The sequence below is a fragment of the Rhodomicrobium lacus genome (assembly GCF_003992725.1).
Lineage (GTDB): Bacteria > Pseudomonadota > Alphaproteobacteria > Rhizobiales > Rhodomicrobiaceae > Rhodomicrobium > Rhodomicrobium lacus.
Map to the genome: position 1 here is coordinate 1 of NZ_RZNF01000004.1, position 56331 is coordinate 56331.

Genomic DNA, 56331 nt, shown 5'->3' on the forward strand with positions numbered 1-56331 from the left:
AGCCATCGTCACCGGCGGAAAGTTCGCCAACGGCGCCGTAAGCGCAGCCTTCGCTCACCTCTGGAATGCGGAAAGTCACAGAGAGCCAGGGATCGGTCATAATGGCGGTCCGAACCTCGACGAGGTCGAGAAACTCAATGTTGGGCGAATAAATATCCTTCGGGTTCTGTTGAGCCGGTTTCCGCTTGCCAGCATATTCATACCGACAGACCAGTTGGGTAATGGTAGCATGTTCGAGGACATCACCGCACCAGGGTCGACAACACAAAATTACAAAGTCAATATGTCGATGGACCAGTTTGAACAAAATCTCGTCAGAGATGGGTTTACAGGGACACAAAAAGGAATTGGTACAGAATATATCAATGCGACTGAAGAACGCTTTTATATTAGGGATTATTCAAAAAGCGGCCCTCCGACGGCAGACTATTATCCTAGTGGTTCACGAGACCCTGCCATCAAATACAGGTTTGCGAAGTGAAGCACGATTTCTATCTGAGCGAGCCATCGGAACTGCTGATGGCTCGCAAAAGAGCCAAGAGGTTGGTGTATCTTGACCGCCACGCACCAGACCTTGTGTTCAAGCGCGAATTGGGGAATTTTGCTTATTTGGATTTCAATAGCTTTCAAAGATTGACCTTTGGAGAGGTTCTCATTGCGCTGAAAGAACATTTTGGGGATCATGATATAATTGGCATCTTCGATTACCCTTTGGTTTTTGATAGATCTGGATATAACAAAGCTTTTCGATTAAAAGGAGAATGGACATCTGGATCGTGGAAGCAAAAAAGAGAAATTCCTATCGAAGCTTGGAAGGAAAATAAACATCATACTTCGGCGACAATTTTGGATTACATTGTTGATGGTTTTATTTTTGGAGGAAGTGAGAAATGGGCCTGTTACACGGATAGAGATTTCATGCTCACAATTTTCGCGATGAGAAACGATCCAGCGCTCATTGAGGGCGGCTGGCCTACGGTCCCGGGTATCCCTTGGATGACGCCGGAGATCGCTCGTGCAAATGTACCGGCTGCGTTAACGCCGGAAGAAAAGAAAATTCGAGATACCTTTTTGAAAAACTACGGCTTGCTAGAATAACGCAGGGCAAGCGTCGCGACGTGAGTTGGGCGGCGTTCATCAACGTGCCGGTCGCGCTCTGGCAGTCGGGCAAGATCGCGCGCGGCTATACCGGCTCCGCTCAAGCAGCGCGAAGCGCGGTAGCGGCGCGAAACCCGCAGCTTGACGAGGTCGGCCTCGTGCACATGAACGGGCGGGTCTACGACCCCGAACTCGGCCGCTTCCTCTCCGCCGATCCGTTCATCCAGGACGCCACCAACCTGCAGGCGTTGAACCCCTACACCTACGTCCAGAACAACCCGCTCTCCTTCACGGACCCAAGCGGATACTTCCTCTCCGGCCTGTTCAAGGCCATCGGCAAGGTCTTCAGCCGCGTCTTCAAGGCCATCGCCCACGCCATAAAAACCGTCCTCAACTCCTCAATCATACGGTCGCTCATACAGGTCGCCGTGTGCGCCGCCACGATGGCGACGGGGCCGGGTATATGCGCGGCGACCGCGGGGATGATGACCATGGCGTCGGGAGGCAGTATCGTCGATGCCGTCAAAGCCTTCGCCTTTACGCTGGTATCGGCAGGCGTGTGGGGCGGCTCCGACGCCCTGGGCCTCGGAGGCGGGACCTTCGGCAGTTTCAGTGGCGGCGTGGGGGGCATGCTCAGCGGCGTCGATCCCATCGCACAACTCCTCGTGCACGGCACGGTGAACGGCGCGCTGACGGTCGCCCAGGGCGGCGACTTCCTGCAGGGCTTCGCCACAGGCGCCATCGGCAAGGCGGGCGGGTTGCTCGCGCTCGAAAGCCCGCTGGGGTCCGTTTCCGGTGAGCAGGGCGTATTCATGCGAACCGTCGTCGCCGCGACAGCCGGCGGCACAGCAGCCATCGTCACCGGCGGAAAGTTCGCCAACGGCGCCGTAAGCGCAGCCTTCGCTCACCTCTCTGGAATGCGGAAAGTCACAGAGAGCCAGGGACCGGTCATAATGGCGGTCCGAACCTCGACGAGGTCGAGAAACTTAATGTGGGGAATACTACTTCAAATAATAAGGGTGTAGGACAATGTTTTTCAGAATGCGTGGGGGAGCATTATGGTGAGACTACGCTTTCTATTTGGGCAGAGATCGGCGGCCTATCTCTGCCAATCACAAAAGCCTGGTTGGGTGCACCAACAGCATTTGGTTCCAGTACCTATACGAATCCATTGAGCGCGCTGGGATTTGAACTTCGAAACATAGATCCGTCACTTAGTCCTAAAATCGGCACACAAGTATTTGGAACAACGCGTTTATTTGGGATAGCTGGTCGCTCAATTCCATATGTCGCCGCTGCGATGGCAACCTATGATGCTGCAAGCATTAGCTACTGTACATACAATTACTACAATGGAAGATGATGTGACAAGACGAAATGAAATAAAAACGGCAGCAATCGCTGAGATTCGATCTTTTACCCCAAAAAAGTATGAGATAAGGGAGGATTCGCATGTAATTAATGATCTAAAATTGGCGTCAGATGATTTTACCGACATGGCAATCGGTTTGGAAAAAAAATATAACGTGTGGATTCCGCGAGAAGAGTGGAGCCACGCCCTTACCGTTAAGGCGATCATGGACTTATTAGAGAAGCATTTGGAAGGCAATACAACTAATATTTAGAGAACTTCTATGTCGCGGGCGGTGCCCACGAGGTGATGAAGCGGGGCTCGACGGTTACTATATCGCAGGCGTCGCGGTCGAGATCGAAGGGACCGGCGCGACCGAGACGCTTTATCTCCTGAAGGATCATCTCGGCTCGACGGACGTGATCACCGACGCCATGGGCGCCGTCCAGAGCCGCCTGTCGTTCGACGCCTCCCAATCCGCTTGCGGATTGGGTCTGAGTGATGCACGCTCGATCTGGATCGAGCGTGCGGGCAAGCGGCGCGACGTGAGCTGGGCGCCGTTCATCAACGTGCCGGTCGCGCTCTGGCAGTCGGGCAAGATCACGCGCGGCTTCACCGGCCCTCGCTCAAGCAGCGCAAAGCGCGGTAGCGGCGTAAAACCCGCAGCTTGACGAGGTGGCCTCGTGCACATGAACGGGCGGGTCTACGACCCCGAACTCGGCCGCTTCCTCTCCGCCGATCCGTTCATCCAGGACGCCACCAACCTGCAGGCGTTGAACCCCTACACCTACGTCCAGAACAACCCGCTCTCCTTCACGGACCCAAGCGGATACTTCCTCTCGGGCCTGTTCAAGGTTTTAAATCATATTTGTCAACAGAACCTAATCTAATCTAATCTAATCTAATCTAAGTGTTCAGTCCCAATGTGTGATGGTCTGGTTTTCGGATGAAGAGGTGTGGCTTTTCCTCGCTGAGCTTTCGGATAGCCTCGAAGGGTGTTCGGAAGTGAGTTGCTTGGCAAAGTTATAGGCCGACAGCCAGTCCCGGACGTGACGGCGGAGATCGTCGATCGAGCCGTAATGGAAGGTGTGAGTTGTCGCGTCCTTGATTGTTCGCACCATGCGTTCGGCCTGACCGTTCGTCCAGGGATGGTAGGGTTTGGTGAGCCGGTGCTCGATGCCGTGCTGGTCGCAGACCCTGCCGAAGAGGTGAGCGACGAAGTCGCCGGACCTGTCGCGCTGGACGAACTGAACGCCGTTGTCGGTCAAGACGGTGTGCACCTTGTAGGGAACGGCGGCAACGAGCACTTTGAGGAAGGCTGCGGCCGCGAGCTTCGTCGCCTTGCGATAGATGCGGGCGAACACGAGCTTCGAGGTGCGGTCGACGGCGACGAACAGGAAGCCCTTGCCGCCTTCATAGCGGAGTTCCGCGATGTCGATATGGAAGTAACCGATATCGTAGGCCTTGAACTGCTTCGGCTTTTCACGATCGGCCTTCGGCAACCGCGAGATGCCGTGGCGCTGGAGACAGCGGTGCAGCGAGGAGCGCGTCAGATGCGGGATGACGTCTTTCAGGGCCACGAAGACATCGTCGAGCGGCAGCCTTGCCTGCACACGCAGGGCGACGATGGCAGCCTCTTCCATCGGCGACAACACCGTGTTGCGGCGTTCCTTCGGCCCCATTGGCCGGTCCTCGACGGAACTCCGTGCGCGCCACTTTCTCACGGTCTTCTCGTTGATGTTGTAGCGCCTCGCGAGCTCCGCGATCGGAGCATACGACACGCTGTAGTTCCGTTCGAACGGCGTGCGTTGTCGTGGCGCACCCGTGTAGAACCTGGACCATAGTCCCTCCCGCCGTGACGGTGTTAACGATACACCATCACAAGGCGGGACTGAACACCTAGACCCCAATCATGATCGTTCCCTTCCTCGCTCCCTGTCGGCCACGTGTTCGAGCCGTTGCAAGGTCGCCCGGCGCGCAATGTGCGCGAACGCCTCTGCTTCCTGCAGGGTGACAGGCTTGACGATATAGCTGTCGCCTTGCTGGAGCACGATTGCCGGGCGACCGTCCTTCAGCGTCCTACGTCCGCGATAGACGAACGGCCCGCGATCTGCCGGAGAAAACAGCCGATGCGGCGGAAAACCGGGGTCGCGGGCGGCCCGCTCGTTCCGCCGCGCGATATAGCTGTCGATTGCATCCTGCCGCTCGGCAAGTGCCGCTTGCCTCTGCACCTCAAGGTTTCGATCCTCGAACGCGATCTGAAGGCCCGAAACCGCTGCCGCCTTGACGACCGCCGACTTGAATTCCGCCGTTCCCTCGATCCTGAGCGGTTGTCCGCCGAACCGCGTCGCTCCGAGATCGATGGCGAGATAGGCCGCCTGAAGCGAAACCTCGGGCACATAGATCCTGTCGGCACTGTCGATCGCCTTGCCGCCGTCGCGCAGGTAGTAGATCGATGACCCGTTCTTCAGCACATAGGGCTTCAGGTGGCTGTAGACGATCCGCCGCGCATCCGCGCCGCTCGGCGCCGAGATGAAGGCGGTATTGAGCGCCTCCCGCTCCCTGCTGCGGCGCTGGAGAAGCGCGAGCGCCTGTCCATCGCCCTGCTGCGCAACGTGCGCCAGATAGTCGTCGAAGCTCCATCGCGGCCAGGCGCGGCTGACGGCATCCTGCCTGTCGGACATCTCCTGCGCGATCTCTCTTGCCCGTCGCGTCATCTCCTCGCGAAGTCTTTTTTGATGGTCGAGCCGGCCCTTGTTGGCGCTCCTCGACCTCAAACGCTTGTAGGTGTCGATCACCGGCTGAAAGGCGCCGTTGGCTTCCTTTCGGATGCGCTGGAGTTCCTTCTCGCGCGCCCTTCGCTTTCTGATGCGGTCGAGGTGGTATTGCGTCCAGAGGCGGTCGTAGACCGGATCGCGCCTGGAGGCTGAACGCGCGAAGGTCTGAGCCACGGTCTGCCCGTCCCCCTGGAACGGCCCGAAGCGTCTCACGAACTGGCCGATGCCGAAGGCGCGATCGACGGTGCTGGCGCGGACGCGGCGACCGGTCTCGTCTTCGATGCATAGACCCGCGCCGCGCTGCCTGAGGGCGAGCTTTCTCGCCTCGAAGCGACGATGCACCTCTTGCCAATCCGCCGCGCCGTCGAGCATCGCGACCCCGACTCCCGATTTCTGGAGTGCCGCACGGAAGGCGCGCGTGACCTCGATCGGCTGCGGATCGGTGGAGCGGCCATGGTTCGTGCGAATGAGGCCGAATTCCTTCTCCAGCCGTTCGCACTCGGCCATCAGCTTGCGCTGGTCGAAATACGGCTCGTGCATCCGAAACGTAGTCGGGTGGATCTTGTTGATGGCGATATGCATGTGAAGGTGCTCGGTGTCGATGTGGACCGCCGACATGCGTTGATGCGCTTCGAGCCCGATGGCGGCAACGAGCCGCTCTTCGATCTTTTCCAGCACCTCGTCGCTGGGCCGCTCATTGTCTGCGAAGCTGACGACGAGGTGGTAGGTCTTGTCGGCACTGGCGCGCGTGTTGCGCTTCTGCGTCGCGATGATGTCGGAGAGCGCCCAGTCCGGCTCGTCGGTGCCGCAATTGGTGATGCGGATGCCGCCGACGCGGCCGCCGGCGCCCGCCTTGTCGAGGATGTAATCGGACAATCGCTCGATCACCTCTTTCCGGCGCGCGCCTTTCGGGCCGAGGATATAGGTCGCAAGTCCCGTATAGCTCGACGCGACGCCCCGCTTCACGCGCTTGGCGATCATCCCTCGCGCTCCGACAGGATCCTCGCGTTCACCGCGGCTTCGTGTTCGAGCGCCGCGCGCAGTTCGGCCTCGGACATCATCTCCAGCTTTGCTGCCTCGAGGATGATCGCGCACCGAACCGTCCCGATGATCTGGGCCGCTTCATCCGGCACGCTCAGAAGCCGCGCTCTTCCCCAGGCGGAGAGGCTCAACCCCTCGGCATCGGCCCTCTCCTTCAGGGCGTTCATTTCAACTTTCGTCAGCCTAATCTTGAGCATAGACGCTCGGTTCTCATTACCCATCGCTTGCCTCGCGTTTTGTTTTCGAGCGTCCTATTCAGCTCTTTTCCCGACTTTCGCAGCGAAATATGTTAGCCAGAATTCGAAATATGCTATGGGACTGCATGGACCCAAATCTCTGCGTTAGCCAGGATAATTGATTGATATTACTTGCCTGAATTATTCCCACCCCCTCCGCCAGACACCGCCGATTTCCCTCTATGGTGCGATATTGCCGCCGATCACCGCCACCATCATGCGGTATACGGAACCGCCGTTTCCACGCATTGCCCGATACTTGCGTGTCCGGGCCAGCGGTGCCGGCAGCTTTCGACCCTCACTAAGCGGCGGCGAATGCGCGGGCGAATGCCGATCTGCAAATCAGTGCGGCGGCAGGCTAAAAACAGGAATCCAAAACCATTGTGACAGAGGCAAAAAAATTGGCGTCGAAAAGCGCTAATTAAGCCATTGATTTATAACAACCCACGACGCGTCTTAAAAACCGACGGGCATTTAAGGTAGTTAAATTAATAAATTAAGCAGTGTGACATACCCTATGACCAGCGTTGCGCAGTACCTTTCCGAGCATGGTCCCTCACGTTCCTCACGGATCGTTGAGGCGCTTGTCGCATCTGGTTTATCCGCAGAGGCAGCGCGTCAGCGTGTATCGCGAGCAAAGCCGCCGGTCCGCAGCTTTCCTGTTCCGCTCCTGCCTAAGCGCGAGGCGTTCCTCTATCTGGAGAAGGACCGTAACGGCGAACGGTTCTGGCAAAATTTCCTGCGCGATCTCCGCGAAACCAATTCGGTTACGGCAGCGGCTATCGACGGGGTAATCGCTCGGGGTGGCATAATTCCTGCCGAGCAATTCGCGATTGTAAGCGGTGCAACGGTCAGGCCTAAGACTGGGCAAGTCCCGGCTGATACGGTCGCCAACCGTCTCATAAAGTCCGACTTCCTCAAGGAATTCCACGACCCGGAATATGGCCGCTGTTTCCACACGGCTCCGAGCTTAGCCATGGGCACGCCCGCTGCCATGCGGGCGCGGGACATTACGGAACGTGTCTTGCTGGATGGCCTGCGCGAATGGTGCCGAAAAATTGGCCTCGCGAGCTACAACGCTATCCGCATCCGAGGCGACGAAGATTTGAAGCCGATCGGGCCTTTCGCATTCGATCTTGCCGGGCCGAGCTATCTCCTACCGTTGCAGGGATCGGCAAGCAAACCGGGCTTCGTTGTGGCGGATGTTTTCGCCGAAGGCGTTTTGACCGTCGATGAGATTCAGTTTTTCATCCGCAAAGCTCGCGTTCTCAAAGCCAGCTTCAAGGATATCGGCATTCTGTCTATCATCGTTGCGGAAGGCTTCACGGGCGAAGCAATGACCGCAGGACATGCGGCGGGTGTTATGCTGGCAACCCCCAAAGACCTGTTCGGGAAGCATGTCGGGGAGGCAATCGCCTCGCTCTGCGAAGTGCTCAAGAATGCCGCGAAATATGCATCATCGAGCCCCAAACGCCTCACCAAGCTGTTGAACAACCTGTTCGATATCGAAGGGCGCAACAAGAACCTTCGGGGTATCCTGTTCGAGATGGTAGTGGGCTATCTTGCAAGGCGCACAGCCATGACGATGGATATGGGGGTCACCGCCAAAGACCCGAGCACTGGGAAGACAGCGGATATCGACGTTCAGACGATCACTAACCAGAACGCAGTCGTCACGGCCATTGAATGCAAAGGCAAAGAGCCCGGCGGTGTGTTGAGTCTGGCGGAGGTGGAGGAATGGCTCGCGAAGATTCCCACATTCCGCGCTCATTACGCTCAGCACGGGTATTTACGCGAGGCAGAGCAGCGCTTCGAAATCTGGACGAGTGGCACCATCGCGCCTGATGCCCTGGCGAAGCTGAAAGAGGAACAGGTCCGCCGCGTGAAGGCGAAGATCGACTGGAAGGACGGCTATGCCGTTCTGGCACTGGCGAGGGCGGGCAAAGAGAGGGCCCTTGCCGACGCTCTCAAACAGCATTTCTTTCGTCATCCGCTTGCCGAAGTCGCCGGGCAATTCCAAGCCGACGAGGCCGCAGAAAAATCGCCGTCAAGGATGGCTCCTACGAAATCTAACCTGCCCGAATTGCGAGGTCGGGCGGTTGAAGTCGTCTCATTGGATGGCGAGTTGGACGCCGCCGAGTGACCTAGCGCCCCCAATTCAGGATCGCGGGTCTGCCCTTGGCGTGCCTGCTCAGGCGTTGCGGTATCGGGAGGTCGCTTCAGGAACGCCGCGAGCAGAAGCGCCGGGCGCACCGCACATGGTCCCGACGTGTATGAGGTCCCACTCCGCGCATGACCGAGCGAGCAGAGCCAAGGAGCGATGGACGCTACGGCAAAAAGTAAATTGGAATAAGAGTGTACGGGAAATTTTGCGCGAGAAATCTGGCGGGCCGCGCCCGACGCATTGGTCTTGAACGCGCCCTTATCGCCGCCTGGCAGTCGAAACGCGTTCGACCATTTGGCGCGGCGCACCTCTTTTTGCTCGCGACCGAGTGTAAGCACCTAATTTTTGCTGGTCGACAGTCGACCGTCAGCCAAAAAAGAAAACCGTTCTCATCCCGTCAGTATGGCGAGAGAGCGACAACGCGCCTCGTTTCCCTCAGAAAACAGAGCCTCGCGATGTGTCGTTGCGAAGCAAGATCCTTCCAGCCGGCACGCGAATTTACTGAGTTCTTCCATAAAATACATCGACTTTATTTTTGACAGCGCTCCCCGTTTTTCCTCATTGTGGTCCCGCTACGTCACCTTTGGTCAATTTTGGGGATCTTCATGCGCTTATCGCTCCGCAAGGCGTTTCTCGCTTCTGCCTTCGCGCTGACATCCGTTTTCGCAGCCGGCAGCGCCGACGCGCAGGACAAGACCGTTCGCGTCGGTTTTCAGAAATACGGCAAGCTCATCCTTCTGAAGAGCAAGGGCACGCTCGAAAAGAAGCTCGGCGATCTCGGATACAAGGTCACGTGGACCGAATTTCCCGCAGGGCCGCAGCTTCTCGAAGCGCTGAACGTGGGCGCGATCGATATCACCAACACGGGCGAAGCCCCGCCGATCTTCGCCCAGGCAGCCGGTGCGCCGCTTCTCTATATCGCCCATGAGCCTCCGGCGGAACGCGGCGAAGCCATCCTCGTTCCGAAGGACAGCCCGCTCAAATCGGTCGCCGAGTTGAAGGGCAAGAAGGTCGCGCTGAACAAGGGCTCGAACGTGCATTACCTGCTCGTGAAAGCGCTGGAAAAGGCCGGGGTGGCGTATTCCGACATCACGCCGGTGTTTCTCACGCCCGCCGACGCACGCGCGGCCTTTGAAAAGGGTGCGGTCGACGCGTGGGTGATCTGGGATCCGTTCCAGGCAGCTGCAGAAGTCACGCTTGGAGCGCGGCAACTGGCGGACGGCAAGGGGCTCGTCGACAACTATCAGTTCTACTTCGCGACGAAGAAGCTCGCAGAAGAGCATCCGGATGCGGTCAAGGCCGTGATCGAAGAACTGCGCAGCGTCGACGCCTGGGTCAAAACCGACCCGAAGGCGGCAGCAGCGCAACTGAGCGCATCCACGAGCGTTCCCGCGCCGATCCTTGAGGTCGCGCTCGAACGGCAGGGCTACGGCATCGTGCCGATCAGCGACGACGTGGTGAAGGCCCAGCAGAATATCGCCGACACCTTCCTTGCGCTCGGCCTTCTTCCGAAGCCGATCACCGTGTCCGAGGCTGTCTGGAAGGCAGGCTCGTGACCGAAGCCTTAAACGTCCTCTGGTTCCTGCCGACGCATGGCGATGGCCGATATCTCGGCTCTGCCATCGGCGGCAGGGATACCCATTTTTCCTATCTGCGCCAGGTCGCGCAGGCCGCCGACGATCTCGGCTTTCACGGCGTGCTCATCCCGACGGGACACACGTGCGAGGATAGCTGGATCGTGGCGTCTGCTCTCGCTCCGCTGACCACGCGGCTCCGCTTCCTCGTGGCGGTGCGACCGGGGCTCCAGTCGCCCACTGTTGCCGCGCGCATGACCGCTACCCTCGACCGCGTATCGAACGGGCGGCTTCTCGTCAACGTCGTGACGGGTGGCGATCCCGTGGAGAGCAAGGGAGAGGGCATCTTCCTGTCTCACGACGAGCGCTACGACGTGACCCGCGAGTTCCTTCACGTCTACCGCGCGTTGCTCGCAGGCGAAGCCGTCACCTATCAAGGGCGCCACATCCGCGTCGAAAACGCGAGGCTGCTATTCCCGCCGGTGCAGGAAAAGGGACCGCCGCTCTATTTCGGCGGCTCGTCCGAGGCCGGGATTTCCGTCGCAGCCGAAGCAGTCGACAAATACCTGACATGGGGCGAACCGCCCGCGCAGGTCGCCGAAAAACTCGCGAAGGTCCGCGCGGCGGCAAGCGATCGGGGCCGGACACTGTCTTTCGGCATACGGCTGCATGTCATCGTGCGCGAGACCGAAGCCGAGGCATGGGCCGAAGCGGAAAAGCTGATCTCGCATCTCGACGACGCGACAATCGCAGCCGCGCAGAAGATCTTCTCTCGCATGGATTCAGTCGGACAAAGCCGCATGGCGGCGCTGCATGGCGGGCGGCGCGACAAGCTCGAAGTCAGTCCCAACTTGTGGGCCGGCGTCGGTCTGGCACGTGGCGGCGCAGGAACTGCGCTTGTGGGCGATCCTGAAACCGTTGCCGCCCGCATCCTCGAATATAGCGCGCTCGGCATCGATACCTTCATTCTGTCCGGCTACCCGCATCTCGAAGAAGCCTATCGCGTATCGGAGCTGCTTTTGCCGCTGCTCCCGATAGCCGGGGGCGAGCAGCGCGCCAAGGTCGCAATCAACACCGGGCCGTTCGGCGAAATCGTTGCCGATGGTCAGAGGCGCGAACCGGGGAGGACGCAGTGAACATCCACGCGAACCAGACCGACATCCGAGGCGCCGCGGTCGCGACCGGGGAGGATTTTTCCAGCGGAACTGATATCGGCGCGGCGCCGAAAGAAAGCTTTCGCTCGGCGAGGCGCACCGCGCGGTATGTCGGCCGGACGCTGGCTCCCTGGGCGCTGCCCATTTTCCTGCTTGCGATCTGGGAGGCTGGATGCCGCACAGGGCTCATCCCCGCGCGCGTTCTTCCCGCACCCAGCGATGTTGCTGTTGCCTTCTGGGCGACGGCCAAGACCGGCGCCCTGTTCCATCATGCCGCAATCAGCACCGAGCGCGCGCTCACCGGACTCCTTATCGGCGGCTCCATCGGCTTCTTTCTTGGCGTGCTGAACGGCCTTTCCAAAACCGCCGAGACGCTGCTCGATTCGCTCCTTCAGATGATCCGCAACGTGCCCCACCTCGCCATCATTCCGCTCGTCATTCTCTGGTTCGGGATCGACGAAGCGGCAAAGCTCTTCCTCGTGGCGATTGGCGTGTTCTTCCCGATCTACCTCAACACGTTCCATGGCATCCGCACCGTCGACAAGGGCCTGATCGAGATGGCGCGTGTCTATGGCCTGTCGCAGTTCGCATTGTTCCGACGCGTGATCTTGCCGGGCGCGCTGCCATCTGTGCTGGTCGGACTTCGCTATGCGCTCGGCATCATGTGGCTGACGCTCATCGTGGCCGAGACCATCGCTTCGTCGGAGGGCATCGGCTACATGACCATGAACGCCCGCGAATTTCTCCAGACCGATGTCGTGCTCCTTGGCATCATCATTTACGCCGTACTCGGCAAAGTCGCCGACGCGCTTACGCGCGCGCTCGAACAGCGGGCTCTCGCCTGGCATCCATCCTATCAAAAGGTGATCGCATGACCCTTGCCGAAGGCTCATTCGGCCGTCTCGCAACCCACAGGTCTGTCTCCGAAAAGGCTTGCGCCGCTTCCGAAGAGGAAAGTGGCGCATCCGCTTCGTCGAAGTCGCGGGCGGCGCCGGGGGTCGAGGGGCTTTCGCTCGCCGTCCGCGCTGTCGGCAAGTCGTTCGGCGATCGGCAGGTGCTACAGAATATCGACATCGAGATACCTGCCGGGCAGTTTGTCGCCATCGTCGGACGTTCGGGCGGCGGCAAGACCACGCTCATGCGCCTCATCACCGGTCTCGACGCGCCGACATCGGGCGAAGTCGTCATCGACGGCAAGCCGACGAGCGGGCTCCAGAAAAGCGTGCGCCTCCTGTTTCAGGATGCGAGGCTTCTGCCTTGGGAAACCGTGATCGGAAATGTCGGCATAAGCCGCGAACCGAACTGGCGCGAAGACGCTGCCGCCGCGCTCGCCGATGTTGGCCTTTCGGGCCGCGAGAAAGACTGGCCCGCGGTGCTTTCAGGCGGGCAGCGTCAGCGCGTGTCGCTGGCTCGTGCCCTCGTGTCGAGACCCGGCATCCTGTTGCTGGACGAGCCGTTCGGCGCTCTCGACGCGCTCACGCGCGCGGAGATGCATCAACTGACCGAGCGCATCTGGCAGGAGCACCGCTTTACGACCGTGCTCATCACGCATGATGTCGCCGAGGCGGTCACACTCGCCGACCGAGTTCTTGTGCTGCGGGATGGCGATTTTGCGCTCGACATCGACATCGATCTCCCGCGACCGAGGCGCGGTTACGATCCCGCGGCAGCGGCTCTCGTAGCGGAAATCCTGAAGCAGGTTTAGATGGCATCCAGATAAAAGGGATTCGCCAAATCGGGCGCATTGCGATTCCGACTTCCAAACGAGGAGTATCTCAGGGCGCGCTTCGATCTGACGGCACTCCGGCGCGGCGGCCCTTTCTCGGCGCTGTGCGGGCCGTAACGGGCGGGAATATCGGCCCGGAGGCCGAACAAGCCCCGCGGCTTTTACGCGTGCGGACGGCCACCGCGTTCTGAACGGCATTTTCTGGCGGCTGCGCATCGGTGCGCATTTGACCGTTCCGGTCGGAACGGCCCGGTTTTATGGGATGGAGCCGGATTCACCGATCCCCTTCTCCATCAGTCACGCACCTCAAGTTCGATCGCGGATGGTCGCCATCACGGACGACTGCGTTGCCGTGTCGATGCCCCGCGCCTCCATGGCGTTCCTCAGAAGCGGCGCGTCGCAGCCATGATCGCGCATCCAGCGGGCGATGATCTCGGCCCGGTCCTTGCGGTCGCGGCAGAGCTCTGTTGCCAGCCGCAGTTCGAGCGCCACCACCGCGACGCGCTTGTCGCCGACGGCGATTTCGGAAAAATGCGTCCAGGGGCCGCTGCCGAAGGCCTCGATGAAGGTGGCCTGCGACGGAGACTCGACGGTGCTGGCATCGACCTGGACGCCGTCCACCTCGAACGCCGCGTAATATTGCAAGCAACAGGGCATCCACGTCGGCGGGGTCAGGCATCGATAAGCGGCGAGCGCCCGCGCGAAGGTGTCGACATCGGCACGCGCGCTAGCCAGAAAGTCGACGTCGCCGGGCTCTATCGGCACCCCGCGCAGCAGGTCGGCGGCCGTGCCGATCAGGCGGTAGCTGAAACCGCCCTCCCGCTTCGCCAAGCCAAGCACCGTTGTGAGCGTGTGGTGCAGCTGCCCCGTTGTCAGCGTCATGAGACCAGTCCCTTCGCACGGCAGCTTAGCAGGGTTGCGGCACGGAGCGCTTTTGATTTCGCGTGGGGCTTTCTCCCAATTCTCAATTCAAACGCAGCTGCCCGCCTTGAATTACGGCCCGAAGAATGTGAGCGCTGCCGCTGCTTCAAATGCTTGCGCTGTCCAGAAGTCTGACGACCTCTTGTTCAGTTTTCTGGTCATCGAAGCCCCTACGATTTTGCCGACCGCCATTCGCTCGCGGGCGATGATCAAAGATGCTGGAGGCGCCGCGTTGCGAAATGCTCGTTGATCTCGCCGTAAAGCTCCTTGAGGCGAGCGGAAGGGATCGAGCAGATGCCTTCATAGGCTTCCGTGAAGTGAACACGGGTGTGTTCGAGCGCGAACGGCTTGATCCGTCCCTCTGCGATGAGTTCGTCGTAAAGCGGCGAGCCCGGAAGGGGCGAATATATGCTCCAGCTCCAGCGGTCGAGTTCGAGCGACTTCGCGAGTTCGAAAGTCTGGCGGACATCGTCCTCGTCCTCTCCCGGAATGCCGATCATGAAGAAGCCGAACACCCGCAGATGCCTCTTCGCGAGCGCGACCTTCTCCTTGATCTGGTCGACCGTGATCTTCTTGTTGAGACGCACAAGGCTCTTCGGCGAGCCCGACTCGATGCCGAGGTCGATCTGTGTGAGGCCCGCCTCTTTCATCATGATGAGTTCGTCCTCGTCGAGCAGGTTGATGCGCGTCAGCGCCTGCCACTCGATGCCGACCTTCCGCTCGACCATCAGGCGGCAGAATTCCTTCGTCCATGCGGGCTTGAGATTGAAGATGCTGTCCTTGAACCACACGCCTTCGATGCCGTGGTCATCCCGGAGACGGATCACCTCGTCCACCACCTTCGCGGGCGACTTGAAACGCCATTTGCGGCCCATGGTCTGCTGCACGGCGCAGAAGCTGCAATTATACGGGCAGCCACGCGAGACGATCATCGAGATGCCGCGCACGGAGCGGAGCAGCGAATTGTGTTCGATATAGCGCTCGACGGGGAACGCGCCGTAATCCGCGCCGGGGATGCTGTCAAGGTTCTCGCCCAGCTGCGCCTTCTCGGAGATGTGCACACCGCTAGACGTGCGGAAGCATAGCCCCTGGATTTGCCCGAGCCCATCGCCGCCGTTTTGGAGCGCGCGCAGAAGCTGCGAGAAAGCCTCCTCGCCCTCGCCGCGAATGACGAAATCCACCGATGGATGGCCGATGACGGTTTCCGGATCGAGCGTCGGATGAACGCCGCCGAGCACAATTGTCGAGGCGGGCACCTGAGCGCGTGCGATGTCGGCCGCACGCAGCGCCGCCGGTAGCGTAGGCGTCATGGCGGTGATGCCCACGACATCGGGCTTTTCAGCCTTGATACGGCGCCCCAGTTCTTCCGAATCCATCAACAGCGCCTGCATGTCGAGCAGCGTTACGTCATGGCCGAGCCGCTTCACATAGGCCGTGAGATATGCGAGGCCGAGCGGCGGCTCGAACGGAGCGACGTAGAGATTGCCGCCCCGGATCCAGTTCACGTAGTCGGCGTAGCGGTTCTTGAAAGCGTCGCCGTCGAAGAAGGTGGGATTGATGAAGAGGATCTTCATGAATGGCTCCTGAGCCTCGAAATCGGATGCGGGAGGCGCACGCCGGGGTCGCTTCCGCCGGAGCGGAAACGGTCCCTTCGATTGCGCTAGGGGTAAGGGCGGCTAGTGGTCCGATTCCGACATTTGCATCCGTTTGCAGCGCTTGCGAGCAAAGGTCGGAATCGAGGGGACCACTAGCAACATTATGATTCTATTGGAGCTTTTGAATTTGACATTTGAGCGAGAGTCCGCAGCCACCGGGACTCAAATGTCAAATTCGCTCCACTAGACCGCAATGCGGTCGAGATGAATGAAATCGGGATGCGCCGCATCCTCGCGGGCGCGTACCTTCTCGAAGCGTTCGTCGATCACCTCGTCCGGCTCGATGACCCAGACGCCCGCGAGATCGACATCGCCGAGCGTTTCGCGGGCGCGCACATAGTGCTTCTGAAAAAGCGGGCCGGTGATGTGCAGCTTCACCGGGCGCCCCTTGATCTGCACGCGGTGGCCGTCCGCTCCGTGAAGCGCGATCGACACCGAGCCGCCGAACCAGATGGCGTGTGTCAGATTGCGGTTGGCCGCCGAGGTTTCGAGGAATTCGAGCACATGGATCGTGCCGTCGCCGCCGTGGTGCAGCGAAGGCTTCTCTACGGCATCGGGAGCGCCGTTCGCATCGACGGTGGCAAGAATCTTGATGGTTTCGGCGCTGTCGAGCAGCGCGATCACATCGGGAGTTAAAATCGCGGCCATTTTGGCGTTCCTACTGAAGGCGTGCAAGGTCTGAGTCGGGGTGGTTGCCGCAGCGGCGATAGTCGTCGAAATCGACCTTCAGGCCGTGGGAAGCGCGAATGTCCTGAAGCCCCTTCGCCAGCCGGATGAAGTAGTCGAGCGACGGCGCTTTCTGGTCGCGGAAGGCCGAGCCGGGGCGAGGCACCCAGACGATATAGACGGTGGTCACGCCGCGCGCCGCGAGCCAATCGGCTTCAGCCAGCGTCGATTGCAGCGCGTCGTGCTCGCTCTTGAAGCCCGAGGGCTGGGCGGTCTCGACGCCGCCGACGATGCCGGTGCCGACGTTGCCGCGTCCGAAGATGTCCACCGCGTTCACGAGACGCTGCTTCCAGCCCTGATAGCCGACCTGTCGCGCCTTGCCGGGGCAGATCCAGCCGAACAGTTCTTCGTTCAGGACTTCGAGGTCGGTGGTGTAGCTCGTCAGGCCCGTCTCATTATAGAGACGCGCAAGCTGCTTTTCGTTGAAGGCGGACGCGATCAGCTGGCTCGGAAATTTCTTTGTGCGGAAGTTCTCGCCGATGGCTTGAAGCAGTTCGATGTAGAACTCCACTTCCAGGTCGAAAATTTCCTTGCCCTTGGTCACAGAGCCGGCGGTGAGGCAGAGATTGGTGAAGCGGCCCGGTTCCTTGATCGCCTCGGCGACGGTTTCCTTGACGTCCTCCGGACGAAGCCTGTTCGGCACGCCTATTTCATCGCGCTGCTGCTTCGTGTGCGTGACGATATCGCAGAACTGGCAGCCTTCCTTGTCGGCCCAGAAGTAGCAAAAGCTCGACTGGAACACGTTCAGCCGCTGCGGCCGCGCGCTCACGATGTGACTCATCGGCAGGCCGGAGGTGGTGAGCTTGTCGTAATAGGAGGGCTTCGGCCACAGATCGACTTCCTCGACGCGTTGACCATCGTCCAGCAGCACGAAGCGACCGTCGCGGTAATCCACCACATAGGGGTTTTGATCGAGCGGGGTCGGGTCTACGAGAATCGTCGTTCCGTCGCGCAGAAGCAGCGATTCGGGCAGCGGTTTGATCTCGCCGTCGCGCGAGCCGAAGATATAGGGGCTGCGCAACTGGTGCACGGCCGGATCGACGGCCTTTTCGGCGGCTTCCGTGTAGTGCACGCCACGGCGTTGCACGTCGATCTTGCGCGCAATGAGGCGCGGGAAGCGGGGATGTTCGGCCAGCACTTCGTCGAAGGACGGCTCGGCGCGATAGATTTCCTTGAGCAGGGCGACCACGTCAATCTCCAATTTTTAGCGTCTACAAAATCGATGGAGATTGAGCTATAAGCCAGCAACTAATTGCCCATGATGAGCCGTGAATACAGGGTCAATGGAAGAATATTTTGAACAGGCCGGGAAGCCGAGCATAAAATCACTAGAAGGTGCGGAGTTCTCGCTACGTCTTTATGGCGATGAGGGGCATGGCAGAGCAAACCCGAATTTTTTCCATGGCCTCGACGAAAGCGACGTCGCGGAGCTTTTCGCCCTGTCGTCGGTGCAGGTGTTCGCGCCAGGCGCGATGGTGTTCCGCCAGGGCGAACCGAACGAGGGCATTTTCATCATCCTGTCCGGCAAGGTCCGCGTCTATTACGTCGGACCGTCCGGGCGCGAACTCACGCTTGCCTACTGGTCGGCGGGAAACTTCGTCGGCGGGCCTCACATCTTCGGTGGCTGCCTGCATATGTGGTCGGGAATTGCCGAGCAGCCCACGCGCGTCCTCCTCGTGCCTGGCGACGGAATGCGCGCGCTGATAGAGCGCCGTCCTCGGATCGCGGTTGCGCTCGTCGAGGCGCTGGAACAGAAGGGCAAGTGCTTCTCAAGCCTTATCCAGATGCTCGGCACGCGTTCCGCCGCCGCAAGGCTGGCTCAGCTTCTGCTGCTCATGGCCGAACTGGGCGGCCAGCGCATCGGCGACACCGTCATCATCGATCGCACGCTGACACAGGACGAACTCGCGCGCATGGTCGGCGCGACGCGGCAATGGATATCAGCCACGCTCGAACGGTTCCGCGAGAAGGGTTACATCGAGGTGGCGCCCGACCGCATCGTGATCCGCGAGGAAGAGAAATTGCGGGGGCTTCAGGCGTAGAGCCCAAGGAAAAGCGGCCCGTCGCGGCGCATGCTATCCGCAAACGCACGGCCCTGCTGCGAGGGCTCAAGCGGCGCGGCGAAGAACTCTTTGATGTCGCGGGTCGTTCAGGTTTCGCCCACAAGCGCAAAGGTGGAGGGCTTCTCGCCCGCGTCGATGACGGGCGCATGCAAGCCCGCGACAAGCACGTCCGGACGCGATTGGCCGGTCGGATTGCGAAGCGCAAAGGCGTTCGGAATGCTTGGCGTCTCCGCGCTCGTTCTTAGAATTATTATGAACGTTTGCGGTGGCTTCGCATGCGTGCTGACTGCTCATCACAAAGCCATCGATCTCCGCAACGAAGCCCCCCTTCTCATGGGCTTCACAGGGTTACAGCGATCTCGCAATGCGGGTGATTGTCGTTCTTGGGCCGCCGACCTCATGAAATCGTCGCAGATGCGCGCTTCGTTACCGGCATTTAAAAACCATGCTGGGGGTGCTATATAGGACGCAAGACAGGTAATGCCGAAGCGAGGCTTGGACGCGACAATGGATCAGACCACGAGTCAGAAGGAAAAGGCCCGTCTTCATGTCAGCCTCGCCCTGCCCAACGGAGGCAGTTTGGACGAGGAAGATATTGCGCTCATCGAAACCGTTCAGAAATGCCGCTCGATCCTCGGCGCGAGCAAGCTGATGGGCATCTCCTATCGCAAGACCTGGTTGATGACGGACGCGTTGAACCGGACTTTCGAGACGCGCGTCATCGACACCTTCCCCGGTCGGCGCGGCGGCGGGGCGGAAGTGACGCCATTCGGCGAGCGCATCGTCGCGGTCTTCCGCTCGGTCGAGCGGCGCTCGGCCCGCGCGGCAACCGCAACGCTGGAAGAACTCACTTCGTCTCTCGATTGGTCGTTCGAGACTGCAACGTCGGGCGGGGTTCAGGAAGAGACTCAGGATTTACGTTCATCTGCGTGATGGCAATGGTCTTGATCATCGCCCACGCCTTGAGACCGGGTTCGAGCGCCAGCCGCTCGACCGACTCCCATGTGACGAGCGAATGCAGATTGCAGACGCCGAGATCGAACGTCACCCGCGCATAGGGCGCGTCGAGATATTCCACTTCAACAATCGTCCCGGGAAGGCGGTTCGTGATCGACACATCCATCGGGCGAGACAGCGCGATGGAAACGTCGCTTGCGTCGATATCCACGGCAACACCCGTGCCCGGTTCGGCAGCGACGCGCGGCACGCGCAGTTCGAAGGCGCCGAGAAAGAGCGTCGTGATGCCGGTCTTGTCGTTGTGATGATGCACACGCGCTTCGAGCGTGGTGGAAAGCTTGAACCTGTTCTTCGGCGCGCTGTCGGTCGGCAAAGGGATGTTCCCTGATCTGGTCTCTGGTCGGGTTTCGCAACATGGATGCGATACAGCGCTTTGCAAAAAACATGCAAGCGCGACTTCCGCCACCAGTCCGGCGCGTAAAACCCTCGCGCACTGGCTCGGATCGCCCACGCCTCGACGGATGGCCGGTGTTACGCCGCCCCGAAAAAACCCTGAGAAAACAATGCGGAAACCATACTGGTGGGCACGACAGGGATCGAACCTGTGACCCTTCGCGTGTGAAGCGAATGCTCTACCGCTGAGCTACGTGCCCGCGTCGCCATAAGCGAGCGAGGAACCTTTATTACCAATGCGCGCAGCGCAATCAAGAGGCTTCCGCGCTGTTTTCCTATTTTTCCTGTCTGAAGGTTCTTTGACCAAGGATTTGCCTGAGGTGACAGAGGCTTTTTTGCGCTGCACGCGCCAAAAAGAGCATCACAATCTCTGAAGCTCGCACTTCGGCAATATTATTTTGCCATTACGGCAACATGCTGCCCATGTGCGCACTTATTTTCCCGGTAATGCGCATTTTTTCTTGAGAAGTTTTCAAAGATCGCCAAACTCTGGTCCAAGGCGGGCGGGTGCCGCATGCCTCTCGGCGGGCTGCGCCGAAGGAAAGGGTCGGGGAAGAGCATGGCACATCCTCATCAGCAGAAACTCAAGATCAGCGGGCCGGTTGTGATTACGGCGAACCGCCTTGCCGATGGCGTCGTGATCCACCGTACGAGCGCAGGGAGCTGGTCGGAAAGCCTCGCCGATGCCGAGGTCTTGAAAACCGCCGACGAAGCGCTTGCCGCGCTGAAAGCCGCGCAGAGCGACGGGCTCGTCGCGGTCGGCCCCTATGTCGCGCGCGTCGGGACCGCTCCCTTTCCAACGCCCGGCAATCTGCGCGAGAAAATTCGCAGCCAAGGCCCCACATTCCCGCTTCCTTCCGATGCACCGGTTGCCTACCTTCCCGAGGAAGCTGGCAAGGTGGCAGCCTGAAAACATCGGAGAAAAATTCCGCGATGTATGTTTACGACGAATTCGACCGCACGTTCATCGCGGAGCGTGCCGCCCAGTTCCGCGATCAGGTCGCGCGCCGCCTCTCAGGCGAAGTGACCGAAGACGAATTCAAGCCGCTTCGTCTCATGAACGGCGTCTATCTTCAGCTTCACGCCTACATGCTGCGCATCGCGATCCCTTACGGCACGCTTTCGTCGACCCAGCTCCGCAAGATCGCCGAAATCGGCCGCGTGTACGACAGGGGCTACGGCCATTTCACGACGCGCCAGAACATTCAGTTCAACTGGATCAAGCTTTCCGACATGCCGGACGTGCTCGTGAGCCTCGCCGAGGCCGGGCTGCACGCCATCCAGACGTCGGGCAATTGCATTCGCAACATCACGACCGACCAATGGGCGGGCGTCGCTCCCGGCGAGATAGAAGACCCGCGCTTCTGGGCCGAGGTTCTCCGGCAGTGGTCGTCCCTGCACCCGGAATTCACCTACCTGCCGCGCAAGTTCAAGATCGCGATCACGGCTTCGGCGCGCGACCGCGCGGCGATCAAGGTGCATGATGTGGGCCTGCGGTTGGTCCGCAACGATGCGGGCGAGGTGGGCTTCGAGGTGCTGGTCGGCGGCGGTCTCGGCCGCTCCCCCTTCCTCGGCAAGCTCCTGCGCGACTTCGTGCCGAAGGAGCACATCATCAGCTATCTCGAAGCGATCCTGCGCACGTACAACGCCCATGGCCGGCGCGACAACATCTACAAGGCGCGCATCAAGATCCTCGTTCACGAGATCGGCGTCGAGAAGCTGAAGGCCGATGTCGAAAAGGAATGGGAGCGCATTCGCGACGGCTATCTCAAGCTCGACGATGCGTTCCTCGCTGACATCCGCTCGCGCTTTGTGTACCCCGCCTATGAAACGCTCGAAGACGAGCCTGCGGAATTGCAAGAGGCGCTCGCCGCAGACGAGCGCTTCGCCACCTGGCGTGCGAACTCCGTCACGCCTCACAAGGCGCAAGGCTATGGCATCGTCACCGTCTCGCTGAAGCCCGTCGGCAAGCCGCCGGGGGACGCGACTTCCAGCCAGCTCGATGCGCTCGCGGACCTCGCCGACGCCTACAGCGCAGGCGAGATCCGCGTCGGCCACGAGCAGAACCTCGTGCTGCCGCATGTGCGCCAGAAGGACCTTTTCACCCTCTGGCGGAAGCTCGACGCGGCCGGCCTCGCGACGCCAAACGTAAACCTGATCTCGGACAGCATCACCTGCCCGGGGCTCGACTATTGCAGCCTTGCCAACGCGCGCTCGATCCCTATCGCCACGGCCATCGCGGAACGCTTTGCCGATCTCGACAGGGCGCGCTCGGTCGGACGTCTCCATCTGAACATCTCGGGCTGCATCAACGCATGCGGCCACCACCATGTCGGCCATATCGGCATTCTCGGCGTCGAGAAGAACGACCGTGAGTTCTACCAGATCACGCTCGGCGGCAAGGCGGACGAGGATGCGCGGTTCGGCGATCTGCTTGGCCCCGCAATTCCTTACGAGGAGGTGGTGGACACCATCGAGCGCATCGTGAACCGCTACCTCGACCTCCGGACGAGCGAAAACGAACTCTTCATCGATACAGTGAAACGCCTCGGCGTGGAGCCGTTCAAGGAGGCGCTTCATGCCGTACATTAAGAAGGGTGAGATCGCGGACGATCCCTATGTTCGTCTCGGTGGAGACGAACCGGTGCCGACCGACGTGCCCGTGATCGTCCCGCTTGCCTGGCTGCTCGCGCAGACTCCTCAATCGCTGGAAGGACGCAATGTACCGCTCGGCGTGGCGCTGCCGAACGACAAGCCGGAAAGCCTGCTCGAACCGTATCTTTCCCGCCTTTCCCTGATTGCGCTGGACTTTCCGATCTACCGCGACGGCCGCGCCTTCACTCAGGCAAGGCGGCTGCGCGAGGCATACGGTTTCACAGGCGAGATCCGCGCCACGGGCGACGTCCTGCGTGACCAGTTCCTTTTCATGGTGCGTTCCGGCTTCGACGCGTTTGAAGTCAGGAAGGAACACGACGCTAAGGCCTTCGCGAAGGCGGTGAACGAGTTTTCGGGCCTTTACCAGCCTTCTCAAGCAAGCGATGCCCATTTCAGGTTCCGCTTCGCTCCGCCTTTTTCTTCGTCAAGGAACCAGGATGGAAGCGATGGGTGAGCCGGTTCTCTCTTACGTCCGGTCAGGCGTCTGCATGCACCGCCGGGCGTTGTGTGGAAGCCCCAGCTGAGGCGCGGAAGCGAGCAGCCGGGGGAGAAGACCAGCGCGAGCTGGCGCAGTTCGAAGAAGCATCGCATTTGAAACTTAAAATTCGGAGATTTTCATGCTCAGACGGACCGTTCTGGCACTGGCAGCGGCTACGCTGATCGGCGCCCCCGCCTACGCCATCGATACCCTTCTCAACGTTTCCTACGATCCCACGCGCGAACTCTATGCAGAATTCAACAAGGCTTTCGTCGAAAAATGGAAGGCGGAAAAGGGCGAAACGCTTAACATCAAGGCGAGCCATGGCGGCTCGGGCAAGCAGGCGCGCGCCGTCATCGACGGCATCGAGGCAGACGTCGTGACGCTCGCCCTCGCCTACGACATCGACGAAATCGCCGAGAAGGGCATTCTCGACAAGGAATGGCAGAAGAAATACCCGGACAACTCTTCGCCCTACACGTCGACGATCGTCTTCCTCGTCCGCAAGGGCAACCCCAAGGGCATCAAGGACTGGGACGACCTCGTGAAGCCCGGCGTGTCGATCATCACCCCGAACCCCAAGACGTCCGGCGGCGCGCGCTGGAACTACCTCGCGGCCTGGGGATACGCGCTGAAGAAATACGGCTCGGAAGAGAAGGCCAAGGAATTCGTCACGCAGATCTTCAAGCAGGTGCCCGTGCTCGACACCGGCGCGCGCGGCTCGACCGTGACCTTCGTCCAGCGCAATCAGGGCGACGTGCTCCTTGCGTGGGAAAACGAGGCGTATCTTTCGGTTAAGGAGTTCGGCGACGACAAGTTCGAGATCGTGACGCCGTCCGTCTCGATCCTCGCCGAACCGCCTGTCGCCATCGTCGACTCGGTCGTCGACCGGCGCGGTTCGCGGGCAGTCGCCGATGCCTACCTGAAGGCGCTCTACGCTCCGGAAGGCCAGGAAATCGCAGCGAAAAACTTCTACCGTCCGCGTTCGAAGGAAGTGGCCGACAAATACGCTGACAAATTCTCGAAGGTCGCGCTCTTCACCATCGACGACGTGTTCGGCGGCTGGACGAAAGCCCAGAAGACCCACTTCGGCGATGGCGGCGTCTTCGATCAGATTTACGGCAAGTAATTACGAGGGAGGCAAGGACTTCACCTCACGTTTATAATCGGAAAATCGTAACGAAGAGAGTGACCCGCCTTGTCCTCCTTATCGACCAGATTGCGCTTTCGGGAACCGAGCGTCATCCCAGGCTTTGGGCTGACGTTCGGCCTCACCCTTACCTGGCTTTCGGTGATCGTTCTGATCCCGCTCGCGGCCATGATCCTTTACGCCACGCGTGTGGGCTTCGACCAGTTCATCGCCATCCTCACGGCCGCGCGCACGCTGAACGCGCTCAAGCTTTCGTTCGGCATCGCCTTCGCGGCGGCGATCTTCAACGTGATCTTCGGCCTGATCGTCGCCTGGGTGCTGACACGCTATGAATTCCCGGGCCGGCGTATCGCCGACGCCATCGTCGATATTCCCTTTGCGTTGCCCACCGCCGTTGCGGGTATCGCGCTCGCCACGCTGTATTCTCCCAATGGCTGGATCGGTCAGTTTCTCGCTCCGCTCGGCATTCAGGTGACATTCACGCCGCTTGGCATTCTGGTGGCGCTGATCTTCGTCGGCATCCCCTTCGTGGTGCGGACGGTGCAGCCGGTGCTGAAGGATCTCGACCCAGAGCTTGAATTCGCGGCGGCGACACTCGGGGCGACCCGCTGGCAGGTCATCCGGAAGGTGATCGCGCCGACGCTGCTGCCTTCGATCCTGACCGGTTTCGCTCTCGCCTTCGCCCGCGCGGTCGGCGAATACGGCTCGGTCATCTTCATCGCCGGCAATCTGCCCAATGTCTCGGAAATCGCGCCGCTCCTCATTGTCATACGTCTTGAGGAATTCCGCTATGCCGATGCAACAGCGATCGCGGTCATCATGCTCTTCGTCGCTTTCATCATGCTTCTCGTAATCAATCGGCTTCAGCGTTGGACAGAGACGAGGAGCTAGGGCCATGACACTCGTTGACGCAACCACCAACCGGGAGGCTGGCTTCGGCGGCGCGGAAGAAAGCTCCGGACGCGCGGAACGAAGCTTCCCGACCCAGGCGCCGAGAGGCGTCAGGGCGAACACGGAGTCGCTTCCGCTCCGCATCCTCCTGACACTCGTCGCGGTCGGATTTCTCACCCTGTTCATCGTGGTGCCCCTGACGGCCGTCTTCGTTCAGGCATTTTCCAAGGGATGGTTCGCCTACTTCTCGGCCCTCACCGACCCGGATGCCATCTCGGCCATCCGCCTTACCATCCTCGTCGCAGCCGCGTCGGTCGCGGTTAACCTCTTCTTCGGTGTCATCGCGGCATGGACGATCACGAAATACCGCTTCCCCGGCAAGACGCTGCTCGTAACACTGATCGACCTGCCCTTCTCGATTTCGCCGGTCGTGTCCGGTCTCGTGTTCGTGCTGCTGTTCGGCCTGCAGGGTTTCTTCGGGCATTGGCTGCAGGATAACGGCATCAAGATCCTGTTCGCGTTCCCCGCGATCCTGCTCGCAACGATCTTCGTGACATTCCCCTTCGTGGCGCGCGAACTGATCCCGCTCATGCAGGAACAGGGCACGAGCGAGGAGGAGGCCGCGCTCTCGCTCGGCGCGACGGGCTTTACAACCTTCCTCCGGGTGACGCTTCCGAATATCAAGTGGGGGCTGCTCTACGGCATTCTCCTTTGCAACGCGCGCGCGATGGGCGAATTCGGTGCGGTGTCGGTCGTCTCGGGCCATATCCGCGGCGAAACCAATACAATGCCGCTGCATATTGAAATCTTGTATAATGAATACCAGCTCACGGCGGCTTTCGCGGTGGCGTCCCTGCTCGCGCTTCTCGCGCTGGTGACGCTGGTGCTGAAAGGCGTGCTGGAAAGCAAACTGGAGCGCAAAAGATGAAGATCGATGTCCGTAACCTCTCGAAGCGCTTCGGAAACTTCGTCGTGCTCAGGAACGTGAATCTCGACATAGCCAGCGGAGAACTTCTCGCGCTTCTGGGCCCATCGGGTTCCGGCAAGACCACCCTCCTGCGCATCATCGCGGGGCTGGAGTGGGCGGATTCGGGAGACGTGCTGTTCGCGGGCGAAAGCGCGGCCAATCTCAACGTGAGAAAGCGTCATGTCGGCTTCGTCTTCCAGCACTACGCCCTGTTCCGCCACATGACCGTCTTCGAGAACGTGGCGTTCGGCCTTCGCGTGCGGCCACGACGCGAGCGGAAGCCTGAACACGAAATCGTGAAGCGTGTTAAAAAGCTGCTGGAATTCGTTCATATCGAGGGACTCGCGGAGCGCTACCCGGATCAGCTTTCCGGCGGCCAGCGTCAGCGCGTGGCGCTGGCCCGCGCGCTGGCGATCGAACCGAACGTGCTGCTGCTCGACGAGCCTTTCGGCGCGCTCGACGCGAAGGTCAGGAAGTCGCTGCGCCGCTGGCTGCGCGATCTGCATCACGAACTGAATGTCACCTCCGTGCTCGTCACGCACGATCAGGAGGAGGCGCTCGAAGTCGCCGACCGCGTTGTCGTGATGGGCAACGGCAAGATAGAGCAGGTCGGCACGCCCGAGGAAATCTACAACGAACCGGCAAATTCCTTCGTGTTCGACTTCATCGGCGAGTCCGTCAAGCTGCCGGTGCGCATCGAAGATGGCGGGGTGTGGATCGGCTCGCGGCGCCTCGCCACGAACGACGAACTTCCGGCCACCGGCCCCGCCCGTCTTTTTGTCCGCCCGCACGACCTCACCTTCGGAGAAGTCTCGGAAGCGCCGCTTCAGGGCGCGGTGCGCTCGGTTCGCCGGGTCGGCGCGCAGTCCTTCGCGGATGTGCGGCTCGATTACGGCGGCGACGATCTTCTGGTGGAGGCGAGCTTGCCGCCGGAAGCGGCTGTCCGCCCCGGCGACCTCGTGGGGCTGACGCCCCGCCGCTATCGCATTTACGAGGACGGAGCGGCAGAGTCGCTGACATCGGCTTCCTTGTAAGCCCGCACGAGCTGCCCGCCGCGCCCTTAACCGGCGCGGCGTCTGCGGCTACTCGGCGGCGTATCGACCCGGCTCTGCGATAGGCTCCGCGGACTCGCGCTCTTCCAGCAGGAAGCCGCCCGACTGCCGCGCCCACAGACCCGCATAAAGGCCTCCGTGCCGGAGCAATTCCTGATGCGTGCCGTCCTCGACGATGCGGCCCTTGTCCATGACGATAAGCCGGTCCATGGCCGAAATCGTCGACAGCCGGTGCGCGATGGCGATCACGGTCTTGCCCTCCATGAGGTTGTAGAGCTGATCCTGGATCGCGGCTTCCACCTCGGAATCGAGCGCCGCCGTCGCCTCGTCGAGGATCAGGATCGGCGCATCCTTCAGCAGCACGCGCGCAATCGCGATGCGCTGGCGCTGACCGCCCGACAGTTTGACGCCGCGCTCGCCCACCTCGGCCTCATAGCCTTTCCGGCCATTGGCGTCCTGAAGTTCGACGATGAAATCATGCGCATGCGCCTTCTTCGCCGCCGCCACGATTTCGTCCATCGTCGCCGATGGCTTTCCGTAGCGGATATTGTCGGCGACCGAGCGGTGCAGGAGCGACGTGTCCTGCGTGACGAGACCGATCTTCGCGCGAAGCGAATCCTGCGTGACCTTCGAGATATCCTGACCGTCGATCAGAATGCGCCCGGACTCAAGGTCGTGGAACCGAAGAAGGATATTGATGAGCGTGGACTTGCCCGCGCCCGAACGGCCGACAAGCCCGACCTTCTCGCCCGGTTTGATGCGGAGCGAGAGGTCTTCGATGAGGCCCTTGCCGCGTCCGTAATGGAACCGCACCTTTTCATAGGCAATCGTGCCCTTGTCGACCGCGAGCGGCTTCGCATCCGGCGCGTCGACGACATTCCACGGCTTGGACAGCGCGCGCATGCCCTCTTCGACCGTGCCGACATTCTCGAAGATCGTCGTGATGACCCACATGATCCACGACGACATGTTGTTGATGCGGATGGCGAGGCCCGTCGTCACCGCGATGGCGCCGAGCGTCACCGCTCCCTCGCTCCAGAGCCAGAGCGAAAGCCCCGTCGTGCCCGCGATCAGGAGCCCGGTCAGCACCCATTGGCACATCTCGAAGAGCGTGATGACACGAAGCTGGGCCTGCAACTTGTGCAGGTGATCCGAGATCGCGTCCTTCGCATAGGCTTCCTCGCTCGCCGTATGGGCGAAGAGCTTCACCGTGAGGATGTTGGCGTAGCTATCCGTGACGCGCCCCATGAGAGTGGAGCGCGCTTCCGACACCGTCACCGCCATGCGAATGAGGCGCGGCACGAAATACCAGACCATGACGCCGAAACCGACGAGCCAAAGCAGCAGCGGAATGACAAGCCGCGCGTCGAGATCGAAGAAGATGACCGCGGCCGATAGCCAGTAGATCGCGACATACCAGAGCGCATCCACCACATCGATGGCGGACTGGCGCAGCGATTGTCCCGTCTGCATGATGCGGTTGGCGATGCGGCCCGCGAAGTCGTTCTGGAAGAACGACAGGCTCTGACGGAGCGTATAGCGATGTTGCCGCCAGCGCACGAGCGCCTGCACGTTCGCGTTGATGCTCTGGTTGATGAGCAGCGAATGGATCGTGAACGCAATCGGACGGATGACGAGCGCCACGATCGCCATGAAGATCAGCGTCCGCCCGTGTTCCTGAAAGAATGCGGCAGGGTTTTCCGCCGCCTTGGCGAAATCGACGATCTGCCCGACGAATGTGAACAGCGCCACTTCGATCAGCGCCGCGACGACACCGGAGACGAGCACCAGGCCGAACACCCACCAGACGCCGCCGATATAGTGCCAATAGAAAGAAAGGAGCTTTTGCGGCGGCCGCGTCAGCGGAACCGTCTTGAATGGGTCAACAAGTTTTTCAAACCAGGAAAACATGGTTTTTGCTCGCGCCAAAAGGTTGAGTTTTGCGCGGCAAAAGCGAAACTTAAGTGTTCGCGGAGGCGCGCGCCCGATCAGAAAATTCTCTCTGTCGCATCGTTTGGAGGTTTTCTTTGTTCTCGCCGTGACAGTCGGGACGCAGCTTGTACCACAGAAAAATGCATTTGGGAAGCCGCGGGCAAGCGAGGGGCAACCTTTGCGGTTATTGACGTGTGCATTCAACTTATTTCGCCGTGCTACGAAATTCGGCACCCGACTTAATTTTTCCCCTGTCGCTACAATGCGTTAAGCTGTCGTCGAATTATCACATAAATATGATCGTATGCAATCGAAGCGTCGTCGAGTTCAAGGTGGGGCCGAACTCATGAATAGCCGCGCCTTCTGGTTTGCCGGCTCGTGTGCGGTCGTGTGCCTAGTCGCCGCGTCGCCGCCCGGCCATTGCGCTCCGGCATGCGAACCAAGTGTCAGCGTTGAGCCCGTCAGCGCGGGGTTGTCGCGGATTTCGATCTCCGCCCCCTGTTTTGCGGGCGGCCACATCTCGCTTCGCTACGATAGCCTTACGCTCGTCCGTGTCCTCGATGAAAACGGCGCGCTTACCGTGCTTTTCGACTGTTATCTCGGCGAAAAGCCTCCGCTCAAGCTGACCTTTCCCGACGGCATGGAAATTCAGGCCCAGCTCAGGACCATCGATCTCGAGCGCGTCACGAAGGTCGCGCTTTTCTGGCGGGGCCGGGTCAACCTCGATCTCCATGCCTTCGAATACGCTGCCGATTTCAACGATGTCGGCCATGTCTGGGCGGGCGCGCCGTCGAGCCGCTGGCAGGCGGAGGAGCGGCACAGACGCGACAAGCTTGGTCACGGCTTCATGACAACTGTTTCGGACGGCACGAGTGAAGGCGACCAGCTTGAGGTCTACACCTTCATTCATGAGCCGAGCCAGGCTTCCGGCGCGGTCACGCTCGCCCTCGATTATGAAAGCCGTGCGCGCATCCCGCAGGAGCCCGACAGTTGCGGCACCGGGCTTTACGCCGATCTCGAATACCGCGTCGCCGTCTGGAGGCCAAACGGAAGCGTGTCGCGCACGCGAGGCTCGTTCGCGCCGCTCCCGTGCGGGCATCCATCCGATCAAACAGCCCGCTACAATTCCAAGGCGCTGCCGCAACTCATTCTCACCCGCTGACACGATAGACCCCGTTCACCCCTTCCCCCGAGGTTTCCATGTTCGTTCGAAACGCTAGCCGCGCCAGCGCATCCCTTCTTGCCCTCGCGGCGTCCCTCGCACCCGTGAAGGCCGAGGATGTCACGCTTACGCTTCGCGGCGGAGGTCTGACCGTGATCGGCGAGCTTGTCGCCTCTGACTCGGCGTCCTTTGTGATCCGGTCCGAAAAATTCGGCATGATGGCGCTCGAAAGCGCGAAATTCGAATGCACCGGCTCGACCTGCCCGAAGCCCCTGATCGCGACGCTCGGCATACACGGTTCGAACACCATCGGCGCGCAGCTCATGCCCAACACCGTGGAACGCTTCGCCGAGGACGAAGGCTTCGTCGCAGAAAAGGTCGTCGGCGCGGACCCCGAGGAAATCGTCTTCAAGCTCTCCGACGCCAGCGGGAAGGATGTCGCCTCCATCGACATCAAGTCGCATGGATCGGGCACCGCGCCGAAAAGCCTGATCGAAGGCAAGGCCCAGATCGGCGCCATGTCGCGGCCGATCAAGGACGACGAGTTGAAGTCCGTCGCCGATGCGGGCATCGCACTCAAGACGCATGTCTTCGCGCTCGACGGCATCGTGGTGTTCGTCTCGCCAAAGAACCCGGTCAAGACCCTGAGCCTTGAACAGATTGCGAAGATCTTTTCCGGCGATATCAAGGACTGGAAGGACGTCGGAGGCAATCCCGGCCCGATCCACGTCTACGCGCGCGACGCGAAGTCCGGCACCTTCGACACCTTCAACAGCCTTGTGCTCTCGCCCCTCAAGCTCAAGCTTTCGGCGGGCGCCAGGCGCTTCGAATCCAGCCACGACCTTTCCGACGAAACGGCACGCGATCCGAACGGCATCGGCTTCTCAGGGTTCGCCTATATCCGTAACGCGAAGCCGCTGTCTGTCGCGTCGAACTGCGGGATCGTCTCCTCGCCGGATGTCTTTTCCGTGAAGACCGAGGAATATCCCCTTTCGCGCCGGCTCTATCTCTACAGCGGCAAGACCGGCCCGCTCGGCGACAAGCTTATCGCCTATGCGTTGTCCGACAAGGCGCAGGACATCATCTCCGAGGCCGGGTTCATCAACCAGCGCATCGACCTTCAGACCTTCGACCAGCAGGCGGGGCGGGTTTGGCCCGCCTTTCTTGTCGCCGAGAAGGAGTTCAGTTTCGCTCTCATGCGCGATCTGACGACCGATGTGAAATCGGGCCGGCGCCTGTCGGTGAACTTCCGCTTTCATAGGAACTCCGCCGTTCTCGACGACAAGGCGATGCAGGACATTCCCCGCCTCGCCCGGTTCTTGAAGACCGAAGCGAACGGCAAGGATCTGCTTCTCCTCGGCTTCACGGACGGCACCGGCGCTTTCGAAACGAACAAGACCCTGTCTCTCAATCGCGCTACGAGCTTCAAGAATGCCCTCGTCGCGGAAGGCGTGCCCGCCAACAAGATCACCGTCAAAGGGTACGGAAGTCTTCTTCCGGTAGGCTGCAATACCTCGGAAGCAGGCCAGAACGCGAACCGCCGTGTCGAGGTCTGGATAAAGGACTGATCTACCTCCGGTTGCAGATACAATTGACGGCAGTCCTGAAAAATATTGGAAAAATGTCGCTTTATCCGCGCTGTTGCAAAAAAGCGCAACCAGGGCTAGGAGAAAGGTGGTAACGTACAGGTGCGCTACAGGGGGAAGATTGCATGTAGCCTACAGCTCCCGTTTTCGATATGGTGGCTGTTTCTTATACAATCTGTGTTCAAAAAAGCGCAGATTGTTCACAAGGCCCATGCTATCGTTTCTGACGAGTCGCCGAGAATTGAAACCGCGTTGAAGCATTGACGAAAGTCTCATGCTAGCAGCATCGATTATTCCTCTTGAGCAAACTCCCGTTCTGCGTGTCCCCGATGTCGGGTGCACCGTGGAACTGAGACGCTCGCCACGCGCGAAACGGTTTTCCCTTAAAGTCAGCCACACCGAGCGTGCCGCGATCCTGACGCTTCCTAATCGGGGATGCGTCGAAGATGCCAGCGCGTTCCTTGCCCGACATGTGGATTGGCTGAAAAGACAGCTCGAACGCCTTCCAGAACCCGTCCCCTTCGCTGACGGCTCCCTCATCCCTTTGCGCGGGCAGATGCATCGCGTCCGCTTCGCCGGTCCCAAGCGCCATTCGCACGTCGTGTGGACCGAGACCCCTGAATACGCCCAATCGCTGCCTTGTTCGATCGACCGCTCCGACTTGACGCGCGACCTCTCCTGTTTTCGCGTCGACCCGCGGATGCCCGCGCTTTTCGTAAGTGGCGATCTGGAGCATGCGCCGCGCCGCCTTCATGACTGGTTCCGGGCCGAAGTGCGCAAGGATCTCGCAGTATGTGTGGAGAAACACGCGCAAACCCTTTCCTGCAACCCCAAACGCCTTGCGATCCGTGATCAAGCAACGCGTTGGGGCTCCTGCTCCACAAGCGGCACACTCTCTTTTTCATGGCGGCTCATCTTTGCGCCGCCATTTGTTTTGGACTACGTCGCGGCGCATGAAGTCGCGCATCTGAGGGAAATGAACCACGGCCCTCGCTTCTGGCGTCTCGTTCGCGACGCGGTCCCTAATTATCATCGAGCCAAGATATGGCTTAAGACGAATGGGACGGAGCTTCATCGGTTCGGTAGCGAAACTTAATTTCCTGTTTATCCTCTTTGCGTCTGGCTTAACGTGATTTTTTTAGGCACAATGGTTTGGCCTCCACGCTAGCCGCCAGATTACCTTGGACCAGAAAAGACGATTCCCCGAGTTTTATGTGACTGCGCCGCAACCCTGCCCCTATCTCCCGGGGCGTATGGAGCGCAAGATCTTCACTCACTTGTCCGCGGATCGTCCCGTAGCCCTTGTCGACAATCTCCTGAAGGGCGGCTTCCGTCGCAGCCAGAACATCGCGTACATGCCCTATTGCGACCACTGCGCGGCCTGTGTGCCTGTGCGCATCGTGGTCAACGAGTTCAAGCCCCATCGCACCCTCGCCAAGATTGCGCGCATCAACGAGGATCTTTGCGCGAGGCGCATCTCCGGCCGGGCCACGCTCGAACAATTTTCCCTTTTTCGCGAGTATATCGAAGTCCGGCATGCGGATGGCGGCATGGCCGACATGACGTTGCTCGACTATTCGATGATGATCCAGGATAGCGCGGTCGAGACCTATCTCACGGAATACCGCCTCAAGCCACGCGATGGCGAGAACAGCGGGCCGTTGATCGCAGCGGTCCTATGCGACCGGCTCAGCGACGGAATTTCGCTCGTCTATTCCTTCTATGACCCGAACCTTTCAAAGCGCGGCCTTGGCAATTACATCATTCTCGAGCAGGTGGAATTCGCCCGAGCGCGCGGGCTGCCTTATGTCTATCTCGGCTACTGGATCGCGGGCTCGCGCAAGATGGCCTACAAGACCCGCTTCACGCCGCAAGAGCACCTGACCCCACTGGGCTGGGTCCGCCGCACCCCGTAAAGCCCATCGGCAAAGAGCGCGTCTCGCAAAAGGCGGCGCGGTCGAGATCCAGAGACGCCGAGCGAGCACCATCATCGCGCCATCGGCACAGCGCGCCGACTGTGTCACGCGCGCGCCGGTCAAACAACGCACCAGCACTGAAATGCCGCCTTACTCGCCCATCCCGGCCTGCATGACCTCCGCCGTCGCAGCGTCGAGTTTCGCCACCATGTGTCGCCACTTCGCCGCCGTGTTGCGAACGACTTCGTCCATCACAAGGCGAAACTCGCGGAGCATCGAACAACGCCCATCCTCCGACGCCGCCTTGTTGGCATCGAAAGACTGCACCTTGAGGAGCAGGGCACGGTTCGCGGCATCAATCGCCATCGTCGTGTCATCCTTCACGAACGGCGTCGCCCGCACGGGATAGACATCGTCGGACCAGTTGTGGTGCGCGCGCAGCGCCTGAAGCTTTGCCTGCACCGTCTTTGCATGGGCATCCTGCAAGCCGGAGATCGCCGCGCCGGCTTCGGCCACCACGGTCTTGAATGCACCGGCATCGCACGCCGCCGCCTGCGCAAAAGCTGGCGTGCCCGCACCCACGAACAAGACGAAAAACGCCCACCTGACCTGCATGCCGATTTCGCTCGCCCCAAGCTTCCGCGGTCTCGTTCGGCCCTGGTCACCCAAAAGGCACCCCCGCCCATGAGGATTTCTCGCGCGTCCTAAACGGGCGAAAACCCAACCATCTGCCCGCTCCGGCGAACTGCCATCCATTTCGGCCGGAAGCGACCCAAGCGTCAGCGCAGCGATGCGCAACACCTCGTTAACAAATGGTAATAGACAGTCCACGGTGCGAAATTGTGGCGGAGACGGCTGGATTTCAGCAAAACGCTCGCTGAGACGACGCGCGCCACCCCACGCGGCAACCGAGGAAATGCCTTGGCGACGGGACGCCCCTCACTACGCTGACGGAATCGAAAAAACGCCAGAGCGGGGCGCGCTGGCGTTGACATATCAGAGGTACGCCGAACCGAGAGCAAATTGCGCTTCGCCACTTACGGCCAAGGCGGCGTCTGGAAAAGTGTGAAGCGGGCTTTCCGGCAAGACGCGCGGCAAAACAAATAGTTGGAGCGTGCTTTCGATTGAACCAAAAGCACGCTCCATATCATCGCTACAGCATCGCGCCGCAAATCGGGTGCGGCTCGGCGCAAATTGCGCCCGATTTGACGCGAGCCGATTAATACGTGAAGTTGAACTTGTAGGCGGCGCCGATACCGGCCTGCCACTGGTCTTCATCGCCACGAAGTTTGACGAGCGGGCTGTCGGCGGCATCGCCTTCAAGACGGTTCCACTCCGCGAAGCCGCGGATCGACCAGCGCTCGTTGACATCATAGCGCGCGCTTGCAGAGACGCCCACGGAGTTCAACCCGCCGCCCGCATTATAGGCATATCCGAGACCGAGGTAGTTGCTCGGCGTCGAGAAGAACTCGGAGTTATAGTCACCGGACACGAATTTCAGGCGCGGCCCGACGGTGAACTGCCATTGCGCAGCGGGGCGGTAGATGAAGTCCGCGATGAGGTTCGCCTCGAAGCCTTCCGCGCCGGTGACGCCCTGCAGAAGTTCCACGCGCGTGCGAATGAACGGAACCGGGTAGTATTCCGCGAAGCCGCCGAGCTGGATCGTGTAGTCGATATCGCGAAGGCCCGTGAGAGCGCGGCGATCGTCGCTGACGTTGCGCTCGTCGATATAATTGCCCGCGAGACCGAAGCGGAAATTGGCCGTCTGATAGAGGGTGAAGCCGAACGCATCGTTGGGAAGGCTCAGCCACTCCTTCTCGCCCGCGCGATAGAAATCGAAGATCGGGCGGAACGTGAAGTCTGAATCCTTCGCGCCGGGGAAAGATGGCTCCACAGCCGCGTATCCGCCGACAGTCACGACCCAGTACGGAGCAGCCGCACCGTCCTTGTATCCGCCGCTCTCACCAAAAAGGTCCGCCGCCTGAGCGCTACCCGCTGCAAAGCCCAGCAACGCGACACAGGCCGCAGCCTGTTTCAATCCCACCATAGCCCACGTCCTTGCCGTTAGACGTTATAATCTGTGCGTAACATGGCTGAGTCATACCGTAATGGCTTGTATTTTCTAAAGGCGAGACGAGCGAAACGCGATGCAAGTTGTAATTTTGCACCGAAATAAGGCACGCGTCCGCGATGCCCGCACGAAAGCAAAAGAATGGCCTACTGGTGGATGTCGAATTTATAGCTGCCGCCGATGCCAACGATAACCTGTTCGCTAGCCCCCTTGAGATCGACGCGCGGACTGTCTGCGGCAGGCCCCATCAACTGGGTGTAGTCGAGAAAGAATTTCGCGCTGAACGTGCTCGTCAGATCGTATTTGCTCGTGAACTCGCCGCCCGATGACAGAAGCCCACCCTCCGCGCGATAGGGCACGTAGGTGTTATGATGCCTGAAAGCGATTTGCGTTGAGAAATAATCCGACGCATAGCGATCATTCACAATCTGCGCGCGAGGTCCGAGCGTAAGCACGAGATCTTCTCTCGGCTGCCAGATGTAGTCCGCGGACAGGTTTGTCGCAAAGCCGAGGTTGCCGTTTATGCCCTGCAGCAATTCCACCCGGGTTCTGATCATATCCAGCGGATAATATTCGAAAAATGCCCCACCCTGAAGGGTGACATCGGCCTTGCCCAGATGCAGATCGATGTCCTGACCGTGCAGTCGGCTCTGCAGCGAAATGTCGGCAGCCGGACCTGCGCGGAAATTGTTGGTTTCGTAGAGGCTGTAGTCGAAGGCGTCGTTGGGAAAGGAAAGCCACTCTTTGTCGCCCGCTTCGCGGATATCGATCTGCGGCTTGAAGCTTCCCCCATAGCGCCGGGAGCCGAGATAGGTCGGCTCGAAAACACCATAGCCGCCAAGCTCCACGATCCAGACCGAGGGCGTGCCTTCGACGGGATGAGGGGCATCGACGGCGCGCGCCGAGCCGACGGCGCAGACCGCGAACACAACCCCCGATACCGCTGCTCTGTAAGAGATCATCATTCAGGCTCCGCACGCGAAGCATAGTTCAAACGGCGGGCTTGCGAAATCCGCCGTCTGAAAGCGCGAACAAATTTAATGTAATAGGAGTTCGTACCAACTCCGCTGCCCGAGCAGGACCCGACCAGTTTCGCTATCCCTGCACGCGATGAAAAAGGAATTCCCTGACTTTCTTGGCGAGTTCTTCCGCGCCGAGGTCATGGAAGTTCTGATCGGTGCCAGGAACCACCGACAAGGTCACGGTCTTGAGCTGCGAAAACTCGCCTTCCGCCGCCTTGATCTCCGGAAGCGCGGGGTCGCCGTCACCGACCGCAATCAGGACCGGCAGCTTGATGCTCGGCAAGAGGTTGGTCGTCTTGAACTTGGGATTGGACGCGTAATAGTTGGCGAAAGCGCTCGCCGTCACCGCCGGATTGGAGCAGGTCAGGAAGCCGGGAACATTGACGAACTGATTGCCGTTCTGGTTCGCCACGAGTTCTTCCGCCTGACCGAGATACTGCCGCAGCGAGCCCTTGAAAATGGCACGATATTCGGCTTCGGCGCTCTCCTCCGTCTGCATCAGCGGAGCCATCAGCACGACGCGTTTCACGCTCTTGTCGAGGCGGTTGATGGCGTAAAGCGCAACCTGATTGGCGCCGCGACCATGCCCCGCAACCGTTATGGAAGCAGCGCCCTTGTCCTTCAACCACTTCACCCAGTCCGCGATTTCGTCGATCGCGTCCTCGTGGTGGTGGGCCTGCTCCAGCGCGCAGTTGAAGTTGCCCTTGCGGTTGTCGAAGCCGAGCCCGAGCGTGATTGCGAGCGTATTGACGCCTTGATCGCGCAGCGCGTCCTGAAGCGTCGCGATGGGCTCCATGCGGTCACTGCCGAGCGAGTTGTGCACGATGAGCACCGCGCCGTCGCTCTTCAGCGACTTGCCGGGCGCGATTTCCAGATTGGCTGTGAGGCCGAGGCCGAGATGCTCGATCGAGACCCGTTCGGCGGCGCAAGGGGCCGCTCCCGCCGCGATCATGAATGCAGCGAAGGCCGTGACAATGAGGCCGCGCATGAATCCCCTTCCCAATGGACAAACCCGCAGCCTGCTGGCTAGCGGGCGTTATGGACGAAATCAGGGCCAAGAGCGCGGTCAAGTCAATGGCGAGGCCGCAGGGTGTGGGGAAAACGTCGGGATATCTTTCAGACGCTTATCGGCGGCGCTGTTTTGACGTGGGTTTTCCTCTTCGGGGCGGCCTGCCGGCGAGGGGCGCCGGCCCGCTTGCGGGTGACGCCGCGACAGAAACGGGGCGCTTCGCTGTCTCTGATTCGGAGCGGCCGCTTGCCGGGACGGAGCGCTCGCGCCGCGCCTTGGCCCATATGTTGAAAGCCTCCACCAACGCCGCAAAGCCCATGGCGAAGTAGATATAGCCTCGCGGAATGTGAACCTCGAAGCCATCGGCGATGAGCGCCACGCCGATGAGGAACAGGAAGGCCAGGCCGAGCATCTTCGTCGTGGGATGCCGCTTGATGAATTCGGCGACCGGGTTCGCCGCCAGAAACATGACGGCGATGGCGATGCACACCGCCGCCACCATCACCTCGATGTGCTGTGCCAGACCGACCGCCATGATGATGGAGTCGAGCGAGAACACCATATCCATTACGGCGATCTGCGCGATGACGGCGGAATAGCTCGCCTTTGCCGTTGCGGCGTTCGCGTGCTCATCCCCCTCGATGGAGGCGTGAATTTCCTGTGTCGCCTTGACGAGCAGGAACAGGCCGCCCCCTATCATGATGAGGTCGCGCCACGAAAATTCGCGACCGGCCGCGGAAAACACCGGATAGGTGAGATGAATGATCCAGGATATCGCAAAGAGCATTGCGATCCGCAGCACGAGCGCGAGGCTGAGGCCGATTGCGCGCGCCCGCCTTGCCTGATCCGGCGGCAAACGCTGCGTGAGGATCGAAAGCACCACGATGTTGTCGATGCCGAGAACGATTTCGAGCGCTGTCAAGGTGACGAGCGCGGCCCAAACGGACGGATCGAGCAGTAATTCCACGGATGATCATCCGCCCAGAAGCGGTCCCTTCAAATCAAGCGCCCGACTGTGCCGTCAGCTCCGGTGCATCGGAAGCAGAAGCGCTGCGCCTTTTTCCGCTGACGCCGACGGCGATGAGATAAACTGCGGCGACCACGAAAACGATCCGTTCTCCGATCGTGCCCGGAAAGCCATGCAGCATCGCCGAGATCGCGGCGGCACTCCATGCCAGCACGACGCCAAGGGTGAGAAGGCGCAGCCGTCGAACGCGCACCGGATGGACCCAGCATAGCGGAATGAAGGTGAAGACGACGCAAAGGGCGATCACGACCGCTGCGACGACCTGATCGAGGCCGAGCACGAAGCAATAAAGGACGACCGCGTTCCAGATTGCCGGGAAGCCGACGAAATAGCCCTCGGCGGTTTTGCTTTCCGTGTCGGAGAAATGATAGAGCGATGAAAGCAGGATGAGCGCGGCCAGAGGCAGGCGCAGGCCCTCGGGCGCGATGGGCGATGTCACCACCATATAGGCGGGAACGGTGACATACGTCAGATAGTCGACGACGTGGTCGAGCTCTTCACCCGAAAAGCGCGGGAGCGTCTTCTTGATGTCGAGCGCCCTCGCGAGAGGGCCGTCTATGCCGTCCACCACCAGCGCGACGCCGAGCCATGCGAACGCGGCTTCCCATTGAGAATCGCTCGCGGCCATGAGCGCGAAAAGACCGAAGACGGCACCGCTCGCGGTGAGAAGATGAACACCGGCGCAGGCCCAGATCTTAAGCGTCGAGACGAAGCGCGAGGTCATCCGATAGCCGGGGGGTGATGTCAGAATTTATGGGTGAAGGTGCCCTTGATCTGCACGTCGTCCTTTTCGAGCGAGCGCTGATCGAATTGCAGCGGTGGCGCCGACAACTCCGACGCAGAACCGCCATTTTTGGGGCCATACAACAGTTCGAGTCCGAAGTCGAGTTTCGGCAGGGTTCCAACCACGCCGATACCGGGTATGGCAACTTCCGTGCCGCCCGACTTTTGCACTTGATCGCTCGGAGCATTGAAGTCTGACTGAGGGATGGCAGGCTTCGCAAGCGGAGACGATGGGATCTGTGCCGCGGCCGGAGGTGCGACCGGCTCGGCTGTAAAGGCTTCTGCCCTTGTCGGCTGCTGGGCCAGCAACAAGGCGATACAACACGCCAGTGCTGCCTCCTTCAACTTTCCTTGCCAGCCCATGCACTTTACTCCCCGCTACACGCTTAAGATGATTGCGAACCTCTATGAATGCAAGTTCGTTGATTCATCCTTTAAGTACCTCTGTTTTCAGAGGTTTTCGGATCTTTAATGCGCAAACGTTGCGAAAAAGCACCAACCTTGCGCGAAGCTTGCCATAATTTCGGCTCAATGAGCTAGCGCGAGGTGGACGTTTGATTGTGGAGCCATTCGAGATAGGATGCAGCGACATCGCTGGGCTCGAAGACAAGGATCGCGGGTACAGAGTAGGGATGCCGCGCGGAAATTTCATGCATGACCCGCGCCTTCATGCTCTTTCTGGTCTTGACGAGCATGACGGCTTCGTTTCCGGTTTCGAGGGCACCCTGCCAACGATAAATTGAAACCATTCCCGGAAGAATATTGACGCAGGCGGCGAGTTGCTCTTCCACCAGCGCACCGCCCAATTTCCGAGCGTCCTCTTCACTTGGAAGCGTGGTATATATGACGATCATTGCAGCATCTTCGGTCATGGCTTCTTCTCGGACGGGTTTACCAATGGACATCGCTTTTCGGCGGGTCGGCTTGCCGGACAACGGGGCCGGGCTCTCATGGCCGAGGTAATCCCCGCCCCGAGCCGCGGCGCCGTCTTCGCGGATAAGGTGCGTCTGGGCTTCGTTGCAAGCCCCGCGCCGGAAGCCCAGGCCGCCTTGAAGCGGCTTGCGAAACGCTACGGCGCTGTCGATCCGTCATCAGCCAGCGTCATCGTGGCGCTCGGCGGGGACGGGCTCATGCTGTCCACGCTGCACCGCTTCATGGGCACCGAGGTGCCGATCTACGGCATGCATCGCGGCTCGGTCGGCTTCCTCATGAACGAGTTCATCGAGGACGACCTGCCCGAGCGCGTGGCCAACGCCAAGCTGTCGATCATCCACCCCCTCAAGATGCAGGCGGAGAACATGGCGGGCGAGACGCTGAACGCGCTCGCGGTGAACGAGGTTCATCTCTTCCGCCAGACCGCGCAGAGCGCGCGGCTGTCGATCTCGGTCGACGGCAAGGAGCGCATCGGCGAACTCGTCGCCGACGGTGTTCTGGTAGCGACGCCAGCCGGAAGCACGGCCTACAATTTTTCGGCGGGCGGCCCGATCCTGCCGCTGAAAGCGAAGCTTCTCGCGCTTACCCCCATCAGCCCGTTCCGGCCGAGGCGCTGGCGCGGCGCGCTCCTCTCGAACAAGGCGCTTGTCAAGATCACGATCCAGGAGGCCGGAAAACGCCCGGTGAGCGCGGTGGCCGACCATGCCGAATTCCGTAATGTTCTCTCCGTGACCATTCGCGAGGAGCGAGCCGTGGGTTTGAAGCTCCTTTTCGATCCCGGCCACGCACTTGAGGAACGCATCCTCGCCGAGCAGTTCCGGTTCTGAAGTTGCCTATTCCGGCAACGGCAAAAGCGCGACGTAACTTTTGTCGGGTAATGATGCGAGATACGCAAAAATGAGGTTTGCGATGCGGACGGGTCTTGCATGTCTCCTTGGCCGCTCGTGCATCGGCGGCTTGGCCCTGCTTCTGGCGACAGGCGGGGCAAGCGCTGAAACGCGCGCTGTGATCGTGCTCGATGCGACCGCGCAGATGAATGCCCATCTCGGTGGGAAGACGAAGATCGACACCGCGCGGAGCAGCATTGGCGGCGCGCTGGCGAAACTCGGACCGAATGTCAGGGCGTCATTGTGGACGTTTGGCGGCAATCCGCAGAAGAAGTGCGAAGACCGCGCCAATGCGCTCCCCGGTGAACAGCAGGAAGCGACGCTTCCGGCGCTGACCAGGGCACTCGCCAGGATCGAGCCGAAAGCAGGGCGCGCGCCTGCGTTCTCCGCGGTGGAGGAAGCGGTAAAGGCACTTGGCGGCGACAAGCCGATTTCCGCCGTGCTGATCGCCGGGACCGGCGACGATTGCGCAACGGATGTGTGTGCTGCGGCTCGCGCGCTTCACGAGACCGCGCCGCAAGTGAAACTCACCGTATTCGGCCTTGGCGCGAACGAGAAGGCGGCGGCTGCCTACACCTGCGCGGCTAAAGCCTTGGGCGGCGCCTTCGCGGCGATCAAGACGTCGGCCGACCTCGACAAGGCGCTGCGTCAAGCCTTTGCCGAGGTGGCGAAGGCTGCGCCCGAAAGCGAGCCTGCCGCGCCCGCGAAAGCCCCCTCCCCCGTCCCTCCCGCGACGGCAACGGCCCTTCCCTCTGCGCCCGGTGCGGACGCCGGGAAGGCCGCCGCAACGCCAGCGGGTGAAGCAGCGCCCTCCCCACCTGCAGCAACGACGGCCGAGGACAAGCCGGCGCCGCCTGCTCCGTCCCAGCCGGAGCCGAACGTCGTTCTTTCCGCCACGCTTGCGCAAGGGTTGCCGCTTCTCGACGCCGGCGTGACCTGGGAAATATTCAAGATCGTGCCGACGCCCACCGGCCAGACGCGCGCATCCGATGCGCCGCTCTGGGTGGGAGGCGGCGGACAGGGGAAGGCAAGGCTTCCCGATGGCCGCTACAAGGTCGCCCTTACCTATGGCCTCGCCACCGCGAGCACGGAGTTATCGGTCGAGGGCTCGAAGGTGGAACGCACGGTGCCGCTCGACGCGGGCACCATCGCGGCCGAGGCCCTGAAATCGCCGGGGGGCGACGCGGCGGCTGGCGCGTTCTTCATCCTCTACAAGCAGGCTGCGAACGGCCGCCGGGATGAAATCGCCCGCTCAAGCACCGCTCCCGCGATCTTTCACGTGAACAGCGGCGATTATGTCCTCACGGCGACGGCGGGGCTTTCGAGACTAGAAACGCCGGTGCGAGTCGAAGGCGGAAAGGTTGCCGTCGTCAGCATGACGCTGAACGTCGGGACGCTCGCGGTAAGGGCATTGGCAGCCCCGGCGGCGGCGACCGCGCTTCCGGCCTGGTATCGCCTCTTTACCGATGGCGCAACCCCGGTTGCGAAAAACGGTGCCCCGCTTCTTCGCTTGTCGGGCGCATCGCCGCGCATTGATCTTCCGGCAGGAACCTATCGCCTCGAAACCGTCTACGGCGCTATAAGAGACGTGCGAACGGTGAGCGTCGCGCCGGGACGGACGACGGTGGAAAACGTCGTTCTCGACGTAGGCGAGGCAAAAATCGCTCTCGTCTCCGGCAAGCAGGACGGCATCTGCGCCGTCTTCGAGGCGGGCAGCGAACGCACCGCCCCGCCCCTGATCCGCGCAGCCGGTGTCGAGCCGCATTTCATTCTGAAGGCGGGACGCTACGACCTTGAATGCCGGACAAAGAACAATCCGGACCTGCCGCGCCGTGCCGAAATCGTCATCGTCGCCGGAGAAATGAAGACGACGAATCTGGCGCAGTGACCGCTTTCGCCTCAATTTCATCGAAGGCGGTTTCTAGGCTCTGTCGCGCGGCAGACGCTGCTTGATCCGGGGACGATTTGACATCCGATGACGACCTTCCGGGGGGAAAAAACGATGCGCGCGGCAATGCTGGCGATTCTTGCGCGCGCCTTCGCAATCGCACTTGCCGCGGCGGCGTGCCCGACGATGGGATCAGGCCCAGCCGACGCCGCCCCGAAATCGAGGAGCAGTTCGAACGTCGTCGACGGGGAGGAAATTCCGACCGACGCGGAGGCGGTCATCCCGCCAGACGGCGGACAGGAGGCGGAGCAACCGCATGCGCGGCCCGCGCCGCCGACATCGGGACCGCCCGCTCCAGTCACCTTCACAGCCTATCTGAGCGAAGGCAGCGCGCCCATGGTGGCAGACGTGGTCTGGCGCGTTTTCCAGCAGCGCAACGCCCGCGATGGCACCTACAAGCTCGTAACGAAAATTTACGAGGCCCGCCCGACGCTCGAACTCAAGCCCGGCCGGTATCTGGTCAACGTCGCCTATGGCCGTGCGAACCTCACCCGAAAGATAGACGTCTGGCCGCAGACGCCCGTCAACGAGGATTTCGTCGTCAACGCAGGGGGCCTTCGGCTGATGGCCACGCTGGCGAATGGACCTATCGTGGCCGAGCACCTGCTCAAGCTCGAAATCTATTCCGACGCGCAGGATCAAACGGGCAACCGGCAGCGGCTGTTCAGCGACCTTCGGCCCGGCATCGTCATCCGCCTGAACTCCGGCATTTATCACATCGTCAGCACCTACGGCGATGCAAACTCGGTCGTATCTACGGACATCGTGATCGAGCCGGGCAAGATCGCCGAGGCGAATGTCGATCACGATGCGGGCAAGGTCACGTTGAAGCTCGTGCAGCGCAGGGGCGGCGAGGCCGTCGCCGATACGCGATGGACGATCTACAATGCCAGCGGCGAGGTCATCCGCGAAAGCGCGGGCGCGTTCCCGACGCATGTGCTGGCGGCGGGGGAGTATCGAGTGGCTGCCCAGCATGGCGACCGGCAATATGCCGGGGCCTTCACGATCGCCGCGGGCGATACCAAACTCGTCGAGGTTCTCATGCAGTGACCGCTGCCGCGTCTCGATAGGGCGCGCGCGGACCGGAACCGAGAGAGAACCAAAGGCATACTTAGCAAACCCCATGAAGCGCGCGGATGGTGGCGGCCCATCAATGACAGTTCTTTCTATTGGCCTGCGGAATGCCACCAATCCGGCCAAATTTATTACGCTTCTCGTCGAGGATGGCGGTTTCACCACGACCGATGCGGTTTGGAGAAAGCGCGCCGGATTCAGCAGCAGGCGCCTGCCTACAAATCGGTGTCCGTATGAATAAGGGATGCGATCGACGCGGCGTAATAGTCGGCTGGAAGGCGGCTGCCGCTTGCCTTGTCGAAGAGATGAAGCCGTTGCGGTTCGTACCCGAGAACGACGCGCTCTCCCGGCTTGGGCACATCGCGGTCGAAGGCGCGAACGCAGAGTTTCGAGCCCAGCCCATCGGCATAGATTTCCACTTCGCCGCCGAGATGCTCCACGGCGGTCACTGTCGCCGCGAATTTCTCCTCCTCTCGGCCGGGGTTGATCGAGAGATGCTCAGGCCGCAGACCGGCCACCAGACTTTTGGTGTCGTCGCGGGGAACCGCGCCTAGAATCGCTCCGTCATTTGCGCGCACGCCGCCCTCGACCCGGGTCACGTCGAAGAAGTTCATCGGCAACGTGCCAATGAAGCGAGCGACAAAAAGATTGGCTGGCCGATCATAAAGTTCGAGTGGCGCCCCTTGCTGCATGATGGTGCCCGCATTCATGAGCACGACGCGGTCTGCCATCGTGACCGCCTCAACCTGATCGTGGGTGACGTAGAGGGTGGTGACATCAAGTTCCTTATGCAGGGTGCGGATTTCCTGGCGCATGGCCTGACGCAATTGCGCATCGAGGTTTGACAGCGGCTCGTCGAGGAGAAACGCCACCGGCTCACGAACGATGGCCCGCCCCATCGCGACACGTTGCCGTTGCCCGCCCGAGAGCTGTTTCGGCCTGCGGTCGAGATAGGGTTCGAGATGCAGGATCCTCGCGGTCTTCTCGACGCGCGCGGCGATCTCCGAAGCGGGAAACTTCCGCTGCCTGAGCCCATAGGACATATTCTCGCGAACCGTCATATGCGGATAAAGCGCGTAGGACTGAAACACCATGGCAATGTTGCGCGCCTGGGGCGGGATGTGTGTCACGACCTCCCCGTTGAAGCGTATCGTGCCGGATGTCGGGGCGTCCAGCCCCGCAATCAGCCGAAGGAGCGATGACTTTCCACATCCGGAGGGACCGAGGACGGCGACGAATTCGCCGGCATCGATGTCGAGATCGATGCCGCGCAGGATCGGCTGCGCGCCGATGGTCTTTGTCAGTCCTTCAAGCGAAATGGTCGTCATGGCTTACCTGATTGAGCCTGCCGTCATGCCCTCGATCAATCGCCCCTGAAATGCGTAGGCTATGATGAAGACGGGAAGAATGCCTGCGAGCGATGCGACCGCCATCTGCCCGAAATTGACAATGCGGTCGCCCTGAAAGATCGAGAGCGCGACGGTGAGCCCCCTCACGGCGTTGTCCTGCGCGAAGACGGACGCAAACAGGAACTCATTATAAGCGAGGATGAGTGTAATGAGCCCGGTGGCAACGAGCCCCGGCGCCAGCAGCGGCAGGTTGATTTGCACGAAGGTCTTTATGTAGCCCGCGCCATCCGTCCAGGCTGCCTCGTCGAGTTCGACCGGGATCTGTTTCACGAAACCCCGCAGGAGCCAATAAGCCACCGGGATATTCATCACGCCGTAGAGGATGATCATCCCCGGTACGGTGTTCAGAAGTCCCGTAATCCGCATCAGGAAGAAGAGCGGCAGCAGCGAGACGACAGGGGGCGCCACGTAGCTCGCGAGAGTGAGTTGCCCCACAAAACCGCCGCGTCCGAGTTTTGCGACGGCATAGACGGCTGGCGCGGTGATGACGAGCGTCAGAAGCGCGGACGCGCCGGCAATAAGAAGCGAGTGCCAGATGAAGGCTGTGAGGTCGATGAATTCAAACGTCTTGAGCCAATTGTCGAGGGTCGGATGCGCCGTGAAGAATTGGCCCACAAGCACCTCGTCGCGCGTCTTGAAGGACAGCGCGCCGAGATAAGCAATCGGAAGCAGAAAGAACAAAAGGACCAGAAACAGACCTGCGGCAGAGATCGAACGCCGGAAGATCAACACGGATTTTGCCGCCATGTCAGGTTCTCTCCTCGAAGCGCTTGTGGAGCCGGAGAACGGGGAGCAGCACCAGCGAGATGAAAACCGCGAACAGAACCGTTTCGGCGGCGGCGAGCCCCACGTCGAAACTGCGCATGGCAAGCCGCCAGATTCCGAAATTCGGCAACGCCGTCGAATTGCCGGGACCGCCATAGGTCAGGATGTAGACGAGGTCGAACGTCTTGAACGCCATGACGAGCCGCAACACGAAGATGGCCGCGAGCGCGGGCGCCGTGAGCGGGAGCAGGATCGTCCAGAAGATGCGCCCTTCGCTTGCCCCGTCGAGGCGCGCGGCTTCGACGACATCTCCCGGCACCTGCTTCAACGCGGCATATGCCATGATGGCGATGAAGGGTGTCCACTGCCAGACATCGGCGACGATCAGCGAGATGTCTGCCCACGGCTGACTTCCGAGAAAGGATATGGGCGCGTCGATCACGCCCCAGGCTTGCAGTTTGCCATTCACAAGCCCCCCCGCCGGGGCGAGCATCAGCTTCCAGGCCGTGCCGACGAGTACGGGCGGCGTCATGAGAGGCAGGAGGATCGACCCACGGATCAGCGAATCGCCGCGCCTCGGCTTGAGAAGGAGCAACGCGAGCGCTGTTCCCGCGACGAGTTCCAGCCCCGTGACAGTCAGTGCGAACACTGCCGAGCGGAGAAGCGAGGTCAGAAAGACACCCCCGTCTCCGCCGCCCGCCCAAAGATAATTCGAGCCCCAGACCCACGACTTGAAGGGCTGGCCGAGTGTGGATTTCGTCAGCGAAAGGGCAACCAGATAGATCGCCGGATATATCGCAAAAACGACCAGACCAACGACGAGCGGGACAAGAAGGATGAACGCAGCCCTTTGCCGACTGAAGTGAACAAGGGGCGGCGTAATGGCAATCGACAGCTGCACGTCTACCCCGTCAGGCGAGCAGGTGCTCCCACTCTTTTTGCGCCGCCGCCAAAGCATCCTTCGGCTTTATCTGCCCGTTGAGCGCAAGTGACAGTTGTTCAGTCAGCGCTTCGAGAAGCTTCGGCGACTGCGGTCCGTTCGGCCAGGTGAGGGTCTTGCTCGACGCGGCGATGGCAGCCTGCACTTTTGGAGCGAAGGACTTGTAGCTGCCTGCGTTGAGGCCGGACGTACGCGCCGGATCGATACCGGAATTCTGCAGAGTCAGAAGCTGCAACGTCACATCTGCCGATGTTGCCCAGCGAACGAATTCCCAGGCAAGGGCCTTCTTCTTCGAGCCGGTGGATATGGCCCAGCCGAAGCCCGCATTGAGCGATGCGACATTCGCCTTGTTGTTGCCGCCGAGCGGGACCGGCGCGGCGCCCCATTTATCGACGATTTTCGAGTTGGCGGGATCCTGCGCTCTTACGCCCAGATCGCTCCAGAATTCGATGAAGGCCGTCTTGCCGGCGAGGAATGCGGGCAGCCCCTGCTCGAACGCGGTTTCCGATGGCGTCGGCAGCGCATAGGGTGCCACGCGCACGAGTTCTTCTGCGGCGGCAATCGCTTCTTCTGAAAGAAGATTGGGCTTGCCGTCCTTGAGGAACGATCCGCCGAAACCAGCGAGCCGGTTTCCGTAGGTAGAGATGAGGATGATCGGAACCTTGAAGCCGAGCACCGCTGCGCCGTAAATTCCGTTCGCCTTTTCCTTTTCCGTGACGAGCTTTACTGCATTGTAGTAGTCGTCCCAGGTCTTCGGGACTCCTATGCCATTTCGCGCAAGAATCTCATTATTGTAATAGAGAAGATGGATATCGCCGTCGTAGGGAAGCCCGTAGCGTCGGCCATTCACGAGCGAATAAGGGTCGTAGATCGCCGGCAGGAAATCTTCCGGCTGGACGAGCGCCTTGTCCTTCTCGATGAGATCGGTCAAATCCTCCACGACCTTGTCTTCAGCCAGTGCACCGATGGTCGCGTACCAATAGTCGTGCACGTCAAAGCGATTGGCGCCTGACTGCACGTCGAGCGTCGCCTGCGCCTGAATCTGGTCATATGGGATAACTGTGAAATTGAGCGTGACGCCGAATTTTTCGAGGAATTCCTTTTTCAGGTACTCACCCGTGACCGCATGGGGCTGGATAATGGTGAGGTTCAGTTCCTGACCCGCATAAGCCCGCGAAGCGAGCAACGGGGATACGCCGAAAGTCGCGCCCGCAGCGGCAGCGGCTGCGCCCTTCAGAAAATTGCGGCGGTCGAGAGCAACTCCGGCGATTTTGTCAGTATCTCCCATCGTTCATTACCTTTCGTCGAGAGAGCAGGACAAGGGACGATACGGCCGGTCTTCCAAGCAGTCGAAGCTCGAAAAACCGGCACTTCCAAGAGCGATGAGGATCGCGTCTGCGCTACTTGAGGGAAGCTCCTTCCGCTTTCGGCGTGTACAGCGGCACGGTCACACGTGTGAACAGACGGTCGCCGGCAGCTTCGTTCTTCCAGTAAAGCGCGCGCTCATAGTAGGCGTCGAACTGGAAGGAGCCGAAATTATAGCCGACGATCGGGCCGACGCCGAATTCCTCGGCGCGGTTGCCGTCACCGTTGACCTTCCGGCCGAACTGAACGTCATCAGTGAACTGATAGCGCCAATAGCCGCCGAAACCGACCGTCCAGTTGCCGATGGCCTTGTTGATCGAGAAGTCCGTATTGAAGACATTCCCCGATTTGTAGTCTGTTTCTTCGTTCTTCTCGTTGATATCGACGAGGAACTTGGCACTGATGTTCCAGCCATTATGCAGCCAGCTGATCCCGACGCTCGGCTCGTAGGCCCAGAAATTGGAGCTGGGCAGCGCGCCACCGGGCACCCTCGAATCGAACGTGCCATCGGGAATGTAGATCCCGAGACCGACCGAAACGTGCAGATCGTTCGGCAACTGCCAGGAGAGATTGACCGGCGAAATGATCGTGGAGAAAAAGCCGCTTCGGTTCACGTTTCCACCGACCTTCGGATCCGACTCGATGTGGTCGAACGGCTGGACGATCGCGAAGGCATACTGAGCGCCCAGGATCTTGATATCCGGGACAAAAATCACCGCAGGGACGTTGACGTAACCGGTGATGTCGTCTCCGGTGTAATTGCCCTTCGCATCGTGGTTCTTGATCGGAGCGTAGAAGAATACGTTCTGGAAATAGACGCCCGGAGGCGGCAGCGCGCCGACCGCGCTCCCGAGGCTGATCCCGTCGGTATAAGGAACCCAGTTTTCAACAGCTGACGCCTGACCAGCCGCCATCGTTGCGCCCGCTATCGCGAGCGCAGTGCCCAATTTTCTCATAATTCCCCTCGAATGCCCCAGCGAGCCCCACAGCCCGCGCCCATTATTTGTATATAAAATCTATCAACATTTGTCGGTAATGTAAATTTGAACTGAAGCGCGAAGACGCCAAAAAGAGAAGTTTTCTCAGCCTGTTGTCGTTTTGTAACAAACTACATTTCGGCTCGTTGATAGAAATATTTGGTAGCAACGCGGCAATGGTAGCGCTCGCCTTCTCCCGGCATGGATGGGGAAGAAAATTCCTCCATGCCACTTCTAGTTGCGACGCGCGATCAAGTTTATTCAATTCCCGATTGTACCAAATTCACAATGGCGCTGGGGGCCAACACAGCAGCGTTGTCGGACGCGATGGAGTCGGCTCGAATCAGATGACTTCTGTGCCCAGCACGCTCTTGCCGCGCATACGCCCTTGCTCGCTTAGCCGGTGCGCCTCTGCGGCATGCGAAAGCGGAAACACATGTTCGACGAGCGGTCGAACTTTTCCGGCATCGATCAGCGCAGCAATGTCCGATAGCTGCCAAGCGTTCGGTGAGACGATCTGACGAACGCGGGATTTAGCCTCGCGTCTTCGGTCGCCAGCGGCCAAGCGACGTTCGACCGCGAATCGAAAGCCGCCGGGAGACGCCTCACGCTTAAATGTTGACTTATTATATATAATAAATTGAATATCGTTTTGGTTCGAAGGCCAAGATTCGGGAGCAGAAAATGGCAAACGGTGGGAACGGCATACAAGACGGAAAACGTTCAGGCATCTCAAGGCGCAAGCTGCTCGGTGGCTTCGGCGCGGCAGCCTTGGCCGCGACTGGCGGCGTTGGCGTCGGCAAGGCGTTCAGCCAGGCAAACGTGATTGCGAAGCCGACAAAAATCCGCATCGCCTGGACCGAAGTGGCAGCCTGCCATTCGCCCGCCGCTTTCGGCCTTGCCAAAGGCTTCTATGCCAAGCACGGCCTCGACGCCGAACTCTTCTTCCAGGGGGCAAGTGGACAGACGCTCATCCATGCGCTCGCAACGAACAAGGCCGATGTCGGCCTCGGTCTCATACTCGACTTTCTGAAACCGCTCGAACAGGGCTTCGACCTCAAGCTCTTCGTCGGAACCCATGGCGGTTGCCAGAGGCTGCTGGCATCGAAGGCGTCCGGCGTCACCACAGTCGAGGGATTGAAGGGCAAGACGATATCAGTTGCCGATCTCGCCGGCCCGGCAAAGCTGTCCTTCAGCGTTACCCTCGCCAAAGCCGGGGTCGACCCGGAGACGGATGTAAACTGGAGGGCCTTTCCATGGAACCTGGTTGGTGAGGCCGTGAACAAGGGCGAAGCGCACGCGCTCGCACAGTTCGACCCCTGGGCCTACACCTATCGCAAGGACTTCGATCTCATTCAGCTCGCGGACACGCAGACCGGCATCTATCAGGATCGCGTGTGCTGCGTTATCGGCGCCAACGTGCCGTATCTCAAGGCCAACCGGGATGCGGTGCGCCGCCTCGCCGAGGCCACCGTCGAGGTCCATGAATACGCGGCCAACCACCCCGAAGAGGTCGCGCAATATTACTTCGATACGTTCAAGCCGCAGATTTCGCTCGCCGATCTCACCGACGATCTCGGCAGCATGGTCTACCACAACCACCCGATCGGCAAGGAACTGATCCAGCAGGTCAAGGATTCCCTCGACGACCTGAAGCTCATCAAGGTCATTTCAGGCGACGCCGATTCGGTCGAACTCGCCAATCAGTTCACCGACAACATTCTGGTGTAGCAGATGACGTCCGTTGCAATCGGAAATATTCGGCTGCGGCAAGGGATTCTGGGTGACGTCTGGTATCCTGGCTTCATCGCCGCCGGGACATGGCTCCTTGCGGCGATCGTCACCGATACATTCCCGGATGTCTCGCGATGGGGTAGCCGGGATCGTTTCGTGCTCTTGCTGGAGGCGGGCGCCGCGATATTGCTTGCGCTCGGCTTTATCAACAACAGGCTCGGCAAGACGGGGCGCGTCATCGATCACTATGGGCACTGGCTCATCGCGCTCGGAGCCATCTTCACCTTATGGGAAGTGGTGACCGCGAAGACGGGGTGGCTTCCCAAGCCGTTCTTCGCGCCGCCGCAAGCGCTACTCCATGCCTACGTCGATGACTGGCAACGCATCGGCTACTGCATATTGGCTTCGCTGCAACTCTGGACCCTGGGCTTCGTCATCGGCGTCGCGGCGGGCTTCGTGACGGGTGTCGCGCTTGGCTGGTCGCAACTGGTGAACTACTGGGGCATGCCGGTGCTGAAGCTCATCGGCCCGGTGCCGGCAACCGCCTGGCTTCCCATCGCGTTTTATGCCTTTCCGACGACTTTTCAGGGCGGCGTATTTCTCGTGGCGCTTGCAGCGGGCATTCCGGTTGCGATTCTAACAGCTTCGGGCGTGTCGCAGGTCAACCGCGCCTATTACGACGTCGCGCGCACGCTCGGCGCCGGAACTTCGTTCCAGATTCTCCGGGTGGCCGTGCCTGCCTCGCTGCCGCACGTGTTCGTCGGCATCTTCATGGGCCTCTACTACTCCTTTGCCACACTCGTCGTCGCCGAGATGCTCGGTTCGAAATACGGACTGGGCTGGTATCTCTCCTGGGCCAGCGGTTACTCCGCTTACGCCAATGTCTATGCCGACCTGCTGCTGATGGCGGTTCTGTGCGCTGGGATCGTAAAGCTTGTCTTCACTGTCCGCGACCGCACGCTTTACTGGCAGAAAGGTATCATCTGATGAGCGGCGTTCTACGTGCGCTTCGGCATATCACTGCGGCGCGGATCGCTCTGGCAGGCACCGTCGCACTGGTGGCCGCTATGGCATGGTGGTGGCTGGCGTTTCAGCCGCTCATCGAGATCGCGGACATGCCGCTGTCATCGGCGGCGGCATGTCTTGTTGCCGATTCGGACTTGTGCTCGCTCGCCCGTGCGCTGTGCAAGCGGCCGCATTTGCTCGATCTTGACAGCTACCACCCAGCCGCCTTCTGGAGCGCATTCGGGTTGCTTTCGCTCGCGGCGCTGAGGGGGTTGTCACGGGATCCCGCGTGACCTGCCGAGCCGTCTGATTTGCACGATACGGCAGGGGGGCATGCCATGCCGACGCCGTATTCGTCAGTGGAAATGGCAAAGCTTTACCTGCACCGGTCCGGGTCGCGGGAGCGGTGGAGATCGCCTCCCGCCGGAGCGGATAGGTTCCGGCAACCTGCCATTTCCGAAAGAAGCAATCCATGACCCGTCGCCGGCAAAATCGAATCCTTCGCGTTGTCGTTGCCGTCCTTTTGGGCTTCATCGCCTTATCGCTGTTTGCGAAGCTGAACGATGAAAACCCCCGCCTTTCAAATCTCTATGAGTTCATCAAGGATTCTTCGCTCCTGATTGCCACCATTGCGGTCGCTTACCTCGCAAATATCTATCAGAGAAGACAGACCTTCCTGGATTCCCTCCGGGAGCAGTGGCGCGAGATCGTCAAGACGAAAGGGGCTTTGCTCTATTATTGCAGGATGCCGCAGCCCGATTCCGAACATTACTGGAGAACATTCACCCAGCTCTCCGAATGCATCGACAACATGCGCATCGTCTATGCCAATGTCGGCGAGACCGACAAACTGATAGGCGCTTACCCTTTCGAACCTCTCCACGACATGCGGCGGGCTTTTGAAAAGCTGGACCCTGCCGCTTCGCCCGCCGGTGATCGCAACCTTGTCTGGGGCGAAATCGAGCAGGCGTTCAACGCAATCCGCGAGAAGTTCCTCGACGAATTCGACATCGAGGAGCCGTCAAAGCCGATCCTGAAAAGAGGGGCCGGGCGAACGAAAGTCAACGGCGCCCGTGTCTGATGACAACGCTCCGGCGATTGGCGCTATCGCCAAAAGCGCTTAACAACCGCATTCGGCTTCGGGCTTATGCGGGCCCTCACGTCTTCAGCCGGTAGCCTGTCTTGAATACCCAGTAGACGGCGAGGATGCACAGCGAGAGGAAACCCGCCGTCATGGCGAGGCTCACGCCGGGGCTGACATCGGCGATGTCGAAGAACGACCAGCGGAAGCCGCTGATAAGGTACACGATGGGATTGAACAGCGTCACCGTCTGCCACGCGGGCGGCAGCACGTGGATCGAATAGAACGCCCCGCCGAGGAAGGTCAGCGGCGTAATCACGAGCAGCGGGATCACCTGAAGCTTCTCGAAATTGTCCGCCCATATGCCGATGAGGAAGCCGAACAGGCTGAAGGTGATCGCGGTCAGCACGAGAAAGCCGATCATCGCCACCGGATGGGCGATGTCGAGCGGCACGAACAGGCCGGCGGTCGCGAGCACGATCAGGCCGAGAATGATCGATTTCGTTGCCGCCGCGCCGACGCAGCCGAGCGCGATTTCAAGGCCCGAGATCGGCGCGGACAGGATTTCGTAGATCGTGCCGAGGAAGCGCGGGAAATAGATGCCGAAAGACGCGTTCGCCACGGAGTTCGTGAGGATCGTCAGCATGATGAGGCCCGGCACGATGAACGCGCCATAGGTCACGCCCTGCATGTCGGTGATGCGGCCGCCGATGGCCGAGCCAAACACTACGAAGTAAAGCACCGTCGAGATGACGGGCGAGACCACGCTTTGCAGCAGCGTGCGGCGCATGCGCGCCATTTCGAACGTGTAGATTGCGTAAACGCCGCGCCAGTTCATTTGCCGCTCACCAGTCCCACGAAGATGTCTTCGAGCGAGCTTTGCTTCGTGTTCAGATCCTTGAAGCGGATGCCCGCCGCCGAAAGCTCGTTAAGAAGCGCCGTGATGCCGGTGTGCTCGCCCTTGGTGTCGTAGGTATAGACGAGTTGCTGGCCGTTCCCTGTGAGCAGGAGGCTATGACGGCCAAGTTCCGGCGGGAGCCCCGCGAGCGGCTGCGCAAGGTCGAGGATGAGTTGCTTCTGTCCGAGCTTGCGGATCAGTTCCGCCTTTTCCTCGACGAGGATGATCTCGCCCTTGTTGATGACGCCGATGCGGTCCGCCATCTCCTCGGCTTCCTCGATGTAATGCGTGGTGAGGATGATGGTCACGCCCGCGTCGCGCAGCTTGCGGATCAGCTCCCACATGCTGCGGCGCAGTTCGACGTCCACGCCCGCCGTTGGTTCGTCGAGGAACAGGATCTGCGGCTCGTGCGCGAGCGCCTTCGCGATCATCACGCGGCGCTTCATGCCGCCCGAGAGCGTCATGATCTTGCTGTAGCGGCGCTCGTAAAGGGAGAGATCCCTCAGCACCTGATCGATGAAGGCGGGGTTCGGCGCCTTGCCGAAAAGGCCGCGGCTGAATGAAACCGTCGCCCAGACCTGCTCGAACGTGTCGGTCGCGAGTTCCTGCGGGACAAGCCCGATCAGCGAGCGCGCCGCGCGATAATCCCTGACGTTGTCATGGCCGCCGACGGTGACCGTCCCGCCGCTCGCGTTCACGATGCCGCAGATGATGCTGATCAGCGTGGTCTTGCCCGCGCCATTCGGGCCCAGAAGCGCGAAAATCTCGCCCGGCGCGATGTCGAGGCTCACGCCCTTGAGGGCGACGAGGCCCGAGGCGTAGGTCTTGCTGACGTTCGAGACGGAAATGATGGGGGGCATGGAGATCTTGGAGGGAGGAAGAGGCGCGCCGATTTTTCTTTGGAAACCCTAGAAAGCAGAAAACGACCGCCCTGTCACCTTTTGCCGGTGCCACCTCAGACCGCCCGGCTATTTCATGATCAGCCCGAGCTTCACGAGGCGGGCGCGGATGCCGCCTTCCTGCCGCCCGACGGCGGCGGCAATCGCCTTCACGCTCTCGCCGCGCTTGTAGCGGGCGGATACGTCGGCCTCCTCCTCTTCGCTCCATTTCCTGTATGCGTGCTCGGGGGCGCCGTTCCTCGCGCTTTCCACGGACGCGGGCGACGGCGCGGCGGGCGCCGCGGCGGGACCGGCGGGCAGCCCCTTCATCTCGCGCAAGTTGGATACGCGCAGCGCCTCGATCTTCTCAGCCCCCTGCGCGGCCAGTCGGTCAGCCTCGCTCTCTGACGCTTCGCGGAAATCGGCGTCCTTCGCCAAAGCCTCCGGGTGCACCCGCAAGGCGCGCTCATTCCAGCCGAGAAGATGAAGGCCGCCAAGCGCGCGGACCCGCGACAGAGCGACATAACCCTGCCCGTATTCGAAAGCGTTCGACAGATCCATCAGCGCCGCGTCGAGCGACATGCCCTGGCTCTTGTGCACGGTGATCGCCCATGCGAGCCGCAGCGGCACCTGCTCGATTCCGGCTTTCACAGCGTCGTCTTCCTGCACCTTCCATTCGGCGGGCTTTGCCGTGACCGTGAAGCCGCTTTTCGTTTCGACCACCGGCCAGCCGCCTTCGCGGTCGAAATTGCAGACGACACCGAGCGTGCCGTTCACGAAGCGGCCTTCGGGGTCGTTCTTGGTGAACATCACCACAGCGCCGAGCTTCAGTGCGAGTTC

58 protein-coding genes, 1 tRNA gene and 1 pseudogene (1 of these 60 only partly in view) are annotated in these 56331 nt (G+C 60.7%); 31 read left to right on the forward strand and 29 right to left on the reverse strand.

Going from position 1 to position 56331, the window contains the following annotated elements; all coding sequences use genetic code 11:
• From EK416_RS17680 to EK416_RS06335, 4 genes are all read left to right on the forward strand, one after another.
• Positions 1 to 481 (forward strand): hypothetical protein (locus tag EK416_RS17680; protein ID WP_210210976.1); only part of this gene is annotated, 481 nt, incomplete at its 5' end.
• Positions 478 to 1098 (forward strand): hypothetical protein, encoded by a 621-nt coding sequence (locus tag EK416_RS17850; protein WP_210210977.1) that lies wholly within the window; start codon positions 478 to 480, stop codon positions 1096 to 1098. The genes EK416_RS17680 and EK416_RS17850, both read left to right, overlap by 4 nt.
• Before the next feature lie 20 nt (positions 1099 to 1118).
• Positions 1119 to 2123 carry an RHS repeat-associated core domain-containing protein gene (locus EK416_RS06330; protein WP_210210978.1) on the forward strand — a complete coding sequence of 335 codons (1005 nt, stop codon included), beginning with the start codon at positions 1119 to 1121 and terminating at the stop codon, positions 2121 to 2123.
• 285 nt (positions 2124 to 2408) lie between these two features.
• Positions 2409 to 2723 (forward strand): acyl carrier protein, encoded by a 315-nt coding sequence (locus EK416_RS06335; protein WP_127076672.1) that lies wholly within the window; start codon positions 2409 to 2411, stop codon positions 2721 to 2723.
• A gap of 7 nt (positions 2724 to 2730) precedes the next feature.
• Here the strand turns inward: EK416_RS06335 and EK416_RS18100 are convergent, their stop codons facing one another.
• Positions 2731 to 2853 (reverse strand): hypothetical protein, encoded by a 123-nt coding sequence (locus tag EK416_RS18100; RefSeq protein WP_281023867.1) that lies wholly within the window; start codon positions 2851 to 2853, stop codon positions 2731 to 2733.
• A 15-nt stretch (positions 2854 to 2868) separates the two neighbouring features.
• Between EK416_RS18100 and EK416_RS06340 the strand changes: the two genes are divergently transcribed.
• Positions 2869 to 3120 (forward strand): hypothetical protein, encoded by a 252-nt coding sequence (locus EK416_RS06340; RefSeq protein ID WP_127076673.1) that lies wholly within the window; start codon positions 2869 to 2871, stop codon positions 3118 to 3120.
• An 18-nt stretch (positions 3121 to 3138) separates the two neighbouring features.
• Positions 3139 to 3339: an RHS repeat domain-containing protein gene (locus EK416_RS06345; protein WP_127076674.1), complete on the forward strand. Its 201-nt coding sequence runs from the start codon at positions 3139 to 3141 to the stop codon at positions 3337 to 3339.
• A 16-nt stretch (positions 3340 to 3355) separates the two neighbouring features.
• On the opposite strand, the pseudogene EK416_RS06350 reads toward EK416_RS06345, so the two are convergent.
• The 3 genes and pseudogenes from EK416_RS06350 to EK416_RS06360 form a co-directional block, all read right to left on the reverse strand.
• Positions 3356 to 4291, reverse strand: a pseudogene (locus tag EK416_RS06350) (IS481 family transposase).
• A 68-nt stretch (positions 4292 to 4359) separates the two neighbouring features.
• On the reverse strand, positions 4360 to 6207 hold the full coding sequence (gene traI, locus EK416_RS06355; protein WP_127076675.1) for a TraI/MobA(P) family conjugative relaxase: 1848 nt from the start codon (positions 6205 to 6207) through the stop codon (positions 4360 to 4362).
• On the reverse strand, positions 6204 to 6488 hold the full coding sequence (locus tag EK416_RS06360) for a plasmid mobilization protein (RefSeq protein ID WP_127076676.1): 285 nt from the start codon (positions 6486 to 6488) through the stop codon (positions 6204 to 6206). Before EK416_RS06360 ends, traI begins: the two co-directional genes overlap by 4 nt.
• Before the next feature lie 532 nt (positions 6489 to 7020).
• Between EK416_RS06360 and EK416_RS06365 the strand changes: the two genes are divergently transcribed.
• The 5 genes from EK416_RS06365 (at position 7021) to EK416_RS06385 (ending at position 13100) form a co-directional block, all read left to right on the forward strand.
• Positions 7021 to 8646, forward strand: a complete 1626-nt coding sequence (locus EK416_RS06365) for a hypothetical protein (RefSeq protein WP_127076677.1) — start codon at positions 7021 to 7023, stop codon at positions 8644 to 8646.
• A 626-nt stretch (positions 8647 to 9272) separates the two neighbouring features.
• Complete coding sequence (locus EK416_RS06370; RefSeq protein WP_127076678.1) at positions 9273 to 10223, forward strand: sulfonate ABC transporter substrate-binding protein; 951 nt, start codon at positions 9273 to 9275, stop codon at positions 10221 to 10223.
• The gene (gene ssuD / locus EK416_RS06375; protein WP_127076679.1) at positions 10220 to 11377 is read left to right on the forward strand and encodes an FMNH2-dependent alkanesulfonate monooxygenase; all 1158 of its coding nucleotides are present in this window, start codon (positions 10220 to 10222) and stop codon (positions 11375 to 11377) included. The genes EK416_RS06370 and ssuD overlap by 4 nt, the downstream gene beginning before the upstream one ends.
• Positions 11378 to 11517: 140 nt before the next feature.
• Positions 11518 to 12270, forward strand: coding sequence for an aliphatic sulfonate ABC transporter permease SsuC (gene ssuC, locus EK416_RS06380; RefSeq protein WP_210210984.1), 753 nt, complete (start codon positions 11518 to 11520; stop codon positions 12268 to 12270).
• On the forward strand, positions 12267 to 13100 hold the full coding sequence (locus EK416_RS06385; protein ID WP_127076680.1) for an ATP-binding cassette domain-containing protein: 834 nt from the start codon (positions 12267 to 12269) through the stop codon (positions 13098 to 13100). Before ssuC ends, EK416_RS06385 begins: the two co-directional genes overlap by 4 nt.
• Positions 13101 to 13427: 327 nt before the next feature.
• Here EK416_RS06385 and EK416_RS06390 read toward each other — a convergent pair whose 3' ends face one another.
• From EK416_RS06390 to EK416_RS06405, 4 genes are all read right to left on the reverse strand, one after another.
• Positions 13428 to 14003, reverse strand: a complete 576-nt coding sequence (locus EK416_RS06390) for a hypothetical protein (RefSeq protein WP_127076681.1) — start codon at positions 14001 to 14003, stop codon at positions 13428 to 13430.
• Positions 14004 to 14251: 248 nt separating this feature from the next.
• Positions 14252 to 15616: a B12-binding domain-containing radical SAM protein gene (locus EK416_RS06395; RefSeq protein ID WP_127076682.1), complete on the reverse strand. Its 1365-nt coding sequence runs from the start codon at positions 15614 to 15616 to the stop codon at positions 14252 to 14254.
• A gap of 264 nt (positions 15617 to 15880) precedes the next feature.
• On the reverse strand, positions 15881 to 16345 hold the full coding sequence (locus EK416_RS06400) for a hypothetical protein (RefSeq protein ID WP_127076683.1): 465 nt from the start codon (positions 16343 to 16345) through the stop codon (positions 15881 to 15883).
• Between the two features lie 10 nt (positions 16346 to 16355).
• On the reverse strand, positions 16356 to 17612 hold the full coding sequence (locus tag EK416_RS06405) for a radical SAM protein (protein WP_127076684.1): 1257 nt from the start codon (positions 17610 to 17612) through the stop codon (positions 16356 to 16358).
• Between the two features lie 94 nt (positions 17613 to 17706).
• Here EK416_RS06405 and EK416_RS06410 point away from each other — a divergent pair, with 94 nt between their 5' ends.
• Both EK416_RS06410 and EK416_RS06415 read left to right on the forward strand, forming a co-directional pair.
• Complete coding sequence (locus tag EK416_RS06410) at positions 17707 to 18465, forward strand: Crp/Fnr family transcriptional regulator (protein WP_127076685.1); 759 nt, start codon at positions 17707 to 17709, stop codon at positions 18463 to 18465.
• A gap of 528 nt (positions 18466 to 18993) precedes the next feature.
• Positions 18994 to 19419, forward strand: a complete 426-nt coding sequence (locus tag EK416_RS06415) for a winged helix-turn-helix domain-containing protein (protein ID WP_127076686.1) — start codon at positions 18994 to 18996, stop codon at positions 19417 to 19419.
• Here the strand turns inward: EK416_RS06415 and EK416_RS06420 are convergent.
• Both EK416_RS06420 and EK416_RS06425 read right to left on the reverse strand, forming a co-directional pair.
• Positions 19334 to 19816, reverse strand: coding sequence for a TOBE domain-containing protein (locus EK416_RS06420; protein WP_181952123.1), 483 nt, complete (start codon positions 19814 to 19816; stop codon positions 19334 to 19336). The two genes, EK416_RS06415 and EK416_RS06420, sit on opposite strands and share 86 nt — an antisense overlap.
• Positions 19817 to 20021: 205 nt before the next feature.
• Positions 20022 to 20096 (reverse strand) — tRNA-Val (locus tag EK416_RS06425).
• A 359-nt stretch (positions 20097 to 20455) separates the two neighbouring features.
• On the opposite strand from EK416_RS06425, the gene EK416_RS06430 reads away from it, so the two are divergent.
• The 7 genes from EK416_RS06430 to EK416_RS06460 all read left to right on the forward strand — a co-directional run bounded on the left by EK416_RS06430 (position 20456) and on the right by EK416_RS06460 (position 27071).
• Positions 20456 to 20806, forward strand: a complete 351-nt coding sequence (locus EK416_RS06430; protein WP_127076687.1) for a DUF2849 domain-containing protein — start codon at positions 20456 to 20458, stop codon at positions 20804 to 20806.
• 23 nt (positions 20807 to 20829) lie between these two features.
• Entirely contained in the window at positions 20830 to 22488 is a 1659-nt protein-coding gene (locus tag EK416_RS06435; protein WP_127076688.1) for a nitrite/sulfite reductase, read from the forward strand.
• A complete protein-coding gene (locus EK416_RS06440; RefSeq protein ID WP_127076689.1) occupies positions 22475 to 23005 on the forward strand; it encodes a DUF934 domain-containing protein in 531 nt (176 codons plus the stop codon). Before EK416_RS06435 ends, EK416_RS06440 begins: the two co-directional genes overlap by 14 nt.
• A 163-nt stretch (positions 23006 to 23168) precedes the next feature.
• Positions 23169 to 24158, forward strand: coding sequence for a sulfate ABC transporter substrate-binding protein (locus EK416_RS06445; RefSeq protein WP_127076690.1), 990 nt, complete (start codon positions 23169 to 23171; stop codon positions 24156 to 24158).
• 69 nt (positions 24159 to 24227) lie between these two features.
• On the forward strand, positions 24228 to 25070 hold the full coding sequence (gene cysT / locus EK416_RS06450; protein ID WP_181952124.1) for a sulfate ABC transporter permease subunit CysT: 843 nt from the start codon (positions 24228 to 24230) through the stop codon (positions 25068 to 25070).
• A 4-nt stretch (positions 25071 to 25074) separates the two neighbouring features.
• Entirely contained in the window at positions 25075 to 25998 is a 924-nt protein-coding gene (cysW, locus tag EK416_RS06455) for a sulfate ABC transporter permease subunit CysW (RefSeq protein WP_127076691.1), read from the forward strand.
• Positions 25995 to 27071, forward strand: coding sequence for a sulfate/molybdate ABC transporter ATP-binding protein (locus EK416_RS06460; protein ID WP_127076692.1), 1077 nt, complete (start codon positions 25995 to 25997; stop codon positions 27069 to 27071). Before cysW ends, EK416_RS06460 begins: the two co-directional genes overlap by 4 nt.
• A gap of 48 nt (positions 27072 to 27119) precedes the next feature.
• On the opposite strand, the gene EK416_RS06465 is transcribed toward EK416_RS06460, so the two are convergent.
• Positions 27120 to 29000, reverse strand: a complete 1881-nt coding sequence (locus EK416_RS06465; protein ID WP_127076693.1) for an ABC transporter ATP-binding protein — start codon at positions 28998 to 29000, stop codon at positions 27120 to 27122.
• 367 nt (positions 29001 to 29367) lie between these two features.
• Here EK416_RS06465 and EK416_RS06470 point away from each other — a divergent pair, with 367 nt between their 5' ends.
• Both EK416_RS06470 and EK416_RS06475 read left to right on the forward strand, forming a co-directional pair.
• Positions 29368 to 30183, forward strand: a complete 816-nt coding sequence (locus EK416_RS06470; RefSeq protein WP_127076694.1) for a hypothetical protein — start codon at positions 29368 to 29370, stop codon at positions 30181 to 30183.
• A gap of 38 nt (positions 30184 to 30221) precedes the next feature.
• Positions 30222 to 31751 (forward strand): substrate-binding domain-containing protein, encoded by a 1530-nt coding sequence (locus EK416_RS06475; RefSeq protein WP_127076695.1) that lies wholly within the window; start codon positions 30222 to 30224, stop codon positions 31749 to 31751.
• A gap of 295 nt (positions 31752 to 32046) precedes the next feature.
• On the opposite strand, the gene EK416_RS18165 is transcribed toward EK416_RS06475, so the two are convergent.
• Positions 32047 to 32625: a hypothetical protein gene (locus EK416_RS18165; RefSeq protein ID WP_342634625.1), complete on the reverse strand. Its 579-nt coding sequence runs from the start codon at positions 32623 to 32625 to the stop codon at positions 32047 to 32049.
• On the opposite strand from EK416_RS18165, the gene EK416_RS18170 reads away from it, so the two are divergent.
• Together EK416_RS18170 and EK416_RS06485 are read left to right on the forward strand one after the other, a co-directional pair.
• On the forward strand, positions 32542 to 32865 hold the full coding sequence (locus tag EK416_RS18170; RefSeq protein WP_342634623.1) for a M48 family metallopeptidase: 324 nt from the start codon (positions 32542 to 32544) through the stop codon (positions 32863 to 32865). The two genes, EK416_RS18165 and EK416_RS18170, sit on opposite strands and share 84 nt — an antisense overlap.
• 85 nt (positions 32866 to 32950) lie before the next feature.
• Entirely contained in the window at positions 32951 to 33685 is a 735-nt protein-coding gene (locus tag EK416_RS06485) for an arginyltransferase (RefSeq protein ID WP_127076697.1), read from the forward strand.
• Positions 33686 to 33835: 150 nt separating this feature from the next.
• On the opposite strand, the gene EK416_RS06490 is transcribed toward EK416_RS06485, so the two are convergent.
• The 8 genes from EK416_RS06490 to cutA all read right to left on the reverse strand — a co-directional run bounded on the left by EK416_RS06490 (position 33836) and on the right by cutA (position 40469).
• Entirely contained in the window at positions 33836 to 34300 is a 465-nt protein-coding gene (locus EK416_RS06490; protein WP_127076698.1) for a hypothetical protein, read from the reverse strand.
• A gap of 604 nt (positions 34301 to 34904) precedes the next feature.
• On the reverse strand, positions 34905 to 35732 hold the full coding sequence (locus EK416_RS06495) for a MipA/OmpV family protein (protein WP_127076699.1): 828 nt from the start codon (positions 35730 to 35732) through the stop codon (positions 34905 to 34907).
• Between the two features lie 170 nt (positions 35733 to 35902).
• Complete coding sequence (locus EK416_RS06500; protein WP_164729894.1) at positions 35903 to 36718, reverse strand: MipA/OmpV family protein; 816 nt, start codon at positions 36716 to 36718, stop codon at positions 35903 to 35905.
• 133 nt (positions 36719 to 36851) lie between these two features.
• Positions 36852 to 37766, reverse strand: coding sequence for an alpha/beta hydrolase (locus EK416_RS06505; RefSeq protein WP_127076701.1), 915 nt, complete (start codon positions 37764 to 37766; stop codon positions 36852 to 36854).
• A 136-nt stretch (positions 37767 to 37902) separates the two neighbouring features.
• Entirely contained in the window at positions 37903 to 38754 is an 852-nt protein-coding gene (locus tag EK416_RS06510) for a TerC family protein (protein ID WP_127076702.1), read from the reverse strand.
• 34 nt (positions 38755 to 38788) lie between these two features.
• Entirely contained in the window at positions 38789 to 39538 is a 750-nt protein-coding gene (locus EK416_RS06515; protein WP_127076703.1) for a CDP-alcohol phosphatidyltransferase family protein, read from the reverse strand.
• Between the two features lie 20 nt (positions 39539 to 39558).
• Positions 39559 to 39960: a hypothetical protein gene (locus tag EK416_RS06520; RefSeq protein ID WP_127076704.1), complete on the reverse strand. Its 402-nt coding sequence runs from the start codon at positions 39958 to 39960 to the stop codon at positions 39559 to 39561.
• Between the two features lie 173 nt (positions 39961 to 40133).
• Positions 40134 to 40469: a divalent-cation tolerance protein CutA gene (gene cutA / locus EK416_RS06525; RefSeq protein WP_127076705.1), complete on the reverse strand. Its 336-nt coding sequence runs from the start codon at positions 40467 to 40469 to the stop codon at positions 40134 to 40136.
• Between the two features lie 78 nt (positions 40470 to 40547).
• On the opposite strand from cutA, the gene EK416_RS06530 reads away from it, so the two are divergent.
• From EK416_RS06530 to EK416_RS06540, 3 genes are all read left to right on the forward strand, one after another.
• Positions 40548 to 41357, forward strand: a complete 810-nt coding sequence (locus EK416_RS06530; protein ID WP_127076706.1) for an NAD kinase — start codon at positions 40548 to 40550, stop codon at positions 41355 to 41357.
• A gap of 82 nt (positions 41358 to 41439) precedes the next feature.
• The gene (locus EK416_RS06535; RefSeq protein WP_127076707.1) at positions 41440 to 43305 is read left to right on the forward strand and encodes a vWA domain-containing protein; all 1866 of its coding nucleotides are present in this window, start codon (positions 41440 to 41442) and stop codon (positions 43303 to 43305) included.
• A gap of 114 nt (positions 43306 to 43419) precedes the next feature.
• Positions 43420 to 44415, forward strand: a complete 996-nt coding sequence (locus EK416_RS06540) for a hypothetical protein (protein WP_127076708.1) — start codon at positions 43420 to 43422, stop codon at positions 44413 to 44415.
• Positions 44416 to 44654: 239 nt separating this feature from the next.
• Here the strand turns inward: EK416_RS06540 and EK416_RS06545 are convergent, their stop codons facing one another.
• From EK416_RS06545 to EK416_RS17855, 6 genes are all read right to left on the reverse strand, one after another.
• The gene (locus EK416_RS06545; protein ID WP_127076709.1) at positions 44655 to 45767 is read right to left on the reverse strand and encodes an ABC transporter ATP-binding protein; all 1113 of its coding nucleotides are present in this window, start codon (positions 45765 to 45767) and stop codon (positions 44655 to 44657) included.
• Between the two features lie 3 nt (positions 45768 to 45770).
• Positions 45771 to 46595 carry a carbohydrate ABC transporter permease gene (locus EK416_RS06550; RefSeq protein ID WP_127076710.1) on the reverse strand — a complete coding sequence of 275 codons (825 nt, stop codon included), beginning with the start codon at positions 46593 to 46595 and terminating at the stop codon, positions 45771 to 45773.
• 1 nt (position 46596) lies between these two features.
• Complete coding sequence (locus tag EK416_RS06555; RefSeq protein WP_245433966.1) at positions 46597 to 47514, reverse strand: carbohydrate ABC transporter permease; 918 nt, start codon at positions 47512 to 47514, stop codon at positions 46597 to 46599.
• 10 nt (positions 47515 to 47524) lie between these two features.
• A complete protein-coding gene (locus tag EK416_RS06560; protein WP_127076712.1) occupies positions 47525 to 48841 on the reverse strand; it encodes an ABC transporter substrate-binding protein in 1317 nt (438 codons plus the stop codon).
• 112 nt (positions 48842 to 48953) lie between these two features.
• Positions 48954 to 49874, reverse strand: coding sequence for a SphA family protein (locus tag EK416_RS06565; RefSeq protein ID WP_127076713.1), 921 nt, complete (start codon positions 49872 to 49874; stop codon positions 48954 to 48956).
• Between the two features lie 364 nt (positions 49875 to 50238).
• Positions 50239 to 50460 (reverse strand): zinc-binding dehydrogenase, encoded by a 222-nt coding sequence (locus EK416_RS17855; protein ID WP_210210979.1) that lies wholly within the window; start codon positions 50458 to 50460, stop codon positions 50239 to 50241.
• Between the two features lie 119 nt (positions 50461 to 50579).
• Here EK416_RS17855 and EK416_RS06575 point away from each other — a divergent pair, with 119 nt between their 5' ends.
• The 4 genes from EK416_RS06575 (at position 50580) to EK416_RS06590 (ending at position 53715) form a co-directional block, all read left to right on the forward strand.
• Entirely contained in the window at positions 50580 to 51626 is a 1047-nt protein-coding gene (locus EK416_RS06575) for an ABC transporter substrate-binding protein (RefSeq protein ID WP_127076715.1), read from the forward strand.
• Positions 51627 to 51629: 3 nt separating this feature from the next.
• Entirely contained in the window at positions 51630 to 52616 is a 987-nt protein-coding gene (locus EK416_RS06580; protein ID WP_127076716.1) for an ABC transporter permease, read from the forward strand.
• Positions 52616 to 52927 carry a hypothetical protein gene (locus EK416_RS06585; RefSeq protein WP_127076717.1) on the forward strand — a complete coding sequence of 104 codons (312 nt, stop codon included), beginning with the start codon at positions 52616 to 52618 and terminating at the stop codon, positions 52925 to 52927. The genes EK416_RS06580 and EK416_RS06585 overlap by 1 nt, the downstream gene beginning before the upstream one ends.
• Before the next feature lie 179 nt (positions 52928 to 53106).
• Positions 53107 to 53715, forward strand: a complete 609-nt coding sequence (locus EK416_RS06590; protein ID WP_127076718.1) for a hypothetical protein — start codon at positions 53107 to 53109, stop codon at positions 53713 to 53715.
• A 76-nt stretch (positions 53716 to 53791) separates the two neighbouring features.
• Here the strand turns inward: EK416_RS06590 and EK416_RS06595 are convergent, their stop codons facing one another.
• The 3 genes from EK416_RS06595 to EK416_RS06605 all read right to left on the reverse strand — a co-directional run.
• The gene (locus EK416_RS06595) at positions 53792 to 54553 is read right to left on the reverse strand and encodes an ABC transporter permease (protein WP_127076719.1); all 762 of its coding nucleotides are present in this window, start codon (positions 54551 to 54553) and stop codon (positions 53792 to 53794) included.
• On the reverse strand, positions 54550 to 55473 hold the full coding sequence (locus EK416_RS06600) for an ABC transporter ATP-binding protein (protein ID WP_127076720.1): 924 nt from the start codon (positions 55471 to 55473) through the stop codon (positions 54550 to 54552). The genes EK416_RS06595 and EK416_RS06600 overlap by 4 nt, the downstream gene beginning before the upstream one ends.
• Positions 55474 to 55581: 108 nt before the next feature.
• Positions 55582 to 56331, reverse strand: the end of a protein-coding gene (locus tag EK416_RS06605) for an ATP-dependent DNA helicase (protein ID WP_127076721.1). Its footprint extends 837 nt past the window's final position; only the last 750 of its 1587 coding nucleotides appear in the window; the start codon falls outside the window, past its right edge; its stop codon occupies positions 55582 to 55584.

Bases quoted from the DNA above. Each gene is read 5' to 3' on its own strand.
- EK416_RS06515 (WP_127076703.1), bottom strand. From the start codon at position 39,538: ATGACCTCGCGCTTCGTCTCGACGCTTAAGATCTGGGCCTGCGCCGGT.
- EK416_RS06470 (WP_127076694.1), top strand. From the start codon at position 29,368: ATGAATAGCCGCGCCTTCTGGTTTGCCGGCTCGTGTGCGGTCGTGTGC.
- EK416_RS06385 (WP_127076680.1), top strand. From the start codon at position 12,267: ATGACCCTTGCCGAAGGCTCATTCGGCCGTCTCGCAACCCACAGGTCT.
- EK416_RS06430 (WP_127076687.1), top strand. From the start codon at position 20,456: ATGGCACATCCTCATCAGCAGAAACTCAAGATCAGCGGGCCGGTTGTG.
- EK416_RS06335 (WP_127076672.1), top strand. From the start codon at position 2,409: ATGATGCTGCAAGCATTAGCTACTGTACATACAATTACTACAATGGAA.
- EK416_RS06440 (WP_127076689.1), top strand. From the start codon at position 22,475: ATGCCGTACATTAAGAAGGGTGAGATCGCGGACGATCCCTATGTTCGT.
- EK416_RS06580 (WP_127076716.1), top strand. From the start codon at position 51,630: ATGACGTCCGTTGCAATCGGAAATATTCGGCTGCGGCAAGGGATTCTG.
- EK416_RS06390 (WP_127076681.1), bottom strand. From the start codon at position 14,003: ATGACGCTGACAACGGGGCAGCTGCACCACACGCTCACAACGGTGCTT.
- EK416_RS06560 (WP_127076712.1), bottom strand. From the start codon at position 48,841: ATGGGAGATACTGACAAAATCGCCGGAGTTGCTCTCGACCGCCGCAAT.
- EK416_RS06365 (WP_127076677.1), top strand. From the start codon at position 7,021: ATGACCAGCGTTGCGCAGTACCTTTCCGAGCATGGTCCCTCACGTTCC.
- EK416_RS06360 (WP_127076676.1), bottom strand. From the start codon at position 6,488: ATGGGTAATGAGAACCGAGCGTCTATGCTCAAGATTAGGCTGACGAAA.
- EK416_RS06520 (WP_127076704.1), bottom strand. From the start codon at position 39,960: ATGGGCTGGCAAGGAAAGTTGAAGGAGGCAGCACTGGCGTGTTGTATC.
- EK416_RS06545 (WP_127076709.1), bottom strand. From the start codon at position 45,767: ATGACGACCATTTCGCTTGAAGGACTGACAAAGACCATCGGCGCGCAG.
- cutA (WP_127076705.1), bottom strand. From the start codon at position 40,469: ATGACCGAAGATGCTGCAATGATCGTCATATATACCACGCTTCCAAGT.
- EK416_RS06585 (WP_127076717.1), top strand. From the start codon at position 52,616: ATGAGCGGCGTTCTACGTGCGCTTCGGCATATCACTGCGGCGCGGATC.
- EK416_RS06460 (WP_127076692.1), top strand. From the start codon at position 25,995: ATGAAGATCGATGTCCGTAACCTCTCGAAGCGCTTCGGAAACTTCGTC.
- cysW (WP_127076691.1), top strand. From the start codon at position 25,075: ATGACACTCGTTGACGCAACCACCAACCGGGAGGCTGGCTTCGGCGGC.
- EK416_RS06415 (WP_127076686.1), top strand. From the start codon at position 18,994: ATGGATCAGACCACGAGTCAGAAGGAAAAGGCCCGTCTTCATGTCAGC.
- EK416_RS06540 (WP_127076708.1), top strand. From the start codon at position 43,420: ATGCGCGCGGCAATGCTGGCGATTCTTGCGCGCGCCTTCGCAATCGCA.
- EK416_RS06500 (WP_164729894.1), bottom strand. From the start codon at position 36,718: ATGATCTCTTACAGAGCAGCGGTATCGGGGGTTGTGTTCGCGGTCTGC.
- EK416_RS06530 (WP_127076706.1), top strand. From the start codon at position 40,548: ATGGCCGAGGTAATCCCCGCCCCGAGCCGCGGCGCCGTCTTCGCGGAT.
- EK416_RS06435 (WP_127076688.1), top strand. From the start codon at position 20,830: ATGTATGTTTACGACGAATTCGACCGCACGTTCATCGCGGAGCGTGCC.
- EK416_RS06505 (WP_127076701.1), bottom strand. From the start codon at position 37,766: ATGCGCGGCCTCATTGTCACGGCCTTCGCTGCATTCATGATCGCGGCG.
- EK416_RS06575 (WP_127076715.1), top strand. From the start codon at position 50,580: ATGGCAAACGGTGGGAACGGCATACAAGACGGAAAACGTTCAGGCATC.
- EK416_RS06495 (WP_127076699.1), bottom strand. From the start codon at position 35,732: ATGGTGGGATTGAAACAGGCTGCGGCCTGTGTCGCGTTGCTGGGCTTT.
- EK416_RS06550 (WP_127076710.1), bottom strand. From the start codon at position 46,595: ATGGCGGCAAAATCCGTGTTGATCTTCCGGCGTTCGATCTCTGCCGCA.
- EK416_RS06490 (WP_127076698.1), bottom strand. From the start codon at position 34,300: ATGCAGGTCAGGTGGGCGTTTTTCGTCTTGTTCGTGGGTGCGGGCACG.
- EK416_RS06595 (WP_127076719.1), bottom strand. From the start codon at position 54,553: ATGAACTGGCGCGGCGTTTACGCAATCTACACGTTCGAAATGGCGCGC.
- EK416_RS06410 (WP_127076685.1), top strand. From the start codon at position 17,707: ATGGAAGAATATTTTGAACAGGCCGGGAAGCCGAGCATAAAATCACTA.
- EK416_RS06600 (WP_127076720.1), bottom strand. From the start codon at position 55,473: ATGCCCCCCATCATTTCCGTCTCGAACGTCAGCAAGACCTACGCCTCG.
- EK416_RS06445 (WP_127076690.1), top strand. From the start codon at position 23,169: ATGCTCAGACGGACCGTTCTGGCACTGGCAGCGGCTACGCTGATCGGC.
- EK416_RS06400 (WP_127076683.1), bottom strand. From the start codon at position 16,345: ATGGCCGCGATTTTAACTCCCGATGTGATCGCGCTGCTCGACAGCGCC.
- EK416_RS06535 (WP_127076707.1), top strand. From the start codon at position 41,440: ATGCGGACGGGTCTTGCATGTCTCCTTGGCCGCTCGTGCATCGGCGGC.
- EK416_RS06565 (WP_127076713.1), bottom strand. From the start codon at position 49,874: ATGAGAAAATTGGGCACTGCGCTCGCGATAGCGGGCGCAACGATGGCG.
- EK416_RS18100 (WP_281023867.1), bottom strand. From the start codon at position 2,853: ATGATCCTTCAGGAGATAAAGCGTCTCGGTCGCGCCGGTCCCTTCGAT.
- EK416_RS06590 (WP_127076718.1), top strand. From the start codon at position 53,107: ATGACCCGTCGCCGGCAAAATCGAATCCTTCGCGTTGTCGTTGCCGTC.
- EK416_RS06465 (WP_127076693.1), bottom strand. From the start codon at position 29,000: ATGTTTTCCTGGTTTGAAAAACTTGTTGACCCATTCAAGACGGTTCCG.
- traI (WP_127076675.1), bottom strand. From the start codon at position 6,207: ATGATCGCCAAGCGCGTGAAGCGGGGCGTCGCGTCGAGCTATACGGGA.
- EK416_RS06345 (WP_127076674.1), top strand. From the start codon at position 3,139: ATGAACGGGCGGGTCTACGACCCCGAACTCGGCCGCTTCCTCTCCGCC.
- EK416_RS06370 (WP_127076678.1), top strand. From the start codon at position 9,273: ATGCGCTTATCGCTCCGCAAGGCGTTTCTCGCTTCTGCCTTCGCGCTG.
- EK416_RS06395 (WP_127076682.1), bottom strand. From the start codon at position 15,616: ATGAAGATCCTCTTCATCAATCCCACCTTCTTCGACGGCGACGCTTTC.
- EK416_RS06475 (WP_127076695.1), top strand. From the start codon at position 30,222: ATGTTCGTTCGAAACGCTAGCCGCGCCAGCGCATCCCTTCTTGCCCTC.